The sequence below is a fragment of the Agromyces sp. Y558 genome (assembly GCF_059445415.1).
This window is the reverse complement of record NZ_JCAIUH010000001.1, coordinates 2452523-2508860: the sequence shown is the minus strand read 5'-3', so window position 1 is coordinate 2508860 and position 56338 is coordinate 2452523. Positions and strand designations below refer to the sequence as shown.

General features: G+C 68.8%; 56 protein-coding genes (1 of these 56 only partly in view). 10 read left to right on the top strand and 46 right to left on the bottom strand.

Annotation, left to right across the window (positions count from 1 at the left end; translation table 11 throughout):
• Positions 1 to 127 carry the 3' portion of a hypothetical protein gene (locus AC1C2T_RS11700; protein WP_495362726.1) on the top strand. The gene continues 533 nt to the left of window position 1, outside the view, so the window shows 127 of its 660 coding nt (coding positions 534-660); its start codon lies beyond the left edge, outside the window; the stop codon is at positions 125 to 127.
• Between the two features lie 93 nt (positions 128 to 220).
• Complete coding sequence (locus tag AC1C2T_RS11695; protein ID WP_495385362.1) at positions 221 to 1213, top strand: NAD-dependent epimerase/dehydratase family protein; 993 nt, start codon at positions 221 to 223, stop codon at positions 1211 to 1213.
• A 17-nt stretch (positions 1214 to 1230) separates the two neighbouring features.
• On the opposite strand, the gene AC1C2T_RS11690 is transcribed toward AC1C2T_RS11695, so the two are convergent.
• The 11 genes from AC1C2T_RS11690 to infC form a co-directional block, all read right to left on the bottom strand.
• Positions 1231 to 1824 (bottom strand): uridine kinase family protein, encoded by a 594-nt coding sequence (locus tag AC1C2T_RS11690; RefSeq protein ID WP_495385361.1) that lies wholly within the window; start codon positions 1822 to 1824, stop codon positions 1231 to 1233.
• Positions 1821 to 4346, bottom strand: a complete 2526-nt coding sequence (pheT, locus tag AC1C2T_RS11685) for a phenylalanine--tRNA ligase subunit beta (RefSeq protein ID WP_495385360.1) — start codon at positions 4344 to 4346, stop codon at positions 1821 to 1823. The genes AC1C2T_RS11690 and pheT overlap by 4 nt, the downstream gene beginning before the upstream one ends.
• A 1-nt stretch (position 4347) precedes the next feature.
• Entirely contained in the window at positions 4348 to 5388 is a 1041-nt protein-coding gene (gene pheS / locus AC1C2T_RS11680) for a phenylalanine--tRNA ligase subunit alpha (protein ID WP_495385359.1), read from the bottom strand.
• A 61-nt stretch (positions 5389 to 5449) separates the two neighbouring features.
• Positions 5450 to 6373, bottom strand: coding sequence for an amino acid ABC transporter permease (locus AC1C2T_RS11675; protein WP_495362721.1), 924 nt, complete (start codon positions 6371 to 6373; stop codon positions 5450 to 5452).
• Positions 6370 to 7017 (bottom strand): amino acid ABC transporter permease, encoded by a 648-nt coding sequence (locus AC1C2T_RS11670; protein ID WP_495385358.1) that lies wholly within the window; start codon positions 7015 to 7017, stop codon positions 6370 to 6372. Before AC1C2T_RS11670 ends, AC1C2T_RS11675 begins: the two co-directional genes overlap by 4 nt.
• A gap of 68 nt (positions 7018 to 7085) precedes the next feature.
• Positions 7086 to 7952, bottom strand: coding sequence for a glutamate ABC transporter substrate-binding protein (locus tag AC1C2T_RS11665; RefSeq protein WP_495385357.1), 867 nt, complete (start codon positions 7950 to 7952; stop codon positions 7086 to 7088).
• Positions 7953 to 8007: 55 nt separating this feature from the next.
• Positions 8008 to 8796 (bottom strand): amino acid ABC transporter ATP-binding protein, encoded by a 789-nt coding sequence (locus tag AC1C2T_RS11660; RefSeq protein WP_495362718.1) that lies wholly within the window; start codon positions 8794 to 8796, stop codon positions 8008 to 8010.
• 67 nt (positions 8797 to 8863) lie between these two features.
• Positions 8864 to 9676, bottom strand: a complete 813-nt coding sequence (locus AC1C2T_RS11655; protein ID WP_495362717.1) for a TrmH family RNA methyltransferase — start codon at positions 9674 to 9676, stop codon at positions 8864 to 8866.
• A gap of 199 nt (positions 9677 to 9875) precedes the next feature.
• The gene (rplT, locus tag AC1C2T_RS11650) at positions 9876 to 10262 is read right to left on the bottom strand and encodes a 50S ribosomal protein L20 (RefSeq protein ID WP_495385356.1); all 387 of its coding nucleotides are present in this window, start codon (positions 10260 to 10262) and stop codon (positions 9876 to 9878) included.
• Between the two features lie 49 nt (positions 10263 to 10311).
• A complete protein-coding gene (gene rpmI, locus AC1C2T_RS11645) occupies positions 10312 to 10506 on the bottom strand; it encodes a 50S ribosomal protein L35 (RefSeq protein WP_495350512.1) in 195 nt (64 codons plus the stop codon).
• A 54-nt stretch (positions 10507 to 10560) separates the two neighbouring features.
• On the bottom strand, positions 10561 to 11181 hold the full coding sequence (gene infC, locus AC1C2T_RS11640) for a translation initiation factor IF-3 (RefSeq protein WP_495362761.1): 621 nt from the start codon (positions 11179 to 11181) through the stop codon (positions 10561 to 10563).
• Positions 11182 to 11457: 276 nt separating this feature from the next.
• Between infC and AC1C2T_RS11635 the strand changes: the two genes are divergently transcribed.
• Positions 11458 to 11808, top strand: a complete 351-nt coding sequence (locus AC1C2T_RS11635; RefSeq protein ID WP_495362715.1) for a DUF1844 domain-containing protein — start codon at positions 11458 to 11460, stop codon at positions 11806 to 11808.
• 87 nt (positions 11809 to 11895) lie between these two features.
• Here AC1C2T_RS11635 and AC1C2T_RS11630 read toward each other — a convergent pair whose 3' ends face one another.
• The 9 genes from AC1C2T_RS11630 to AC1C2T_RS11590 all read right to left on the bottom strand — a co-directional run bounded on the left by AC1C2T_RS11630 (position 11896) and on the right by AC1C2T_RS11590 (position 23353).
• Positions 11896 to 12672 (bottom strand): DNA-formamidopyrimidine glycosylase family protein, encoded by a 777-nt coding sequence (locus AC1C2T_RS11630; RefSeq protein WP_495385355.1) that lies wholly within the window; start codon positions 12670 to 12672, stop codon positions 11896 to 11898.
• Positions 12659 to 17182: an ATP-dependent helicase gene (locus tag AC1C2T_RS11625; RefSeq protein WP_495385354.1), complete on the bottom strand. Its 4524-nt coding sequence runs from the start codon at positions 17180 to 17182 to the stop codon at positions 12659 to 12661. Before AC1C2T_RS11625 ends, AC1C2T_RS11630 begins: the two co-directional genes overlap by 14 nt.
• A gap of 101 nt (positions 17183 to 17283) precedes the next feature.
• Entirely contained in the window at positions 17284 to 18702 is a 1419-nt protein-coding gene (locus tag AC1C2T_RS11620; RefSeq protein WP_495385421.1) for a pyridoxal phosphate-dependent decarboxylase family protein, read from the bottom strand.
• 136 nt (positions 18703 to 18838) lie between these two features.
• Entirely contained in the window at positions 18839 to 19699 is an 861-nt protein-coding gene (locus tag AC1C2T_RS11615; RefSeq protein ID WP_495385353.1) for an SseB family protein, read from the bottom strand.
• Positions 19683 to 20429 carry a bifunctional 1-(5-phosphoribosyl)-5-((5-phosphoribosylamino)methylideneamino)imidazole-4-carboxamide isomerase/phosphoribosylanthranilate isomerase PriA gene (gene priA / locus AC1C2T_RS11610; protein ID WP_495385352.1) on the bottom strand — a complete coding sequence of 249 codons (747 nt, stop codon included), beginning with the start codon at positions 20427 to 20429 and terminating at the stop codon, positions 19683 to 19685. The genes AC1C2T_RS11615 and priA overlap by 17 nt, the downstream gene beginning before the upstream one ends.
• Positions 20430 to 20528: 99 nt before the next feature.
• A complete protein-coding gene (hisH, locus tag AC1C2T_RS11605) occupies positions 20529 to 21167 on the bottom strand; it encodes an imidazole glycerol phosphate synthase subunit HisH (protein WP_495385351.1) in 639 nt (212 codons plus the stop codon).
• Positions 21164 to 21778 carry an imidazoleglycerol-phosphate dehydratase HisB gene (hisB, locus tag AC1C2T_RS11600; protein WP_495385350.1) on the bottom strand — a complete coding sequence of 205 codons (615 nt, stop codon included), beginning with the start codon at positions 21776 to 21778 and terminating at the stop codon, positions 21164 to 21166. The genes hisH and hisB overlap by 4 nt, the downstream gene beginning before the upstream one ends.
• The gene (locus tag AC1C2T_RS11595; protein ID WP_495385349.1) at positions 21775 to 22866 is read right to left on the bottom strand and encodes a histidinol-phosphate transaminase; all 1092 of its coding nucleotides are present in this window, start codon (positions 22864 to 22866) and stop codon (positions 21775 to 21777) included. Before AC1C2T_RS11595 ends, hisB begins: the two co-directional genes overlap by 4 nt.
• An 85-nt stretch (positions 22867 to 22951) precedes the next feature.
• Positions 22952 to 23353: a LysM peptidoglycan-binding domain-containing protein gene (locus tag AC1C2T_RS11590; protein WP_495385348.1), complete on the bottom strand. Its 402-nt coding sequence runs from the start codon at positions 23351 to 23353 to the stop codon at positions 22952 to 22954.
• A gap of 269 nt (positions 23354 to 23622) precedes the next feature.
• On the opposite strand from AC1C2T_RS11590, the gene lexA reads away from it, so the two are divergent.
• Positions 23623 to 24300 carry a transcriptional repressor LexA gene (gene lexA, locus AC1C2T_RS11585; protein WP_495362759.1) on the top strand — a complete coding sequence of 226 codons (678 nt, stop codon included), beginning with the start codon at positions 23623 to 23625 and terminating at the stop codon, positions 24298 to 24300.
• Between the two features lie 47 nt (positions 24301 to 24347).
• On the opposite strand, the gene AC1C2T_RS11580 is transcribed toward lexA, so the two are convergent.
• From AC1C2T_RS11580 to hflX, 4 genes are all read right to left on the bottom strand, one after another.
• A complete protein-coding gene (locus AC1C2T_RS11580) occupies positions 24348 to 25127 on the bottom strand; it encodes an alpha/beta fold hydrolase (RefSeq protein ID WP_495385347.1) in 780 nt (259 codons plus the stop codon).
• Positions 25128 to 25266: 139 nt separating this feature from the next.
• A complete protein-coding gene (metE, locus tag AC1C2T_RS11575) occupies positions 25267 to 27618 on the bottom strand; it encodes a 5-methyltetrahydropteroyltriglutamate--homocysteine S-methyltransferase (RefSeq protein WP_495385346.1) in 2352 nt (783 codons plus the stop codon).
• Positions 27615 to 28601 (bottom strand): methylenetetrahydrofolate reductase, encoded by a 987-nt coding sequence (locus AC1C2T_RS11570; RefSeq protein ID WP_495362704.1) that lies wholly within the window; start codon positions 28599 to 28601, stop codon positions 27615 to 27617. The genes metE and AC1C2T_RS11570 overlap by 4 nt, the downstream gene beginning before the upstream one ends.
• A 321-nt stretch (positions 28602 to 28922) precedes the next feature.
• Positions 28923 to 30452 (bottom strand): GTPase HflX, encoded by a 1530-nt coding sequence (gene hflX, locus AC1C2T_RS11565; RefSeq protein ID WP_495385345.1) that lies wholly within the window; start codon positions 30450 to 30452, stop codon positions 28923 to 28925.
• Between the two features lie 42 nt (positions 30453 to 30494).
• Between hflX and AC1C2T_RS11560 the strand changes: the two genes are divergently transcribed.
• Positions 30495 to 31109 carry a class I SAM-dependent methyltransferase gene (locus AC1C2T_RS11560; protein ID WP_495385344.1) on the top strand — a complete coding sequence of 205 codons (615 nt, stop codon included), beginning with the start codon at positions 30495 to 30497 and terminating at the stop codon, positions 31107 to 31109.
• Between the two features lie 124 nt (positions 31110 to 31233).
• Here AC1C2T_RS11560 and dapF read toward each other — a convergent pair whose 3' ends face one another.
• From dapF to AC1C2T_RS11465, 19 genes are all read right to left on the bottom strand, one after another.
• Positions 31234 to 32115 (bottom strand): diaminopimelate epimerase, encoded by an 882-nt coding sequence (dapF, locus tag AC1C2T_RS11555; RefSeq protein ID WP_495385343.1) that lies wholly within the window; start codon positions 32113 to 32115, stop codon positions 31234 to 31236.
• A gap of 4 nt (positions 32116 to 32119) precedes the next feature.
• Positions 32120 to 33040, bottom strand: coding sequence for a tRNA (adenosine(37)-N6)-dimethylallyltransferase MiaA (gene miaA / locus AC1C2T_RS11550; RefSeq protein WP_495362700.1), 921 nt, complete (start codon positions 33038 to 33040; stop codon positions 32120 to 32122).
• A 1-nt stretch (position 33041) separates the two neighbouring features.
• A complete protein-coding gene (gene miaB / locus AC1C2T_RS11545; RefSeq protein ID WP_495385342.1) occupies positions 33042 to 34652 on the bottom strand; it encodes a tRNA (N6-isopentenyl adenosine(37)-C2)-methylthiotransferase MiaB in 1611 nt (536 codons plus the stop codon).
• 12 nt (positions 34653 to 34664) lie between these two features.
• The gene (locus AC1C2T_RS11540) at positions 34665 to 35243 is read right to left on the bottom strand and encodes a regulatory protein RecX (RefSeq protein ID WP_495385341.1); all 579 of its coding nucleotides are present in this window, start codon (positions 35241 to 35243) and stop codon (positions 34665 to 34667) included.
• Positions 35244 to 35515: 272 nt separating this feature from the next.
• Complete coding sequence (gene recA, locus AC1C2T_RS11535; RefSeq protein WP_495362697.1) at positions 35516 to 36580, bottom strand: recombinase RecA; 1065 nt, start codon at positions 36578 to 36580, stop codon at positions 35516 to 35518.
• Between the two features lie 293 nt (positions 36581 to 36873).
• Positions 36874 to 37119, bottom strand: coding sequence for a DUF3046 domain-containing protein (locus tag AC1C2T_RS11530; RefSeq protein WP_495385340.1), 246 nt, complete (start codon positions 37117 to 37119; stop codon positions 36874 to 36876).
• Between the two features lie 67 nt (positions 37120 to 37186).
• Positions 37187 to 37495 (bottom strand): helix-turn-helix domain-containing protein, encoded by a 309-nt coding sequence (locus tag AC1C2T_RS11525; protein WP_344293510.1) that lies wholly within the window; start codon positions 37493 to 37495, stop codon positions 37187 to 37189.
• A gap of 145 nt (positions 37496 to 37640) precedes the next feature.
• Positions 37641 to 38174, bottom strand: coding sequence for a CinA family protein (locus AC1C2T_RS11520; RefSeq protein ID WP_495385339.1), 534 nt, complete (start codon positions 38172 to 38174; stop codon positions 37641 to 37643).
• A gap of 13 nt (positions 38175 to 38187) precedes the next feature.
• Positions 38188 to 38790, bottom strand: coding sequence for a CDP-diacylglycerol--glycerol-3-phosphate 3-phosphatidyltransferase (gene pgsA / locus AC1C2T_RS11515; RefSeq protein ID WP_495362694.1), 603 nt, complete (start codon positions 38788 to 38790; stop codon positions 38188 to 38190).
• 38 nt (positions 38791 to 38828) lie between these two features.
• Positions 38829 to 41756: an FtsK/SpoIIIE family DNA translocase gene (locus tag AC1C2T_RS11510; protein ID WP_495385338.1), complete on the bottom strand. Its 2928-nt coding sequence runs from the start codon at positions 41754 to 41756 to the stop codon at positions 38829 to 38831.
• Positions 41757 to 41760: 4 nt separating this feature from the next.
• A complete protein-coding gene (locus AC1C2T_RS11505; RefSeq protein ID WP_495385337.1) occupies positions 41761 to 41997 on the bottom strand; it encodes a hypothetical protein in 237 nt (78 codons plus the stop codon).
• A 121-nt stretch (positions 41998 to 42118) separates the two neighbouring features.
• A complete protein-coding gene (locus AC1C2T_RS11500; RefSeq protein WP_495362692.1) occupies positions 42119 to 43360 on the bottom strand; it encodes an ABC transporter permease in 1242 nt (413 codons plus the stop codon).
• Positions 43357 to 44169: an ABC transporter ATP-binding protein gene (locus tag AC1C2T_RS11495; RefSeq protein WP_495385336.1), complete on the bottom strand. Its 813-nt coding sequence runs from the start codon at positions 44167 to 44169 to the stop codon at positions 43357 to 43359. Before AC1C2T_RS11495 ends, AC1C2T_RS11500 begins: the two co-directional genes overlap by 4 nt.
• Positions 44166 to 45284 (bottom strand): efflux RND transporter periplasmic adaptor subunit, encoded by a 1119-nt coding sequence (locus AC1C2T_RS11490; protein WP_495385335.1) that lies wholly within the window; start codon positions 45282 to 45284, stop codon positions 44166 to 44168. Before AC1C2T_RS11490 ends, AC1C2T_RS11495 begins: the two co-directional genes overlap by 4 nt.
• 384 nt (positions 45285 to 45668) lie before the next feature.
• A complete protein-coding gene (locus AC1C2T_RS11485; RefSeq protein ID WP_495385334.1) occupies positions 45669 to 47345 on the bottom strand; it encodes a ribonuclease J in 1677 nt (558 codons plus the stop codon).
• Positions 47346 to 47432: 87 nt separating this feature from the next.
• Positions 47433 to 48407, bottom strand: a complete 975-nt coding sequence (dapA, locus tag AC1C2T_RS11480; protein WP_495362688.1) for a 4-hydroxy-tetrahydrodipicolinate synthase — start codon at positions 48405 to 48407, stop codon at positions 47433 to 47435.
• 189 nt (positions 48408 to 48596) lie between these two features.
• Positions 48597 to 49538 (bottom strand): type IV toxin-antitoxin system AbiEi family antitoxin domain-containing protein, encoded by a 942-nt coding sequence (locus AC1C2T_RS11475; RefSeq protein WP_495385333.1) that lies wholly within the window; start codon positions 49536 to 49538, stop codon positions 48597 to 48599.
• Between the two features lie 243 nt (positions 49539 to 49781).
• Positions 49782 to 50390 carry a dihydrofolate reductase gene (locus AC1C2T_RS11470; RefSeq protein ID WP_495385332.1) on the bottom strand — a complete coding sequence of 203 codons (609 nt, stop codon included), beginning with the start codon at positions 50388 to 50390 and terminating at the stop codon, positions 49782 to 49784.
• A complete protein-coding gene (locus tag AC1C2T_RS11465) occupies positions 50387 to 51196 on the bottom strand; it encodes a thymidylate synthase (protein ID WP_495385331.1) in 810 nt (269 codons plus the stop codon). Before AC1C2T_RS11465 ends, AC1C2T_RS11470 begins: the two co-directional genes overlap by 4 nt.
• A 130-nt stretch (positions 51197 to 51326) precedes the next feature.
• Between AC1C2T_RS11465 and AC1C2T_RS11460 the strand changes: the two genes are divergently transcribed.
• The 4 genes from AC1C2T_RS11460 (at position 51327) to AC1C2T_RS11445 (ending at position 53661) form a co-directional block, all read left to right on the top strand.
• Complete coding sequence (locus tag AC1C2T_RS11460; RefSeq protein WP_495385330.1) at positions 51327 to 51767, top strand: thioredoxin family protein; 441 nt, start codon at positions 51327 to 51329, stop codon at positions 51765 to 51767.
• A 70-nt stretch (positions 51768 to 51837) separates the two neighbouring features.
• Positions 51838 to 52272, top strand: a complete 435-nt coding sequence (locus AC1C2T_RS11455) for a DUF4395 domain-containing protein (protein ID WP_495385420.1) — start codon at positions 51838 to 51840, stop codon at positions 52270 to 52272.
• 54 nt (positions 52273 to 52326) lie between these two features.
• Positions 52327 to 52752: an OsmC family peroxiredoxin gene (locus AC1C2T_RS11450; RefSeq protein ID WP_495385329.1), complete on the top strand. Its 426-nt coding sequence runs from the start codon at positions 52327 to 52329 to the stop codon at positions 52750 to 52752.
• Between the two features lie 3 nt (positions 52753 to 52755).
• Positions 52756 to 53661, top strand: coding sequence for a TIGR01777 family oxidoreductase (locus AC1C2T_RS11445; protein WP_495362681.1), 906 nt, complete (start codon positions 52756 to 52758; stop codon positions 53659 to 53661).
• 41 nt (positions 53662 to 53702) lie between these two features.
• Here AC1C2T_RS11445 and AC1C2T_RS11440 read toward each other — a convergent pair whose 3' ends face one another.
• Together AC1C2T_RS11440 and dapB are read right to left on the bottom strand one after the other, a co-directional pair.
• Positions 53703 to 54152, bottom strand: a complete 450-nt coding sequence (locus AC1C2T_RS11440) for a hypothetical protein (RefSeq protein WP_495385328.1) — start codon at positions 54150 to 54152, stop codon at positions 53703 to 53705.
• Between the two features lie 90 nt (positions 54153 to 54242).
• Positions 54243 to 54995 carry a 4-hydroxy-tetrahydrodipicolinate reductase gene (dapB, locus tag AC1C2T_RS11435; protein ID WP_495362679.1) on the bottom strand — a complete coding sequence of 251 codons (753 nt, stop codon included), beginning with the start codon at positions 54993 to 54995 and terminating at the stop codon, positions 54243 to 54245.
• 95 nt (positions 54996 to 55090) lie between these two features.
• Between dapB and AC1C2T_RS11430 the strand changes: the two genes are divergently transcribed.
• Positions 55091 to 55561, top strand: a complete 471-nt coding sequence (locus tag AC1C2T_RS11430; RefSeq protein ID WP_495385327.1) for a GNAT family N-acetyltransferase — start codon at positions 55091 to 55093, stop codon at positions 55559 to 55561.
• 157 nt (positions 55562 to 55718) lie between these two features.
• Here AC1C2T_RS11430 and AC1C2T_RS11425 read toward each other — a convergent pair whose 3' ends face one another.
• Positions 55719 to 56321 (bottom strand): histidine phosphatase family protein, encoded by a 603-nt coding sequence (locus AC1C2T_RS11425; RefSeq protein WP_495362677.1) that lies wholly within the window; start codon positions 56319 to 56321, stop codon positions 55719 to 55721.
• Positions 56322 to 56338: the final 17 nt, after the last annotated feature.

Here is a 56338-nt window from a genome sequence, read left to right as displayed (position 1 = left end):
GCTCTGGCTCGCGTTCGGTCCCGTCTACGCAATGCTGTTCCGATGGAAGCGGCACGAACCGCACACCGTCGCGGACGAGGCCGAGAACGAATCGCACGAAGCGGTGACGGGCACTCGCCGGCCATGATCAGCATCCGCCCGCCCGATGTCAGCACGAGATCTCGCGGCCTAGGCTCGACACGACGGTGCCGCGACCACCGCGGCCGTCGAGGAGGAGACCATGGCTCTGCGCGTGCTGTTCATCGGCGGCAATGGCGTCATCAGCTCGGCGGCGAGTGCTCGCGTCATCGATCGAGGCGACGAGCTCACGCTTCTCAACCGAGGCACGAGCCGCCAGCGTGCGCCGATCCCCGGGGCACGTCAGCTCATCGGAGACGCCGGGGACGCAGCATCCATCGCGACCGCGATCGGTGACGAGGAGTTCGACGTCGTCGCGAACTTCCGCTCCTTCTTCCCGGCGCAGCTCGCACGCGATATCGAGCTCTTCGATGGGCGGTGCGCGCAGTACGTCTACATCTCGTCGGCCTCGGCGTACCAGAAGCCCGTCGCCCGCCTGCCGATCACCGAGTCCACCCCGCTGCGCAATCCGTTCTGGCAGTACTCCCGCGACAAGATCGCGAGCGAAGACCTGCTCGTCGCTGCCTACCGCGAGCGCGGGTTCCCGGCGACGATCGTCCGGCCCTCGCACACGTACGATCGCACGAGCATTCCGCTCCTCGGCGGCTGGACTGCGATCGATCGGATGCGCCGAGCCGCCCCGGTCGTCGTGCACGGCGACGGCACGAGCCTCTGGACCCTCACCCACACGGAGGACTTCGCCGTCGCGTTCACCGGGCTGCTGGGCAATGATCGCGCGGTCGGTGAGGCGTTCCAGATCACCTCTGACGAGGTGCTCACCTGGAACCAGATCTTCGCGCTGCTCGCACGAGCTGCCGGCGCAGGCGCCGAGTTCAACCCGGTGCACGTCGCGAGCGACGTGTTGGCACGAGAACTGCCCGAGCACGGCCCAGGTCTTCTGGGCGACAAGTCGCACTCGGTCATCTTCGACAACGCGAAGGTGAAGGCGCTCGTGCCCGAGTACCGCGCGACCGTGCCATTCTGGCGCGGAGCTCAGGAGATCGTCGACTGGTATGACGCGGATGCCTCGCGGCGCGTGGTCGACCAGCAGCTGGATGCCGCATTCGACCGCATCGCAGCGCGCTACGGCGCCTGATCGATGATCGCCGCAGCTTACTGCTCCGGTTCGTAGCGGATGTCAGCGAGCTCGCGCGGCGCGAATGCAGCGTCGAAGTCACGCTCGTTCGGCACCCAGACCTCGCGCCAGAGCGCGTCGTGATCGCTGCCGGCAGCCTGATCTCGGGCCATGCCGCGTCGAGTCGCCTCGTCGAGCCCGACATCCACCCAGACCCGCAGATCGAGACAATCGTCGAGGTCGGGATGGAACAGGCCGATGGCGTCGACGACGAGCACCTCGGCCGGCGCGAGTTCCTCCGCCGTGCCGAGCTTCCGTGCCGACCAGTCGTAGCGCCGGAACACTGCTTGCCGACCGGACGCGTACGGCTCGAGCACCTCGGCGCGCATCCTGGCACGTTCGACGCCGTCCCAGTCGCGCGACCGCTGATGCGAGCGAACCGGGTCGAGGAAGTCGTCACCGCGCAGTCGGACCGGACCGTGGACGCGCTCGACGAGTGCCCGGGCAAGCGTCGACTTGCCCGAGCCGCCGAAACCGGAGACGCCGACGATGAACGGCCGCCCTCCGTGATCGGCCACCGCAGACCTGATGATCGTCACGACGTCGTTCAACGAATGCGCCTGGGTGGTCATTCCCGGATGGCTGCCCCGAAGCGCTCACGCGCGAGCGCTGCACCCGCGAGCTTCGCTTCGCTCGCCTCGGCGGCGGTCAGCGTGCGGTCGTCCGCGCGGAACCTGAGCGCGAAAGTCAGGCTCTTCGAGCCTGTCGGCACGCCCTGGCCGCGATAGTCGTCGATGAGCGAAAGCTGCTCGAGCAGCTCTCCCGCACCTTCGCGAACTGCCGCGGCGACCTCGGCGGCGGGCACCTCGATCGGAGCGATGAGCGAGAGATCCTGCGTCGCCGCCGGAAGCGTGCCGATCGTGTGCGCTTCCACGGTCGGCTCCGTCAGTGCGATGACGGCGTCGAGGTCGAGCTCGACGACGGCCACGACACGGGGAAGATCCGCTTCATCGGCGAGAACCGGCAGCAGCTCGCCTGCGAAGCCCACGGTCGTGCCGTTCACGCGGAGCTCGGCGGTGCGACCCGGGTGCAGCGCCCGATGCCGACCCTGCACGAACTCGATGCGAGCGCCCGTCGCAAGCTCGACCGCGCGAACGAGGTCGAGCGCGTCGGCGATGCCGGCTGGCACCGCTGGCTGGCCAGGCTGCTTCGACACGACATCGCCGATGATGAGCGCACCCAGGTGGCGGGGCTGCGGCGGGATGCCGGCGTCGAGAGCCGCGAGCACGTCGTCACTCGGTCTGGCGTTGCCGACCGGAAGTTCGGCAGAGCCGTAGACACGACCCGGCTCGGGCAGGAACACCGTGCCGATCTCGAACAGGTCGAGGTCGGTGAGTCCGCGCGAGAGGTTGCGACGGGCGGCGCCGATGAGGCCCGGCAGCACCGAACGGCGAAGGAACGGCGCGGTCTGGTCGAGCGCATTCGCGATGCGAACGGATGCCACGGGCGAGCCGTCGGCGCTGCCGAACACGGCATTGTCTTCGGCCGACACGAACGGGAACGAGAGTACCTCGGTCGAGCCTGCCGCGGCGAGCGTGTCTGCGGTGCGACGGCGGAGCCGCTGCGAACGGGTGAGGCCACGACCGGGCGGGGCGACGGGCAGCACAGACGGGATGCGGTCGTACCCGATGAGTCGGGCGACCTCTTCCGCGAGTTCTTCGCGGCCCGTGAGGTCGGGGCGCCACGCGGGAGGCACGACCGAGAAGCCGCCGTCGACGGAGGTGATGCCGCCGCCGATCTCGGCGAGCGCGTCGTGCACCTCTTCGTTGGAATACTCGACACCGATGATCGCTGAGACGAAGCCATGCGGCAGGAAGATCGGCGTTCGCGGCGGGGTGGTCTGGATCAGGGACCCGCCGTCATCGGCGGTGCCGCCGGCGAGGTCGGCCATGAGCTGGGCGACCCTCGACACTGCGGCAGCCGCGATCTCGGGGTCCACGCCACGCTCGTAGCGTTTGGCCGCTTCACTCGGCAACTTGTGACGGCGTGCGGTGCGGGCGATCGACACCGGGTCCCAGTTCGCCGCCTCGACGAGCACATTGCGCGTCGAGTCACCCATCTCGGTCTCGGCACCGCCCATGACGCCGCCGAGCCCGATCGGGCCGCGGTCGTCGGTGACGACGAGGTCTTCGATGTGGAGTGTGCGCTCCTTGCCGTCGAGCGTCGTGAACCTCTCCCCCGCCGTCGCACGTCGCACGACGATGCCGCCGCGGAGCTGGTCGAGGTCGTAGCCGTGGATCGGCTGGCCGAGTTCGAGCATGACGTAGTTGGTGATGTCGACGAGCACCGAGATCGAGCGGATGCCGGCGAGCTTCAGCCGTGCGATCATCCATGCCGGCGTCGGGCGGCTCGGGTCGACACCGCGCACGATGCGCGTGGCGAAGACCGAGGAGCCGAGCCTGCCGCGGATCGGTGCAGCGTCGTCGATCACGACGGAGAACGCGTCGGCCGAGACATCCGTCGCCGTCACCTGCTCGACGGGGTCGCGGAACCGCGCGCCCGTCGCGTGGGCGTACTCGCGCGCGACGCCGCGGATCGAGAACGCGTAGCCGCGGTCGGGAGTGACGTTGATCTCGATGGCGGCGTCGTCGAGGCCGAGCAACGCAATCGCGTCGGTACCGACTGGCGCATCGATGCCGAGCGTCGACAAGCGCAGGATGCCGTCGTGGTCTTCGCCGAGCCCGAGCTCGCGCGCCGAGGCGATCATGCCGTCGGAGACATGTCCGTAGGTCTTGCGCGCCGCGATCGGGAACGGACCGGGCAGTACGGCACCCGGAAGCGTCACCACGACCTTGTCGCCGACGAAGAAGTTGCGGGCACCGCAGACGATGCCGTGTACGGCGTCGCCGCCGTCGGCCGCGGGCTCGCCCTCAGGGGCGACACGAACCTGGCACCAGCGGATGGTCTTGCCGTTCGTCTGCGGTTCTTCGATGAACTCGAGCACTTCGCCGACGACGATCGGGCCCTCGAGGTCGAACGTGTGCACGTCCTCCTCTTCGAGGCCGACCTTCACGAGGGCGGCATGCACGTCTTCGGGCGTCGTGCCCGGCACGAGTTCGACGTACTCGGCGAGCCAACTGAGCGGCACCCTCATTTCAGACCACCATTCCGAACTGCTGGGAGAAACGGATGTCTCCCTCGACCATTTCACGCATGTCCTGCACATCGTTGCGAAGCATGAGCCCGCGCTCGATGCCCATGCCGAACGCGAACCCGGTGTACACCTCGGGGTCGATGCCGGCGGCCTTCAGCACGTTGGGGTGCATCATGCCGCAGCCGCCCCACTCGATCCAGCGCGGCCCGTCTTTGAAGGTCGGGTGCCAGAAGTCGAGCTCGGCGGAGGGCTCGGTGAACGGGAAGTAGCTCGGGCGCAGGCGGATCTTCGCCTCGTCGCCGAAGATCGACTTCACGAAGTGATCGAGGGTGCCCTTGAGGTGCGCCATCGTGAGGCCCTTGTCGACGGCGACGCCCTCGAACTGCATGAAGACCGGCAGGTGGGTCGCGTCGAATTCGTCGGTGCGGTAGACGCGACCCGGGGCGAGCACGTAGAGCGGCAGATCGCGTTCGAGCATCGATCGGATCTGCACCGGGCTCGTGTGCGTGCGCAGCACGAGGTGCGCCTCGGGCGGGTCGACAAAGAAGGTGTCCTGCATGGCGCGCGCCGGGTGGTCGGCGTCGAAGTTCAGCGCGTCGAAGTTGAACCATTCGCTCTCGACCTCGGGGCCTTCGGCGATCTCCCAGCCCATGCCGGTGAACACGTCGCAGACGCGATCTTGCAGCAGGGTCAGCGGATGCCGCGCGCCCGGCCGGTATCGTGACGCGAGCGCCGTGACATCCACCGTCTCGGCCTCGAGTTGCGCGACAGCTTCGGCCTCGAGGATCTCGGCCTCACGTGCAGCGAACGCCTGACTCACCCGGCCGCGGGCGCCGCCGACGAGCTTGCCCAGCGCGGCCTTCTGATCGTTCGGCACGTTGCGCAGCTGCGCGTTGAGCAGTGCGAGGGCGGACTTCTCCCCGGTGTGCTCGGTGCGGACCTGCTTCAGCGCGGCGGAGTCGCCGGCCGATGCGATCGCCGCGAGGGCTGCATCGACCGCCGTCTGGACGGCGTTCTCGGTGATTTCACGGGGCTCGGACACGAGAAACGAGTCTAGTCGTCCTCGGTCGCTAGCTCAGTTGCTCGGATGGACGCGAACCGGTTCAGAAATTGCCGGGCGTGTACGACTGCTTCGCCGCGGCCGTCGCCTGCGCGACGAGCATCGCCTGGTTCGGGTCATCGGGGTTCAGCCGCTTGCCGCTCGACTTCGACGCCGTACGCCGCGACAGCCAGCGTGCGAACCACGAGAGTGAGAGGTTCATGATCAGGTAGAGCACGAGCGTCACGACGAAGAGCGAGAACAGGTAACGGTTGCCGTAGAAGCTGCCGAGGTTGTTCATGTTCACACGCAGCAGCTCGCTGTAGCCGACGATGAATCCGAGCGAGGTGTCTTTCAGGAGCACGACGAGCTGGGCGACGATGATCGGGAGCATCTGTCGGAACGCCTGCGGGAATTCCACGAGCATCTTCGACTGCAGCGGCCGCATGCCGAGGCTGAGCCCGGCCTCGCGCTGTCCGCGCGGAAGTGCGACGAGGCCCGCGCGCAGAGCTTCACCGATGATCGCGCCGTTGTAGAGGCTGAGCGCCGCCACCACTGCCCAGAACGAACCGGTGTTCAGCACGAGCAGGATGAACAGCATCATGAGCAGCACCGGCATGCCGCGCAGGAACTCGAGCACGACCGTGGTCGGAACGCGGATCCAAGCGTGCTCCGAGCTGCGCAGCAGCGAGAACAAGACGCCGATCGTGACCGCGAAGACCGCCGCGGTGAGTGCGGCGCGCAAGGTACCGGCCACACCCTCGAAGATGATGAACTGCCAGACCTCCGGGTCGGCGAAGATGTTCCAGCGACTCGCGTCGAAGAAGCCTGGAAGCGTGATGCCCCCGCTGTCGCGCGGCTGGGCGAGCGTCCATACGATCCAGCCGATTCCGGCGAGGATCAGAATGCCGGCGATGATCGAGGAGATCAACGACAGACGGCGCGCCTTGGGCCCCGGAGCGTCGAAGAGAACCGATGAGTTGCTCATCGCTGCACCACCCACTTGCGTTCGAGTCGGCCGGCCAGGATGCCCAACGGGATCGTCACCACGAGGTAGAGCGTCGCGGCGGCCAGAAGGATCGCGATCACCGCATTTCCGTTCGCGTTCGCGATCTCACGGGTCGCGGCGAAGAGTTCGAAGACGAAGAAGCCGCCCGCGACCGAAGTGTTCTTCGTGAGCGCGATGAAGACGTTGATGAGCGGCGGAATCGTCATGCGGAACGCCTGCGGCATGATCACGAGGCTGACCGTCTGACCGAACCCGAGCCCCACGCTGCGTGCGGCCTCGGCTTGGCCGAGCGGCACGCCGTTGATGCCCGAGCGGAGGGCTTCGGCCACGAACGGCGAGGTGTAGACCGCGAGGCCGATCATCGCGGCAGTGACGTAGTCGAGCCGCGAGCCGAGGTAGGGCAGGATGATCGCGCAGAAGAAGAGCACGAGCGTGAGCGGCGTGTTGCGCACGAGCTCGGTGTAGACGGTTGCGAAGCCGCGCAGCGACCCGACGGGCGAGATGCGCATCGCCGCGATGATCGTGCCGAGGATGAGCGCCGAGATACCGCTCACCACGAGGAGCAACAGGGTCATCCTGAAGCCCTCGAAGTAGGTCGGCAGGTTCTCGATGACGGCGTCCACGAGTCTCCGTTCCGGTCAGTAGGGATGGGACGCGTCCCGGGCGATGCTCGCCCGGGACGCGTGTCGAATCAGTAGCGGTCGACAGCCGGCGGCTCGACGAACGGCAGCACGGTTCCGGCGGTGGAGTTCCACGCCTCTTCGTAACGGCCGTCTTCGTAGGCCTCTTCGAGCACGTCGTTGATCCAGTCGCGGAACTCGGTGTCCTCGAGCGCGAGGCCGATGCCGTAGGGCTCGTCGGTGAACGGCGTGCCGACGACCTTGAACTCGCCCTCGTTCTGGGCGGCGAGGCCCGCGAGGATCACGTTGTCGGTCGACACTGCGACGACCTGGCCGCTGCGGAGCGGCTCGAGGCAGTTGCTGTAGGTGTCGGTCTCGATGACCTCGGCGCCGAGCTCCTTCAGGTTCGCTGCCGGCGTCGAGCCGGTGACGGAGCAGACGGGCTGGCCGACGAGGTCTTCTTCGCTCTCGATGTCGTCGTTGTCGGCGAGCACGAGGATCGACTGACCTGCCGTGTAGTACGGGCCCGCGAAGGAGACGACCTCTTTGCGCTTGTCGTTGATCGTGTACGTCGCCACGACGATGTCGACCTGACCGTTCTCGATGAACGGCTCACGGTTAGCGGAGACCGTTTCGACCCACTCGATGTTCTCTTCATCGATGCCGAGTTCGCTCGCGATGATCTTGCCGATCTCGACGTCGAAGCCCTCGGGATCGCCCGACGGCCCCTTGAGCCCGAAGAGCGGCTGGTCGAATTTGGTGCCGATCGTGATCGTGCCCGCCTCGGAGAGTTCCGCCATCGTCGTGCCGGCCTCGAACGTGGGCGCAGGCTCTGCCGACGTCTCCTCAGCCGTGTCGCCTCCGCTGCCGGCGCAGCCGGCGAGCGCGAGCGCCGACACCGCGGCTGCCGCGACGAGTGCCATTCTCATGCGTTTCATGTCTCTGCCTCTTCTCCTGTGTTTGGTTCCTCGCCGCTCGTGGCAGCGCGGGTCTCTAGTGCTCGAGGATCTTCGAGAGGAAGTCCTTCGCACGGTCGGACTTCGGGTGGTCGAAGAACTCGGCCGGCGTCGCCTCTTCGACGATCTTGCCGTCGGCCATGAAGAGCACACGGTCGGCAGCCTTGCGGGCGAAGCCCATCTCGTGCGTGACGACGATCATGGTCATGCCGTCTTTGGCGAGACCGACCATGACGTCGAGCACCTCATTGATCATCTCGGGATCGAGCGCGCTCGTCGGCTCGTCGAGGAGGATCAGCTTGGGGTTCATCGCAAGCGACCGAGCGATCGCGACGCGCTGCTGCTGACCGCCCGAGAGCTGAGCCGGCATCTTCTTCGCCTGGTTCGCCACGCCGACGCGCTCGAGCAGCTGCATCGCCTTCGCTTCGGCGTCTTTGCGCGACATCCGCTTCACCTTGATCGGCGCGAGCGTGACGTTCTCGAGCACCGTCTTGTGGGCGAACAGGTTGAACGACTGGAACACCATGCCGACATCGGCACGGAGCTTCGCGAGCTCGGCGCCCTCTTCGGGCAGCTTCTGGCCGTCGATCGAGATCGTGCCGGAGTCGATCGTCTCGAGCCGGTTGATCGCCCGGCACAGCGTGGACTTGCCCGACCCGCTGGGCCCGATGACCACGACCACCTCACCGCGATTCACAACGGTGTTGATGTCGTTCAGCACGTGGAGATCACCGAAGTGCTTCTCGACGTGGTCGATGACGACGAGGGGTTCACCGCGACGCACCGAGATGTTGGAGGTCGGCGGGGCGGGCTGGGTTGGCTCCATACTCCCAAAACTAGGGCAAAACTCTGGCGCGCGGTGCCGGGGCGCCGAGCCGCGGCGCGGTGGTTATCTAACCGTGATGCGCACTGCGCTGCGCGAAGGCACTCTCGTACAGGCACACGGATGCAGCGGTGGCGAGGTTCATCGACTCGGCGTGCCCGTAGATGGGTACCGTCACGACACGGTCGGCGAGTTCGAGCTGCTCGTCGAGGAGGCCGCGCGCCTCGTTGCCGAACAGCCACGCGGTCGGCTTGGCGAGCACGCCGTCGTTGCGGGCGGAGAGCAGGTCGTCGCCCTTCACATCGGCGGCGAGCACCGTCAGACCTGCTGCACGAGCACGCACGAGCACGTCTTCGAGTTCAGCCCCGACGGCGACCGGCAAGTGGAAGATCGAACCAGTCGAGGATCGCACGACCTTCGGGTTGTACAGGTCGACCGTGCGACCGGTGAAGATCACGGCGTCGGCGCCTGCTGCATCGGCAGCACGCACGATGGTGCCGGCGTTGCCCGGATCGCGCACCTCTTCGAGAATCGCGACGAGCTTCGGGCCGGCACCGAAGACGTCTTTCACCGCCGTCGGGAACTGGCGGCACACGGCGACGAAGCCCTGCGGCGTCACCGTGTCGGCCATCGAATCGAGCACCTCTTCAGTGACGAACTCGACCTCGACGCCGGCTGCGAGGGCAGCCTCGCCGATCTCGGCATGCCGGTCGAGTGCACTCGGCGTTGCGAAGAGTTCGACGACGAGTTGCGGCCGGAAGGTCAGCGCCTCGGCGACCGCCTGCGGGCCTTCGAGCAGGAACAGGCCGCTCTCGGCACGGGCGGCCTTCTTGGCGAGCTTTGCGACGGAGCGCACGCGCGGCGATCGGGGGTTCTCGAGCATGACCCCAGTCTATTCGCCTCTCCTGACGACGCTTTGCGGCCCAGAGGACGTTCGCGCGGCGTCCTCCGGGCCGCAAGACGTCGTCGGAACGCACCTGTGCGACGCACGCGTGCCGGTGCGACACAGGATGCAGAACGGCCCGGCGCGCACCGCTCATTCGAGCAGGGCGTGCCGGGCCGTTCCGTGGAGAAGTTCGCGCTTACGCCGCGGTCTTCGGCGCCGACGTGTCGGCGGGGAGGGCCCTCTTGGCCGACTCGACGAGCGCCGCGAACGTCGCGGGCTCGTTGACCGCGAGGTCGGCGAGGATGCGACGGTCGACCTCGATGCCTGCAAGGCCGAGGCCCTGGATCAGGCGGTTGTAGGTGAGGCCGTTCGCACGCGACGCGGCGTTGATGCGCTGGATCCAGAGGCGACGGAAGTCGCCCTTCTTCTGACGACGGTCGCGGTACGCGTAGACGAGGGAGTGGGTGACCTGCTCCTTCGCCTTGCGGTACAGACGTGAACGCTGGCCGCGGTAACCCTCGGCGCGCTCAAGGATGACCCGGCGCTTCTTGTGGGCGTTGACCGCCCTCTTCACTCTTGCCATGACTCTGTTTCTTCCTTAACGGGCCTGATTGCCTATGTACGCTGTCGGCTCAGCGGCCGAGAAGCTTCTTGATGACCTTGGCGTCGGGGGCCGACACGACCTTGTCCTGATTCAGGCGGGCCTTGCGCTTCGAGGACTTGACCTCGAGATTGTGGCGCATCCCGGCCTGCTGCTTCTTGATCTTGCCGCTGCCGGTGATCTTGAAGCGCTTCTTGGACCCGGAGTGGGTCTTCTGCTTCGGCATCTCGTCTTTCTCCTTGGTTCTGCCGCCACGCGAGTGGCGGACGGGGTGTCTGGCCTAGCCCTCGGCGGACTCGGCCGTCTGCGACGGGGCGTCGTCGGGGGCATCCGCCGCCGGTCGCGCCTTCGCCGCAGCACGCTGTGCATTCGCCTCGGCCTTGGCCTCGGACTTGTTCTTGAGAGGCCCGATGACCATGACCATGTTGCGGCCGTCGATCGTGGGGTTGTGCTCGACCGTGCCGTACTCGGCGACGTCTTCGGCGAAGCGCTGCAGGAGGCGGACACCCATCTCGGGGCGCGACTGCTCACGACCGCGGAAGAGGATCATCGCCTTGACCTTGTCGCCGGCCTTCAGGAAGCCGACGGCGCGCTTCATCTTCGTCTCGTAGTCGTGTTTGTCGATCTTGAGACGGAAGCGAACCTCTTTGAGGATCGTGTTCGCCTGGTTGCGCCGGGCCTCTTTCGCCTTCTGCGCAGCCTCGTACTTGAACTTGCCGTAGTCCATGATCTTCGCGACCGGCGGCTTCGAGTTCGGAGCGACCTCGACGAGATCGAGATCGGCCTCCTGCGCGAGCCGCAGGGCCACCTCGATCTTCACGACGCCGACCTGCTCTCCGGCAGGCCCTACGAGTCGGACCTCGGGGACGCGGATACGGTCGTTTGTACGGGGATCGCTGATGCGTGTTCTCCTCTACTCAAGCTGATTCGCTCGGTCGGGAGGCGTTTGCCGCCCGACGACGAAAGGAGAAATCCACGTAATCGCGCACGGAATCCCACCGTGCAATTCATACGGCACCCTGTCTACTCCCCGTACTGTGCTGGTTGGCGCAGTGCGTGGGAGCGGAGTGCAATCGACCCGGTAACCTTGATGAAGCGGTATGCGCGGGTGGGAGAATCTCCACTTTCGTACCGGGGTGAAGCCCCGGAGCCCGAAGCAGTCTAACAGAGGATGTCCGTGAACAGTAGTTCAGACGAGACCACCGTCGAGGGCGCCACCCGCGACATCGCCGAGGTCGCCGCAGTCGAGATCATCACAACCGCCGCCGTGCACCTTATGAGCGCCGCCGCAGTGAAGGTCGGACTCGCCGAAGACCCCGACGAGCAGATCGACCTCGACGAGGCGCGCAAGCTCATCAACGCGCTCGCGGGTCTCATCACCGCCGGTGCACCCGAGATCAGCGACATGCACGCGCGAAGCCTTCGCGACGGGCTGCGGTCGCTGCAGCTCGCGTTCCGCGAGGCGTCGGTCATTCCCGACCCGATCGGGCAGGGCCCGGGCGAGAAGTGGACCGGGCCGGTCAGCTGAGCGGGCTGCGCCGCATCGACTGAACTCCCGCGGTCTCGTGCGCGTCACCGCGCCTGCGGCGTCGGTGGGCGATCGAGCCGACGCCCGTCAGCGTTGGCAGTTCGGGCACCACCACGTCTCACGCAGCTCGAGATCGTTGCGCCCGAGTCGGCCGTGCTCGATTCGCGTGCCGCAGCGCCGACAGGCTTCACCGCCACGGCCGTACACCCAGAGTTGCCGGCCGCGATGGGTATCACCGGTCGTCGTGCGCACCGCACGCTCGCGATTCGCGCGGATGACCCTGCTGGCCAGCGCCACCAGCGGTTCGAGGTCGACCTCGGCGACCGGCCGCGTCGGCAGGATGCCGCGGAGGAAGCAGAGCTCGTTCACGTAGACGTTGCCGAGGCCGGCGAGGTTGCGCTGCTCGCCGAGCGCGACCGCGATCGGCGTCTCAGGCGCGCGCGCAAGGCGACGCACCGCCTCATCGGCGTTCCAGTCGTCGCCGAGCAGGTCGGGGCCGAGATACGCGAGCCGCTGCGCTTCTTCGCCTGCCGGGAAGACCTCGAGGGTGCCGAGGTCGAAACCGACTGCCGAGGCATCCGTCACCTCGATGATCGCGCGCGCCTGCCAGGCCGGCCGACGCCAGTGCTCGCCTGGGCGGAACACCCGCCACTCCCCCTCCATCTTGAGGTGCGAGTGCACCACCTGATCACCGATGCGCATCAGCAGGTGCTTGCCGCGGCTGGCGACCGACTGCACGAGTTCTCCGGCCAGGTCGACGGTGGCGAACGCCGGCACGCGGAAGTCGGAGCGCGTCACCACGTGCCCGGCGAGCACGGCGTCGAGCTGGCGCGCAGCGCGGAAGACAGTGTCACCCTCGGGCATCGAACCGGAGCCCTCGGGGAGTCTCGCGGAAGCCCGCGGCGCGCAGCGGCCGGTCGAGCACCGAACCGAACACCGGAGCGCCGTTCACCGTCTCGACACGGAGGCGCTCTGAGCGCCCGCGGGTGAGAGCGGCGGCGAGGGCCGCGGATGCCGCAGACAGTGCGTCGGTGTCGTCGGTGAACACGAGCGCCGTGCGCCCGCCGCGCTCGAGGTAGAACACCGCCTCGCCGTCGACGATCGCGACGAATGCACCCGACTTGCGGGAGGGGCGATGCGCGCCCTCGCCGGCCGTCTCGGGCCAGTCGAGTGCCGCACCGAACGGGTTCGCGGGGTCGGTCGCGGCGAGCGCGACAGCCTCGCCCTTCGGCGCGGCGCGAAGCCGATCGACGGCGGCGCCCGTGGCGAACTGCGCACCGCCCTGCCCGTCGATGAAGTACCCGCGACGCACTCGGCCGGAGTCCTCGAAGCCCGACAACGTGCGGTACACGAGTGCGAAGCCACCCAGATGGCCTTCGGCGACGACCGAGCCGCGGGTGACGATGCCGTACCGCTCGAGGAGGGCTTCGCCGAGGGCATGCGCACGCGGCGTCGCCGCGGCGCTCACGAACGGCAGCACCGACCATCGACCCGCTGCCCGTGGCGGGTTCGCGCGCGCCGCTGCCGTGCGCCCGGCCTGCACGCTCGCCGCCAGCGAACGCCGGGAGAGCGATCCGGCACGCAGCCTCGCCCGAGGCGTCGGCGCCGCGGTCTTGTGCGCTCCGCCCCCGGTGAGCATGCCGCGCACCGGCGCGAAGGTGTCGTTCGTCACGAGTCCGGCCCAGACGAGCCGCCAGAGCGCGTCGACAAGGGCGCGGTCGTCTTCGGACCCGACCGCCTCGGCCAATTGCCGGAAGAAGAAGCCACCGCCCCCGCCGAGCACCGCGATGAGTTCGGACTCGAGCGGGTCGAGCGGTGCTGATGCCGGGGCCGGCAGGGTGAGCTCGGCCGCCTCGGCGAGGTGGAGGCTGATCCATCCGTCGTCGCCGGCGAGCGACCCGGCTCCTGCCCAGAGCACTTCGCCTGCCGCGGTCAGCTCGTCGAGCATGCCGGGCCGGTAGTCGGCGACCCGCGCGGGCAGCACATACGCCTCCCACGCCGAGGCGGGAATGCGAGCCCCCTCGAGCTGCTCGATGACCGCGGCGACGCCGTCGACTCCGGTGAGCCGACCGCCGACGTGCTGCCACGCCGGCAGGAAGCGCGCGAACTCACGCGGTTCGACGGGTTCGACCTCGTTGCGAAGCACCGCGAGCGATCGGCGTCGGATGCGGCGGAGCACGCCGCTGTCGCACCACTCCAGGCCGGACCCGTGCGGCAGGAATTCGCCCTCGACCACCCGCCGTTCACCGCCCAATCGAGCGAGGGCAGCGGATGCCACGACCTGGCCGATGCCGAACCGTGCTGCCACCGCGTGAACGGTGAACGGCCCGTGTGTGCGGGCGAACCGGGCGACGAGGTCGCCGAGCGGGTCGCGTACAGGCTCGCCGAACACCTCTGGCAGTCCGGGCGGGATCGGCACACCGAGGGCGTCCCGCAGCCGGCTCACGTCTTCGACCGCGACGAACCACGACTCCCCGGCGAAGCGCACTGGCGCTGCACGGCGCGTCTCGACGAGCGAAGTGAGGGCCGCGGCGGCATCCGTCTCGTCGTCGACTCGCGCGGCCACCTCGTCGGCCGTGAGCGGTCCGAGGTCGCTGAGCAGGTCTGCGACGCCCTCTTCGCCACGCGCGACGCGTTCGGGGTGAAGGCGCTGCAGCATACGCTCGACCTCGTCGACCACCTCTGGGTCGAGCAACTCGCGCAGCTCGACGGTGCCGAGCAACTCGGCGAGGAGCGCCGGATCGAGCGAGAGCGCTGCGGCCCGCCGCTCTGCGAGCGGGGCATCCCCCTCGTACATGAACGCGCCGACGTACCCGAAGAGAAGGCTCGAGGCGAACGGGCTCGGCGACTCGGTGGTGACGTCGACGAAGCGCAGCTCTCGCCGCTCGATGCGCTCGGCGAGTCGGGTGAGGGCCGGCAGGTCGTAGACGTCTTGCAGGCACTCGCGAACCGCCTCGAGCACGATCGGGAACTCGGGGAAGTCGCGAGCGACTTCGAGCAGTTGCGAGGCGCGCTGCCGCTGCTGCCAGAGCGGCGACCGCTTGCCCGGGTGGCTGCGGGGCAGGATGAGCGCTCTGGCCGCGCACTCGCGGAATCGAGCCGCGAACAACGCCGAACCACCGACATTCGCCGTGACCAACTCAGTGAGCTCCGCCGGCTCGAACGCGAAGAGTTCGGCCCCTGGCGGATCGTCGCCGGTGTCGGGCATGCGCAGCACGATGCCGTCGTCGCTCGCGACCGCGTTCGAGTCGACGCCGCTCTGCTCGCGCACGCGCGCCCCGATGGCGAGCGCCCACGGCGCATGCACGCGCATGCCATACGGCGAGTGCAGCACGATACGCCAGTCGCCGAGCTCGTCGCGGAACCGCTCGACCACGAGGTTCGTCGCGTCGGGCACTACTCTGGTCGCCGCGCGCTGGTCGTCGATGAACTTCACCAGGTTGATCGCTGCGCGCTCGTCGAGCCCGGCGACACGACTGCGTACGAGGGCATCGGATGTCGGTGCACCCGCGAGTTCGGCGATGAACTCGCCGATCGCGGCCCCGAGCTCGGCAGGGCGCCCGATGCCGTCGCCCCTCCAGAACGGAAGCCGACCCGGCTCGCCGAAAGCCGGCGCCACGAGCACCCGGTCGTGCGTGATCTCTTGGATGCGCCAGCTCGTCGCACCGAGCGCGAAGACATCGCCGACCCGCGACTCGTACACCATCTCCTCATCGAGCTCGCCGACCCGGCGGCCGGGGCCGGCCTCGCCGACCATGAACACGCCGAAGAGGCCACGATCGGGAATCGTTCCGCCGCTCGTGACCGCGAGGCGCTGGGCCCCGCGGCGGCCGACGATCGTGCCGGCATCGCGATCCCAGACGATGCGGGCGCGGAGCTCGCCGAAGCGGTCGGACGGATAGCGGCCCGCAAGCAGGTCGAGGGTCGCGTCGAACGCCGACCGCGGCAACGCCGCGTACGGTGCCGCGCGGCGCACGAGTTCGAACCACGCCTCGACGTCCCACTCGTCGAGCGCGGTCGCGGCGATCGTCTGCTGCGCGAGCACGTCGAGCGGGTTGGCGGGAATGCGCAGTGCTTCGATCGCGCCACCGATCATGCGTTCGGCGACGACCGCCGAATGCAGCACGTCGGCACGGTGCTTCGGGAAGATGAGCCCCTTCGACACCTCCCCGACCTGGTGACCGGCACGACCGAGGCGCTGCAGGCCGCTCGCGACCGACGGGGGCGACTCGACCTGCATCACGAGGTCGACGGCGCCCATGTCGATGCCGAGTTCGAGGCTCGACGTCGCCACGACGCAGCGCAGCCGGCCCGACTTCAGGTCGTCTTCGACAAAGGCGCGCTCCTCTTTGCTGACCGAGCCGTGGTGCGAGCGGGCGATGACCGGCGGGGCACCACCCGTGATGCCCGAGGCGCCGACCGCTTCGGCGGGGGTGCGGCGAGTGGCCGCCGACTCGACGAGAGCGTCGACGGGCTCTGCCGTGCGCTCTGCCCATAGCTCGTTGAGCCTCGCGGTCAAGCGTTCGGCGAGACGACGCGAGTTCGCGAAGACGATCGTGGAGCGATGGGCGAGCACCTCGTCGAGGATCGCCTCTTCGACGTGCGGCCAGACCGAACCGGCACTCGTCTCGCCTGCGAGGTCCGACAGGTCGTCGACCGGCACCGTGACCTTGAGATCGAACCGCTTGCCCGAGGCTGGGGCGACGATCGTGACCTTCCGCGTGCCGCCGAGGAACCGGGCGACCTCTTCGTGCGGACGCACCGTCGCCGACAGCCCGATGCGTTGCACCGGCTGCGCCGTGAGCTCGTCGAGCCGTTCGAGCGAGAGCGCGAGATGCGAGCCGCGCTTGGTGCCTGCGAGCGCGTGGATCTCGTCGACGATGACCGTCTGCACACCGCGGAGCGTCTCGCGTGCAGCCGAAGTGAGCATGAGGAAGAGCGACTCGGGGGTCGTGATGAGTATCTCGGGCGGATGCGCGACGAGCGAGCGTCGCTCGGCCTGTGGCGTGTCACCCGAGCGAACCCCGACCGACACCTCGGGCACCTCGAGACCATGGGCGGCAGCCGTACGTGCAATGCCCACGAGCGGTGCCCGGAGGTTGCGTTCGACGTCGACGCCGAGGGCCTTCAGCGGCGAGAGGTAGATGACCCGGGTGCCCGTGGTGCTCGCGTCGGCCCCCTCGTGGTGGAGTCGGTCGATCGCCCAGAGGAACGCGGCGAGCGTCTTACCTGAACCGGTCGGTGCGACGACCAGCGAGTGATCGCCACGGGAGATCGACTTCCAGGCGCCGCGCTGTACCGCGGTGGGCGCGCTGAAGGACTCGGTGAACCACGCCCGCGTCGCAGGCGAGAACGCTTCGAGCGCCTCCGTCATGACTCCATTCAAGCGGATGCCACCGACTGCGAGCTGAGCGTTGTGGGGGTCTCGATACGCGTCCTCCTTCGTCGGGCGCTACTCGACCAGCGGAGAAGGCACTACTCGACCGACGGAGTCTCCGCGCGGATCGCGGCGAGAGCACGGGAGACGGCTTCGACCGTGCGCGCGACCTGCGCGGCATCCGTGCGCCAATTGCTCACCGAGAACCGCACGACCGTGCGACCCCGCCAGCGCGAGGTCATCGCGAGCACCTCACCGTCGTTCCACAGCCGCTCGCTGAGCGCGGCTGTGGCCGTGTCCTCATCGAGCGCGATGCACACCTGTGTGAACACGACGTCGTTCAGCACCTCGACGCCCTGAAGTCGGCCGAGGCCGTCGGCGATGGCACGGGCCGATTCGGCCAGACCGTCGACGAGGCCCGCGACCCCCGTGCGGCCGAGGGAGCGCAGCACCGCCCACGTCGGCACCCCGCGTGCGCGGCGCGACAGCTCGGGCACCTTCTCATGCGGGTCCGCGCCGACGTCCGTCGCCTGCAGGTAACTCGCGTGCATGCCGAGCGCGCGGCGCATCGCCGCAGGATCGCGCACGATGGCGATGCCGCAGTCATAGGGCACATTGAGGGTCTTGTGGGCATCGGTCGACCAGGAGTCCGCCCCTTCGAATCCCGCCACGAGGTGACGGAGCGCCGGGGACGCCGCCGCCCACAGCCCGAATGCGCCGTCGACGTGCACCCATGCGCCAGCGGCATGGGCGATCTCGATCGCGGCGGCGAAGTCGTCGAACGCCCCCGAGTGGATGTTGCCGGCCTGGAGGGCGACGATCGCCGGGCCCGTGCCCGTTGCGAGCGCCGCACTCAGCTCGTCGACGCGGATGCGGCCCTGCCCGTCGGCCGGTACCGTCGTCGGCGCCCCGAGGCCGAGATAACGCGCGGCCAGGTCGACCGTGCCGTGCCGCTCTTCGCCGGCGATGTAGCGCACGGCGGGTGCACCGGCGAGCCCATGTGCCTCGACATCCCAGCCGATGCGGTGCAGCACCTCGTTCCGCGCAGCAGCCATGCACGAGAACTGCGCCATCGTCGCCCCGGTCGTGAATCCGACGTCACTGCCCTCCGGCAGTCCGAGGATCTCGAGGAGCCATTGCGCCGCGAGTTCCTCGACGGCGACCGCACCCGGAGTGATCGCTCGCAGTCCCGTGTTCTGATCCCACGCCGAGACGAGCCAGTCTGCAGCGAGCGCGACCGGCTGCGTGCCGCCGATCACCCAACCGTAGAAGCGAGGCGACCCGATCGCGATGAGTCCCGGCTCGGCTCCCTCTGCGAGCCGCACGAGAACCTCGAGGTCGGGCTCACCGATCGCGGGCAGCTCGCGCCCCAGTCGGTCCTTGATCTCATCGAGGGTCGCGCGCGGCGGAATCCGGCGCTCGCCGACCCTCGACAGCCACTCCCGTGCGTGACGACCGGCCGCCTCGAGCACTTCGTCGTACACGGTGTCGCCACCGGGCGGTGTCGATCCATCCATGGTCACCCCGGATTCCGTGCGCCGCACGCACAACCCGATTGTGCGCCGCCGTGGTGGAAACGGTCAACGGCCCAATTCAGGCGACAGACGCGCTCCCCCGCGCGATGCCAGCGCTCACGCGATCGGCCGACGGCGATCAGGCGAGCAGCGTGCCACCCACGAGCCTGACCGTGAGCGAGTCAACGGACGTCGCAATGACGTCGTCGGCCGCCCACCGACGTGCAAGACGCGCCGTCGTCGCGTCGAGCTCCTCCCGGCTGAGCCCACCGATGAGCTCCAGGCGCACCACGAGCTCGGGACCGGCGAGTCGCGCGTCGGGGTCGCCGGCGAGGAGGGTCACACCGAGCACCGCGAGCTCCCGGTCGATCGAACGACGGAATGCGGCCTCGACCTCTCGGGAATCGAACGGCGGATGCCAGTCCTGGGACTGCGCGACCGCCCAGAGCGCCGGCCTCCGCAGCACGAACTCGGTCGCGGAGCCCGGGTCGAGCACGACGAGATCGGTGCCGTCGTCAGCGGCGGCGAGGGCGACCCGCACTCCGTCGGCCGGCACCGGCCGCGCCATGGGGTTCCATCGCGACATCGCCTGCACCGAGGCGAACACCGGCAGCACCTTGCGCCCGTCAGGTCCCTCGACTGTGACGATCGAGAGCTCTTGGCTCTTGTCGACAGCGAGGCCGTGAGCCCCCGTCTCCGCGCCGCCGGTTCCGAGTTCGGCGAGGAGCGGGATCAGGAGACGCGATCGGGCGAACTCCGCCACAACGGCGGCCTGGCCGATCGTGCCCGCGCGGAAACCGTCCAGCGCGGCGCCGAGGGCCTCCGGTGCCCGGCCGTCGTCGGCGGCATGCGCGTTCGACTGGAACGCCCGCCCCGCCCACGGCACTCCGGCGGAGTCGGTACCAGCACCGGCACCGGCAGCGGACTGCGAGTCGACGGATGCCGCGGCATCCGTCTCACCGCGACCCGGCTCGGCGCCGGGGTCACTGCGAAGCGACATCCAGCGCCTCGGCCAACGTGAAGGCACCGGCGTAGAGCGCCTTGCCCACGATCGCCCCCTCGAGGCCGAGCGGAACGAGCTCACGGAGCGCCATGATGTCGTCGAGGCTCGAGATGCCCCCCGACGCGACGACCGGGCGCGACGTACGGTCGAGAACCTGGCGCAGCAGCTCGAGGTTGGGGCCCTGCAGCGTGCCGTCTTTCGTGACATCGGTGACGACGTAGCGCGCGGCACCGGCTTCTTCGAGTCGGTCCAGGACCTGCCAGAGGTTGCCGCCGTCCTGCGTCCAGCCGCGCGCGGCGAGCGTCGTGCCGCGCACGTCGAGCCCGACAGCGATCGCCTCGCCGTACTGGGCGATCACGGACGCCGCCCACTCGGGGTTCTCGAGCGCTGCCGTACCGAGATTGATGCGCTTGGCGCCGATCGCGAGGGCATGCTCGAGCGACTCGTCATCGCGGATGCCGCCGGAGAGTTCGACGTTCACGCCGCGCACCTGGCGGATGGCCTTCTTCAGCACGCCCGCGTTCGAGCCGCGACCGAAGGCCGCATCGAGGTCGACGAGGTGGATCCACTCCGCTCCCTGGTCGGCCCAATCGACCGCCGCGTCGACGGGGTCGCCGTAGCTGGTCTCGGTGCCGGCCTCACCCTGAGTCAGGCGTACTGCCTTGCCGCCGGCCACATCGACGGCCGGAAGCAATACGAGGCGGGGGGTCTTGTTGAATTCACTCATTCACTGTCCTAGAGATCGCGGTCGCGCCTGCGAATCGGCACAGTCACAGCATCCTAGTCCGACCAAGTCGAAGCGATGTGCACGTGACGGCCGAGCGGCTCAGTCGAGCGTGCCGAGCCAATTGGCGAGCAAGCGGATGCCGGCATCCGACGACTTCTCGGGATGGAATTGCGTCGCCGACAACGGGCCGTTCTCGACGGCTGCGAGGAAGCGACCTCCGTGCTCGGCCCACGTGAGCGCCGGCCGGGGAAACGGTGGCTGCACGTCGAGCAGCCACTCCTGCGCCGCGAAGGAGTGAACGAAGTAGAAGCGCTCGTCCTCGATTCCGGCGAACAGGGCTGAGCCCTCGCCGGGTTCGACCGTGTTCCAGCCCATGTGCGGCAGCACCGGGGCTGGCAGTTCGGTGACGCTGCCCGGCCACTCGCCGAGCCCCTCGGAGTCGACTCCGCGTTCGACGCCCCGCTCGAACATCACCTGCATGCCGACGCAGATGCCCAGCACCGGGCGACCGCCCGCGAGACGGCGATCGATGATCTCTTCACCCCGAACGGCGTGAAGTTGGTCGACCACGGCTTTGAACGCCCCGACGCCCGGCACCACGAGTCCGTCGGCTTCGAGCGCCGCGGCGCGGTCGGCGGTGACGGTCACCTCTGCACCGGCGCGCTCGAGCGCCTTCGCAGCGGAGTGCACGTTGCCCGAGCCGTAGTCGAGCAGGACGACGCGCCGAGTGCGGCTCACAGAGCGCCTTTCGTCGACGGAACGCCGGACACGAGCGGGTCGAACGCCTTCGCTTGGCGGAATGCACGCGCGAACGCCTTGAACTCGGCCTCGGCGATGTGATGCGGGTCGCGGCCGCCGAGCACGTTGACGTGCACGGTCAGGCCCGCGTTGAACGCGATGGCCTCGAAGACGTGCCGCACCATCGACCCGGTGAAGTGCCCGCCGATGAGGTGGTACTCGAACCCGGTCGGCTCTCCGGTGTGCACGAGGAACGGGCGCCCCGAGATGTCGACGACGGCCTGTGCGAGCGCCTCATCGAGCGGCACGAGGGCGTCGCCGTACCGCGAGATGCCGCGCTTGTCGCCGAGCGCCTGCCTGATCGCCTGCCCGAGCACGATGCCGACGTCTTCGACCGTGTGGTGCACGTCGATCTCGATATCGCCGCGTGCCCGCACAGTGAGGTCTGTGAGCGAGTGCTTCGCGAACGCCGTGAGCAGGTGGTCGTAGAACGGCACGCTCGTCTCGATATCGCTCGTGCCGGTGCCGTCGAGATCGATCGAGAGGTCGATGCTCGATTCACTCGTCTCGCGCTGGACCCGGGCGGTGCGCGGCGATCTCGTTGCGGTCATGAGTCGATCCTATTCGGGGCCGAAACGGCGATCGCCTCGAGGAAGGCGGTGGTCTCGGCCTCAGTGCCGGCCGTGACGCGCAGGTGACCGGGGATACCGATCTCGCGGATCAGGATGCCGCGCGCGAGCAGTTGTTCGAAGACCGCATGCGGGTCTTCGACCCCGCCGAAGAGCACGAAGTTCGAGCCGCTGCGATACGGGTGGAATCCGAGTCGAAGGAGCTCGATCGAGATGCGCTCGCGCTGGCTGCGAATCTCTTCGACCATCGCGAGCATCTCGGCCGCGTGCGCCAGGGCGCCGAGGGCGGCCGCCTGGGTGAGCGCGGAGAGGTGGTACGGCAGTCGCACGAGCCGGAGGGCGTCGATGGCGGCCGGATCACCGGCGAGGTAGCCGACGCGGGCACCGGCGAATGCGAACGCCTTGCTCATCGTGCGCGACACGAGCAGCCGGGACCGCCCCGGCAGGAGCGTGAGCGCACTCGGAGTTCCGGGGTCGGCGAACTCGAAGTAGGCCTCATCGACGACCACGATGCCGCGCGCCGCGTCGACGACCGCCTCGATCGTCTCGAGTGAGAGCGGCGTACCCGTCGGGTTGTTCGGCGCGCAGAGCAGCACGATGTCGGGATCGTGCTCTCGCAGCGCCGCTACGGCCGTTTCGGGGCTGAGTTCGAACTCGTCATCGCGACCGGCGGTGACCCACTCGGTGCCGGTGCCGGAGGCCAGCAGGCCGTACATCGAATAGGTCGGGGCGAAGCCCAGCACGGTGCGGCCCGACCCGCCGTATGCCTGAAGAATGTGCTGGAGCACTTCGTTCGAACCATTCGCGGCCCACATCTGCGCCGGCTCGAGGCCGTGGCCCAGATAGCCGGCGAGTGCATGGCGCAACTCGGTGAACTCTCGATCGGGATAGCGATTGAGGGTGAGAATGGCGGCGGCGACGCGAGCGACCACATCGTGTGCGACGTCTTCGGGAATCGGATGCGTGTTCTCGTTGACGTTCAGCGCGACCGGAACGGACTGCTGCGGAGCCCCGTACGGGGTGCGACCACGAAGGTCATCGCGGATGGGGAGGTCTTCAAGACTCGTCACCCTTCAATGCTAACGATGCGCACCGAGGCCATTCGGCCAAGCCGTCATCGACCGACGGAAGCCCGAAGCTTCGCCTATTCGCGTGTCACGGGACGGCGGGAAGTGCGAGGCGCTGACCGGGTTCGACCACCGCGTCATCGAGCCCGTTGAGTCGCATGATCTCAGCAATGATCTCTCGCACATCGGCCCCGGGGTCGATCGACTCGGCGATCTCCCAGAGCGAATCGCCTTGCCCGACCGTCGTGTACTCGAACGACGCAGCCTCGAACGAGACGCCCCTGGATTCGACGTCGGCCGCGGCGCCGCCCGCGCCGATCACCGCCACGAATGCCCACACCACGAGCGGAAGTGCGGCGAGCGACGTGAACACGATGCGACCCCGTCGCGTCAGCCGGAGCGTCGTGCGCGCGGGAGTCACCGACGCCGCCTCCTCTCGCGGAAGGGCCCTCGGGGGCTGGAAGCCGGTCGTTGCGATCGCTGCACTCATGTCACACCTCCTGTAGGAGTCGCATCCGACCCTCGGCCGGGAGGGCCGGATGCGAAACTCTGTTCCGAACATACATTCGAATGACGAACAACGCAAGGGCGGACGCGGGGAATTCCGACGGACGGATTCCGCGACACACTCGAACAAATGTTTGCCGCGCGCGCGAGAGGCGGATACAGTTTCGAATGTCTGGAAGGGAGTCGACCGGACATCACCGACATCCGGTCGCGAAGCGGCCGCTACGAGGGGCGAAGACGTTGAGCACCGACATCGACGACGTGCAGGCGGCCGGCAGGCCACGCCGCCGAAAGAGCTTGAGCGCCAAGCAGATCTCGATCCTCGAGATGATCCAGCGCTCGGTCTCCAGTCGCGGCTACCCGCCGAGCATGCGCGAGATCGGTGACGCCGTCGGCCTCTCCTCGCTCTCGAGCGTCACGCACCAGTTGAACCAGCTCGAGCTCGCCGGGTACCTTCGGCGCGACCCCAACCGCCCTCGTGCGCTCGAAGTGCTCATTCAATTGCCCGGTGTCACCGAGCGCGCTGTGACCTCCTCCGACCCGACCCCGGTCGGTGACGCGGCCATGGTGCCGCTGGTCGGCCGTATCGCCGCGGGCGTGCCGATCACGGCCGAACAGCAGATCGACGAGGTGTTCCCCCTCCCCCGCCAACTGGTCGGCAAAGGCGAGCTGTTCATGCTGAAGGTCGTGGGCGACTCCATGATCGACGCCGCGATCTGCGACGGCGACTGGGTCGTGGTGCGATCGCAGCGCACAGCAGAGAATGGTGAGATCGTCGCGGCGATGCTCGACGGTGAGGCGACCGTGAAGGTGTTCCGCCAGCGCGACGGTCACACCTGGCTGCTGCCGCGGAACAGCGCGTTCGAGCCCATCGTCGGCGACCATGCCGAAGTGCTCGGCAAGATCGTCGCGGTGCTCCGAGCAGTCTGACTGGGCAACCCCGCCAGTCCGTTCCGGAGCGGCGGGGAGGCCCGGCTCTATGCTGCAGCCTGAACCGCGGGTCGAGCCGCGGCGAGAGCGCTCCCGACCGCGGCAGGCGTCAACGCGTTGAACCAGTCGAACACTGCATCCATGAACCCCGCGTGATCGTCACGGAACACCGTGTGGCCCGTGCCGCGCAGGGTCGCGACGGTCATGCCCTGTCCGCGCAGCTGCCGGGCGATCTTCGCCGTGATCAGCAGGCTCTTCTCCGCCAGGAGCACCAGAGTGGGGGCGACGAGGCGCACGGGCGGCACCAGCGGTCGCGTATCGGTGAAACCGAGGATGGTGCGCTTGTCCCAGTCTCGAAGCGTCGCGAGCTCGATCTCGACGTCGACCGCACTCCACTTCGGATTCATGCGCACCAGGGCCGACCGGCGCGGCCTCGGTGCTATCGCGAAGAATGCCTTGAACGCCCACCCCTTCACGCCCTTCGGGAAGGAGAAGGCCGGGTCGATGTAGATCGCCGCGCGAGGCGCAAGCCGATCGGCGACCAGGCTCGCCACCAGTCCGCCGAGCGAGTGACCCATGACGAGATCGGGCGGGCCGTCGAGCATCGGCGTGAGCGTCTCGACGACGTCGCTCGCCCACGCGGCGGGCGAGTAGTGCACAGCACGCGGGCTGCGTCCATGACCCGTCAGGTCGACCGCGAGCACCCGGAATCCCTGCGCCTCGAGTTCGGCAGTCACTCGGTGCCACGCACGGGAATCGGACATGATGCCGTGGATGAGGACCGCCGTTCGCGAACCCCCGCCGGATTCGTGGACCGCGAGTTGCATGAGACCAAGCTACGCGCTGCGGCTGTGCGTCGCCTCGGCACTAGCCGAGCGTCGGCCGTACGCTGGCCGAGCCCCATCCGCACGCTGACCGAACGGATGCCGAACGGATGCCGCGAGCCGCGGCATCCGCTCGCCCGTGCTACCCGGCGAGTACCGAAGCGGCGCGACCGGCCCGCACCGCACGGGTCGCCTCGACGATGTGCCGCAGCGACTCGACGGTCTCGTCGTAGCCGCGCGTCTTCAGGCCGCAGTCGGGGTTGACCCAGAGCCGGGTGGCGGGAATCGCGGCGGCTGCGCGCTCGAGGAGCGCCTGCACCTCGTCGACGCTCGGCACGCGCGGCGAGTGGATGTCGTAGACGCCCGGGCCGATGCCGTGATCGAATCCGCTCGTCTCGATGTCGTCGACGACCTCCATGCGGCTGCGGGCCGCTTCGATCGAGGTGACGTCGGCGTCGAGGTTCTTGATCGCATCGATCACGACGCCGAATTCCGAATAGCAGAGGTGCGTATGCACTTGCGTCGCGGAGTCCGCACCGCCGGTCGCGAGGCGGAAGGCACCGACCGACCAGTCGAGGTAGGCGGGCTGGTCGGCGCGCTTCAGCGGCAGCAGCTCTCGGAGCGCGGGTTCGTCGACCTGGATGACCCGGATGCCAGCCGCCTCGAGATCGGAGATCTCGTCGCGCAGGGCGAGTGCAACCTGTCGCGCCGTGGCGCCGAGCGGCTGGTCATCACGCACGAACGACCAGGCGAGGATCGTGACAGGGCCAGTCAACATGCCCTTCATGGGCTGCTCGGTCAGCGCCTGGGCGAACGCGGACCATTCGACCGTCATCGGCGCTGGCCGCGAGACATCGCCCCAGAGGATCGAAGGACGCGTGCAGCGCGAGCCGTACGACTGCACCCAGCCGTGCTTGGTGACCGCGAACCCGTCGAGGAGTTCGGCGAAGTACTGCACCATGTCGTTGCGCTCGGGTTCGCCGTGCACGAGTACGTCGAGTCCGAGGTCTTCCTGCAACCGCACGACGCGTTCGATCTCCTCGCGCATGAGCGAGGTGTACTCCTCGCCCGTGAGCGTGCCGTCCACGAAGCGAGCGCGGGCACGACGGATCTCGCCGGTCTGCGGGAACGACCCGATCGTCGTCGTCGGCAACTCGGGCAAGCCGAGCGACGCCTGCGCCGCAACACGCTCGTCGTAGCTCGCGCGGGCGAAGTCGCCCTTCGTGAGCGAGGCGAGGCGGTCGCGCACGACCGGCACGCGCACACCCGGCGCACCGCCACGATCGGCGAGGGCAGCGGATGCCGCGGCGAGCTCGCCCTCGATCGAGGCGCGCCCGTTCGCAAGTCCGCGACCGAGCGCGGCGACCTGGCCCACCTTCTGGTCGGCGAACGCGAGCCAGCCGACGAGTCGGGCATCGAGCGCATCCTCGTCTTCAACGTCGTGCGGCACGTGCAGCAACGAGGTGGAGGTGGACACTGCGACCGACGCGGCGAGGTGCTGAACTGCTTCGAGCTGCTCGAAGGCGGCAACCAGGTCGCCGCGCCAGATGTTGTGTCCGTCGATGACGCCCGCGACCACGGTCTTCGCGGCGAGCGACTCGGCCGTCGCGGGGTCGAGCGACTCGGGCAGGGCACCGCGCACGAGGTCGAGGCCGATCGCCTCAACCGGGGTGGCGGCGAGGGCGGGCAACGCGTCGTCGAGCGAGCCGTATGGCGCGGCGACGAAGGTCGCCGGGCGGCGCTCGAGGGAGCCCAGCGCGTCGTAGGTCGCGGCGACGGAATCGAGTACCCGGTCGCGCGCGACTTCGATGCTCTCGCTCACGAGGGCGGGCTCGTCGAGTTGCACCCATTCGGCTCCCGCTTCGGCGAGCTCTTCGAGCAGCGCTGCGTAGACGGGCACGAGGTCGGCGAGCCGGTCGATCGGCTGGAAGCTCTCTGGAGCCCCGGCGGCCGGCTTCGCGAGCAGCAGGAACGTGACGGGGCCGACGATCACGGGCCTGGTCACGAAGCCCGCGGCCTTCGCCTCAGCGAATTCGGAGAGGATCCGCTCGGCGTGCAGCGAGAATGCGGTGTCGGGGGCGATCTCGGGCACGAGGTAGTGATAGTTCGAGTCGAACCACTTGGTCATCTCGAGCGGGGCGTCGTCGCCGGCACCGCGGGCGATCGTGAAGTACCCAGCGAGGTCGACACCCCCGTGCTCATCGGCGAGCCCAGCGAAACGCGGCGGCACCGCACCGACGGCGACGGCCGCGTCGAGCACCTGGTCGTAGAACGAGAAGGTCTCGGGAATCCCGGAATCCGTGCGGCCGAGGCCGATGGAGGCGAGGCGTTCACGTGTCACGGCCCGGAGTTCGGCGGCCGACTGCTCGAGCTCGTCAGCAGAGATGGAGCCGGCCCAGAACGCCTCGACTGCTCGCTTCAGCTCGCGCCGACGCCCGATGCGCGGGTAGCCGAGGATCGTCGCGACCGGGAAGGCGGGTGCGGAGATGGTCATCGTGCGGTGTTCCTTTCGTCCGCGAGCCGGTCGGCGCGCAGCCCGAGTCGCTCGACGACGTCGAGCACGGCCTCATGGCGGTTGAAGGTGTAGAGGTGCAGACCAGGGACGCCGCCCGCGATGACGTCGGCGGAGAGCCGGGTGGCGAATGCGATGCCGAGCTCGGCCTGCGCCGCGGCATCCGGTTCGATCTCGAGGTTGATCGCCAGCTCTGCCGGCGGCTCGACGGCGGTCAACTCGGTCAGGCGTGCCAGGCGAGCGGGCGTCGTGACGGGCATGATGCCCGGCAGGATGGGGATCGTCACGCCGCCGACGCGCGCACGCTCGACGAAGCCGAGATAGTCGTCGGCACGCCAGAACAACTGCGTGATCGCGAGATTCGCCCCGGCGATCTCCTTGGCGAGCAGCGTGTCGACGTCTTGCCCGACGCCGCGCGAACGCGGGTGTCCGTTGGGGAACGCCGCAACCGCGACACGCTCGGGGCGAGGCCGTTCCTTGATGCGAGATGCCCCCGGGGTTCCCGGTACGTCGACCTGGCCGAACGGCTCCCGTTCCTCCTGCACTCGGTGGATGAGCTGCACGAGCTCCGCGGCGCTGCCGAGGTCGCCGATGCCGGCATCGGGGTCGGCGTCGGTCGGCGGGTCGCCGCGCAGCGCCAGGAAGCTCGTGATGCCGGCGTCGAGGAACTCGCGCACGAGCCTGTTGGCCTCAGCGTGGGAGGAGCCCACGCACGTGAGGTGGGCCATCGCTTCGACATGCGTGTGCTCGAGCATGTATCGCAGCACCGTGAGGGAGCGCGCGCGGGAGCTGCCTCCGGCACCGAACGTCACCGAGACGAATGCGGGATCGACCTCGGCGAGCCGATCGATGGTGCGGCCGAGGGCCAGCGCCGCGGCATCGGTGCGCGGCGGGTAGAGCTCGAAGGAGATCGGCAGCCCGGGCCGACAGTCGTCGCCCGATGCGTCGGATGCGGTCGATGCCATGGTGCTCCTGGCGAGCGGCAACGGGGCGAACACGGCATGCCGCGCTCCCCCGGCCGGAACGGCGGGTGGTTCTCGCGGGCGGGTGCCGGGCTCGGCGGTCGCTCCATGTGATCGGCTTCGGGCCGATCACAGATCGATCAAGAGCGACGATACGCCCATCCGCCGCCTGCGGACGTCTGTGACGCGAGGTGACACGAGGTCGCGGCATCCGTCGAGCTTTCGAACCACGGATGCCTCGGCGGTCGCGCCGGGGCAAATGCCGCGCTGGTCAGGCGCGCGCAGGTGCCCCGGTACTCGGTGACTGGTCGAGCGGCAGGTCGTTCACGCCCGAACGGATGCCGCCGCGAACTGCTCGAGCTGGCCAGCGAGTTCGGGCGAGGCAAGCGCACGGACACGCGTGCCGTCTTCGACATACTCGATCGACAGCACGCGCCCGGTCTCGTGGAGGGTCGAGACGACATCGCCCCGGTCGTATGGCACGAGCAGGTCGATCTCGACGGCAGGGTCGGGCAGCATGCGTGCGATCGCCTCGAGCACCTCGGGGATGCCCTCGCCCGTGCGGGCCGAGGCGAAGATCGCGCCCGGTTCGAGCCCGCGCAGCACGAGGCGGTCTTCAGGCGTCACGAGGTCGGCCTTGTTGAAGACGATGAGCTCGGGGATGTCGCGTGCCCCGACTTCACCGATGACGTCGCGCACCGTGGCGATCTGCCCGGCCGGGTCGGGGTGCGCTGCGTCGACGACGTGCACGATGAGATCGGAGTCGGCGACCTCCTCGAGGGTCGACCGGAATGCCTCCACGAGCTGGTGCGGCAGGTTGCGCACGAAGCCGACGGTGTCGGCGATCGTGTAGATGCGCCCGTCGGCCGTGGTGTTGCGACGCACGGTTGCGTCGAGGGTCGCGAACAGGGCGTTCTCGACGAGCACCCCGGCTCCGGTGATGCGGTTCAGGATGCTCGACTTGCCGGCATTCGTGTAGCCCGCGATCGCAACCGACGGCACCGCGTTGCGCTTACGGTTGGCGCGCTTGGCTTCACGCGCGGGCTTCATGCCGACGATCTGCTTGCGCAGCTTCGCCATGCGGGAGTGGATGCGACGCCGGTCGAGCTCGATCTTCGTCTCACCTGGGCCACGGGAACCCATGCCCGCGCCGGTGCCGCCGACCTGGCCACCGGCCTGTCGGGACATCGACTCACCCCATCCGCGGAGCCTGGGAAGCAGGTACTCGAGTTGGGCGAGTTCGACCTGCGCCCTGCCCTCACGGCTCTTCGCATGCTGGCTGAAGATATCGAGGATCACGGCGGTGCGGTCGATGACCTTGACCTTGACCGCATCTTCGAGCGCACGACGCTGACTGGGCGCGAGTTCCGTGTCGGCGACGACCGTGTCGGCGCCGAGGGAGGAGACGATGTGCCGCAGCTCTTCGACCTTGCCACGGCCGAGGTAGGTGCTCGGGTCGGGATGCGGTCGGCGCTGCAGCACTCCGTCGAGCACTCGGGCGCCTGCCGTCTCAGCGAGCGCGGCCAACTCCCGCATGGAGTTCTCGGCCTCGTCTTGCGAGCCCTGCGAGTACACGCCGATGAGCACGACGTTCTCGAGGCGCAGCTGTCGGTACTCGACCTCGGTGACGTCTTCGAGCTCGGTGGAGAGCCCGCCCACCCGACGGAGGCCCGCTCGCGCCTCGCGGTCGTACTGCTCGCCGTCGGTGTCGGAACCGGCGCCGGAGGCCGCGTCGGGCGCCATGAGCGCCGCTGCGGCATCGGATCCGAAGCGGGTCACGCCTGCCTTGGTCTCGGCGCCGCGGAGTACCCGCTCGACGGCATCGTCTGCGGAGTTCTGTTCGGCGTCATTCATCGTGTTAACCCTAGTTCCCGTCGCTGCGATAGGTTCCCCTGTATGGCCCCCGACCACTATTTCTCCTCTCGTCCGGGCGGCGAGGCCACTCTCCGCACCATCACCGTCACCCTCGCGGGTCGCGAGCTCTCGCTCTCCACCGCCGGCGGCGTCTTCAGCCCCGAACATCTCGACACCGGCACCCGCATCCTGCTCGACCGCGCCGCGGCACCTCCGGCAACGGGCGACCTGCTCGATCTCGGCTGCGGCTGGGGCGCGATCGCGATCTCACTTGCGCTGCGATCTCCGGATGCCACGGTGTGGGCCGTCGATGTGAACGAGCGTGCCCTCGACCTCGTACGTCGTAACACTGCTCGTCTCGGCATCACCAATGTCAACGCGGTGTTGCCGGGGGATGTTCCCGCCGATGTACGATTCGCCGGCATCTGGTCGAATCCGCCGATCCGGGTCGGCAAAGCCGAATTGCACGCGATCCTCATGCAGTGGCTGCCCCGCCTCCAAGACGACGCGAGTGCGTGGCTCGTCGTGGCCAAGCATCTCGGCGCCGAGTCGCTGCAGCGCTGGATCGATGACGAGCTCGCACTCGACGTCGTTCGTGCAGCTCAAGACAAGGGGTTCCGCGTGCTCGAGGTGCGCCACGCGGCATCCGCTCGCTGAGCCAGTCTGCCCGCTGAGCCCGTCTGCCGCTGAGCCCGTCGAAGCGGACTGGCCCCGTCTGCCCGCTGAGCCCGTCGAAGCGGACTGGCCCCGTTCCCTTCGACAAGCTCAGGGATTGCTCGGGTCAGGCGAGGCTGAGCACTCCGTCGAAGACGAGCTCGGCCGGCCCCGACAGTGCGACGTGCTCGCCGTCGTCGGCCTTGAACATGCGAACGCCCAGCACGCCGCCGGGTACCTGAACCCGCCACGTGTCGGGCGCGGACTCGCCCGCCCAGTACCGCACCGCGAGCGCGGACGCCACCGCACCCGTGCCGCACGAGAGGGTCTCACCCGAACCACGCTCGTGCACCCGCATGCGGATGCGACCGACTCCGTCTTCGACGAGTGGCTCGGCGGGCACGACGAACTCGATGTTGGCACCGGCCTCGGGCTCGGGCTCGAGCACCGGCCGGTAAGCGAGATCGAGCCCCTCGAGCTCATCGTCATCGGCCAGGGCGACCACGATGTGCGGATTGCCGACGTCGATGCCGAGTCCGGGCCGGGCGACCGGGAGGCTCTTGGCGCGCACGAGCGTCTCGCTGCCGGCGAGATGCCAGCGACCGAGGTCCGCCTCGAAGCCCGACGCGGTGCGGCGAACGGTGCGCACTCCGGCGCGCGTGCCGATCGCGATCGCGGCGTCGGGGCCGAGGTCGGCGAGCCCCTGATCGAGCAGGTAGCTCGTGAACACCCGAATTCCGTTGCCGCACATCTCGGAGACGGTACCGTCGGCGTTCCAGTAGTCCATGAACCACACTGCCTGCGGGTTCTCGGCGAGAGCCGCCGCGCCGTCGTCGAGATTCGCCGAGCGGACGGCGCGGATGACGCCGTCACCGCCCACCCCGAAGTGGCGGTCGCAGACCGCGGCGATCTGGGTGGGCGTGAGGTCGGTCTCGCCCTCGGGATCGCTGAAGAGCACGAAGTCGTTGCCGGTGCCCTGCCCCTTGGTGAACCGCAGATCAAACGCCATCGGATCAGTCTATGGCCGCCTGGCGGGCGAGTTCCGTGGCCCGGGCGAGCGGGTCGTCTGCATCGATCGTGGCGGCGTCTCGATACCGCTTGAACCAGCTCACCTGGCGCCGTGCGTAGGTGCGCGTGAGCTGTTGCGTCTCGGCGATCGCATCGGCGCTCGACATGCGCCCCGTGATCTCACCGAGTGCTTGGGCGTACCCGATGGCTTTGCGAGCGGTGACTCCGCGCTCGATTCCCTGCGGGATGAGTCCGCGCACTTCCTCGACCAGACCTCCCCGCCACATCTGCTCGACGCGCGCATCCAGCCGCTCCACAAGTGGTGCTCGCTCGCTTCGGAGGTGCACCACGTGATGCGCACGCCACGGCACGGGTTGGTCGGGCAATCGCGCCGCCTTCGGTTCCCCGGTGACCTCGATGACCTCGAGCGCGCGCACGAGGCGGCGGCCGTTCTGCGCGTCGACACTCGCGGCGGTCGCGGCATCGATCGCACGGAGCCGCGCGTGCAGGAGCCCCGGGCCCTGCTCGGCGAGTTCGGCTTCGAGGCGGGCGCGCACCGCAGCATCCGTGCCGGGAAAGCGGAAGTCGTGGATGACCGACGAGACGTAGAGTCCGGATCCACCGACCAGCAATGCGACGCCGCCGCGTGAGAGCACGTCGTCGATCGCGGCACGGGCCGCCGACTGGTATTCGGCGACGGATGCCTCGGCGACGACGTCGAGCACGTCGAGCAGGTGGTGCGGCACCCCGCGTCGCTCATCGAGCGGGAGCTTCGCCGTTCCGATGTCCATTCCGCGGTAGAGCTGCATCGCGTCGGCGTTCACGACCTCCGCAGTGCGGCCGTCTCGTGCGAACGCCTCGGCGAGATCGAGCGCGAACGCGGACTTGCCTGTGCCCGTCGCGCCGACGATCGCGATGAGGGTCACGTCAGCGTTGGCCGTCGGCGGGATCGTAGATCGGCATCGTGCCCACTCCGGGCGAGATGAGCGGCTCGCCGCCCCGTGCGCGCAGCGTCGGCAGGCCGAGCGAGACGCGACCGGCGACGGATGCCCCTGGCGCCGCCGGGACGCCGCAGCTCTCAGCTTGGGCGCGATCCCATGCGTCTCCGGCCTGGGTGCGACGAATGCGCAATGGCGCATCGTCGACTGAATCGGCGAGCAGGTGGAACGGTGCGGCCTGCGTGATCGTGACGGAGACGACGTCGCCCGGGCGCGGCACCTCGGAGCCCTCGGGCACCTCGAAGTGCACGAGTCGACTGTCTTCGGCGCGACCGCTCAGCCGATGGGTCGCGTCGTCCTTCTTTCCGTCGGCGTTCGAGACGAGCACTTCGACGGAGTGGCCGACGAGTCGTTGGTTCTCTTCCCAGGAGATGCGATCTTGCAGGGCGGCGAGTCGTTCGTATCGCTCCTGCACGACCGCCTTCGGCACCTGGTCCTCCATAGAGGCGGCGGGGGTGCCGGGCCGAATGGAGTACTGGAAGGTGAACGCCGAGGCGAACCGTGCTGCTTCGACGACGCGAAGGGTCTCTTGGAAGTCCTCTTCGGTCTCGCCCGGGAAGCCCACGATGATGTCGGTGGAGATCGCGGCGTTGGGAATCTTCGCGCGCACGCGGTCGAGGATGCCGAGAAATTTCTCGGAACGGTAGGAGCGGCGCATCGCCTTGAGGATTCGGTCGGAACCCGCCTGGAGCGGCATGTGCAGCTGCGGCATGACGCTCGGCGTCTCGGCCATCGCATCGATGACGTCATCGGTGAAGGCAGCGGGGTGCGGGCTCGTGAATCGGATGCGCTCGAGTCCGTCGATCTGGCCGGCTGCTCTGAGCAACTTGCCGAACGCCTGCCGGTCGCCGAACTCGACCCCGTAGGAGTTCACGTTCTGGCCGAGGAGTGTGATCTCGACGACGCCGTCGTCGACGAGCGCCTGGATCTCGGCGAGGATGTCGCCCGGCCGTCGGTCTTTCTCTTTTCCGCGCAGCGCAGGCACGATGCAGAAGGTGCAGGTGTTGTTGCAGCCGACCGAGATCGACACCCAACCGCTGGAGCTCGAGTCGCGCTTGCTCGGCAGCGTCGACGGGAAGACCTCGAGCGAGTCGAGGATCTCGAGTTGCGCTTCGTCATTGTGGCGGGCGCGCTCGAGCAGGCTCGGCAGGGAACCCATGTTGTGCGTGCCGAACACGACATCGACCCAAGGCGCCTTCTCGAGGATGACGTTCTTGTCTTTCTGCGCGAGACAGCCGCCGACCGCGATCTGCATGCCCGCGTGCCGTCGCTTCACCGACGCGAGGTGGCCGAGGTTGCCGTACAGCTTGTTGTCGGCGTTCTCTCGCACCGCACAGGTGTTGATCACGACGATGTCGGCTTCGGCTCCATCGGCGGGAACATAACCTGCAGCCTCGAGCGAGCCCGAGAGTCGCTCCGAATCGTGAACGTTCATCTGGCACCCGAAGGTGCGGACTTCGTAGGTACGCGGCGACGCTGCCGCTTCAGCGACCTGGTCGCGGGGTGTCTCATGAAGGGAGACGTCGTGAATGGTGCTCATGATCGCACCAGTTTACGAGCCATCCGCCGCGAGCGCCGCCGTCACCGCCTCGCGCACGATGTGGCCGGGGTACCCGCGGCGCTGGAGGAACGCCGACAGGCGCCGTTCGGCAGTCTGCCGGTCGAGGCCCCTGAGCTGACGCGCTCTGCGCTCCGCGACCGCGCGCGCGTTCTCGAGCTCGGTCTCGGGGTCGAGGTCTTCGACGGCTTCACGAGCGAGCGAAGCGTCGACACCTCGGCGCCCGAGCTCTTGCAGGATCGCTCCGCTGCCTCGGCCTCGGCGCACGCCATGGCTGTGCACCACCTGCTCAGCGAGTCGGGTGTCGTCGAGGTAGCCGAGTCGCTCGTAGCGCTCGATCCACTCCTCGACCTCGACGTCATCGAGCCCATGTTCGCGGAGCACAGCTCGCACTTCGGAAACCGAGAGCGCCGAGCGGCGCAGCCGCGAGACGACGAGCCGATCGATGCGCGCATCTCGCTCGGCGCCGCTCTCGTCGGGAGCCGACTCTTCGGCCTGTGTCGCACGCCGACGAGCGCCACGGGCGCCACGGGCGCTGGGAGGTGCGGGTTCCGTCGCCGGCGCAAGCGCCACAGGCTCTCTCGTCGGCGCAGGAGACGCAGGCTCGCTCATCGGTGCAGGAACCGCAGACTCCGTCATCGGTGCAAGCGCCACAGGCTCTCTCATCGGTGCAGGAGCCGCAGCCTCCTTCGTCGGCGTGCGCCGACGAGCACCATCGGTTGGAGGCGCCGCAGGCTCTTTCGCCCACGGCAGGTAGGTGACCGGGGCGAGCCGCTCAGATGATGCATCGTTCATTTCAGTGCCCACCCCGGTCATCTCCGCTCGTCGTCGCGGTACCCAATTGGTCAGGCGCCCTTGCGCCCGAGCTTCGGCTCGATGGACTCGACGTTCGACGGAACCGCCGCAACGGCCGGCTGGCCGACGTTGAGCTTGACGAGGATCTTCTGCTCGATGTCGGCGGCGATGTCAGGGTTCTGCAACAGGAAGTTGCGGGCGTTCTCTTTGCCCTGGCCCAGCTGATCGCCGTCGTAGGTGTACCACGCACCCGACTTCTTCACGATCGCCTGATCGACGCCGAAGTCGATGAGGCTGCCCTCGCGCGAGATGCCGGTGCCGTACAGGATGTCGAACTCCGCCTGCTTGAACGGCGGCGCCATCTTGTTCTTCACGACCTTGACCCGAGTGCGGTTACCCACCGCCTCCGTGCCGTCTTTCATCGTCTCGATACGACGGATGTCGAGTCGCACCGAGGCGTAGAACTTCAGCGCCTTGCCACCGGCGGTGGTCTCGGGGCTCCCGAAGAAGACGCCGATCTTCTCGCGCAACTGGTTGATGAAGATCATCGTCGTGTTCGTCTGGCTGAGACCGCCCGTGAGCTTGCGGAGCGCCTGCGACATGAGGCGCGCCTGGAGACCCACGTGCGAGTCGCCCATCTCGCCCTCGATCTCGGCGCGAGGCACGAGCGCCGCGACAGAGTCGATGACGATGAGGTCGATGGAGCCGGAGCGCACGAGCATGTCGGCGATCTCGAGTGCCTGCTCGCCCGTGTCGGGCTGGGAGACGAGGAGTGCATCGATGTCGACGCCGAGCTTCTTGGCGTATTCGGGATCGAGCGCGTGCTCCGCGTCGATGAACGCAGCGATGCCGCCGGCCTTCTGCGCGTTGGCGATGGCGTGCAACGTGAGCGTGGTCTTACCCGAGGACTCGGGGCCGTAGATCTCGACGATGCGGCCACGCGGGATGCCCCCGATGCCGAGCGCGATGTCGAGCGCGATCGAGCCGGTCGGGATGACCTCGACGGGGGCGCGATCTTCACTGCCGAGGCGCATGACCGAGCCCTTGCCGAATTGGCGGTCGATCTGTGCGAGCGCGGTCTCGAGTGCTTTCTCGCGGTCTGCTGGTGATGCCATGGGTGGGGCTCCTTCTTGCTCGATTGCTGCTGCCTGTAGGCTGTCGTTCCACGTTGCGGGCCCAGACCGGCTGGTGCTGGCCCGCGGCGTCTCGCGACAAGGCGGTTGCGGTGTGTTCCGACGCATCGACCGTATGATCAGCCACCGACATCCGACGCCGGTTCGACGAGGATGTGGACGGATGCGCTGTTGCTCCTGCTGTTGAGGAGCCTAACGCAGTCTCCGAACGCATGTTCGAAGAATCGCCCGCGTGTCGAACACTTCTTCGGGCGTGATGTTGCAGCCGTACAGCGCTACGACTGCCGAGGCGGGTGAGAATCCCCGGGGACCGGCCTGCCGGCTCCGTGCCGGCGCGACTCGGGGACATCCGTCGCCTCGCAGAGCGCCAGCCAGACCTCCCGAGGCCGAATGCCCGCAGCGAGTGCCTCACGTGCCGTGCGGTCGCCGAGCGACGCGAGCACGAGGTCGCCGACCACCACGCTGCCGTAGCCCGCGCCGAACTCGGCGTCGACCGCGGTGTGGAACTCGCTCAGCTTCACGGGTGCCTCCCGGACAGGCGATCGGCCGGTCCGAGGACCGGCCGATCGGCGTTTCGCAAGTGGGTGGTCAGCGGACCATCATGTCGGCGTCGAACTCGGCGACGAGCTCGTCGGGCAGGCTGTCGGGCACTACCGAGAGGCCTTCGATCACGGCGATACGGTCACCGACCTCGTGCATGATCACCGAGATGGGCGTGTCGAGTGCGTCGGCGACCGACGCGAGAATCTCTGACGAGGCCTCTTTCTGGCCGCGTTCAACCTCGCTCAGGTAGCCGAGCGCGACGCTCGCCTTGGAAGCGACCTGACGAAGGGTGCGACCCTTCTGCAGGCGGAAGTCCCTCAGCACATCGCCGATCTCCTGTCGAACCAGGACCATCGGGAACCTCCTTCTCTCTGCCTGCGACTCCGCTGGAGCCGGAAACCGGAGCGTCAGTCTACCCGACTCTCCGTGCTTCCAATCTAGCGTTGCACACTGGGGCTTTCGTGTGAACCTTCCACGTGTAACAGGGTGTTCACGAAGACTATTCCGCGTGCCGCCGGTCGAGTTCCGAGAGACGGCCTTTTGCGAGCCGATCGAGCGCTGCGTCGAGCACCGCGACCACCGTCGCCGCGCGGATCTCGGCGCGACTGCCGTGCAACTCGAGGGCGATGGACTCGATCTGGTCGCCGAACGCGACGCCGAGGAAGACCGTGCCCGGCGGCTTGCCGTCTTGATCGGTGGGCCCCGCGACCCCGGTGGTCGCGATGCCGAGCTCGGCGGCACGGCCGTCGACCGCGAGGGTCGTGCGCACGCGATCGGCCATCTGCCGGGCGACCTCGGGGTGCACGGCGCCCTCGCTCGCGAGCAGCTCAGCCGAGACGCCCAGCACCGACCGCTTCACGGCGGTGTCGTACGCGACCACGCCGCCATTCACCACGACGGATGCCCCGGGGATGCTCGTGAGTTCGGCGACGACGAGACCGCCCGTCAGCGACTCGGCGACGGCTATTCGCAGGCCGCGGTCGGTGAGCTCGGCGATCAGCCGGGCTGCCGGGTCGACGGTCGCGCGAGGCATCCGCTCGCCCGTCTCAGCTCGCGTCGCGCGACGCGCGTGCGAGGCGCACGGCATCGCGCACGTACAGGAGCCCGGACCACAGCGTCAGTACCACGGCCGCTGTCATGAGCACGCCGTTGACCCAGTTGATCCACTCGCCGAAGATGAGCCACAGCGGCACGAGCGCGAAGGAGATCGCGACGGACTGCACGACCGTCTTGAGCTTGCCGCCGGACGACGCAGGCACGACATTGCCGCGGCGCAGCTCGACGAGACGCCAGACGGTGATGCCGACCTCTCGCACCACGATGATCGCGGTCACCCACCACGGCAGCTCGCCGAGGATCGAGAGGCAGACGAGAGCGCCGCTCGTGAGGAGCTTGTCGGCGATCGGATCGAGGATCTTGCCGAGGTCGGTGACGAGCCCGCGTGAACGTGCGATGTGCCCGTCGATGCCGTCGGTGGCGATCGCCAGGATGAAGAGCACCGCCGCCGCCCAGCGCAGCCAGCCGTCTTCTCCTGCGTCGGCGAGCAGCATCCAGAAGAACACGGGGGCCGCCAGGATGCGCACGACGGTGATCGCGTTCGGAAGGTTCCAGTTCGCCGATCGCGCGGGGCTTCCGGCGGAGGAGGTCATGAGGCCAGACTACCGGGCACGCCGTGCGCGGGCCGAGCTCAGTCGCGCCCGGTGAGGCCCCAAGCGTCTTCGTCGACGTCTCCGTCGACCTCTGCGCGACCTTCGCTCATGCGGGCGACGGGATCGTCGTACCGGGCGTCGGGCGCATCGTAGGCCTCGGTCGGGGCGATGCCGTCGCCGAGCGGACCAGTCTGCGCCGCTGGAGCCTGAGCCTGAGCCGCGATTGCGGCCGGTGCCGCGGCGCGCGGAGCCGGCGCGCCGGCTGGTTCTTCGCCTCGGAGCCGCGCGAGCACGTCGGCCAGTTGCTCGACGGTCACCAGCACGTCGCGCGCCTTCGACCCCTCGGAGGGGCCGACGATCTCGCGCGACTCCAGCAGGTCCATGAGGCGGCCGGCCTTCGCGAAGCCCACGCGCAACTTGCGCTGCAGCATCGAGGTCGAACCGAACTGCGTCGACACCACGAGCTCGGCCGCCGCGAGCAGCAGCTCGAGGTCGTCGCCGATGTCGGAGTCGATCTGTTTACGCTCGACGGATGCCGCGACATCCTGCCGGTACTCCGGCCGCGCCTGCCGGGTGACGTGCTTGACGACCTTCTCGATCTCGGCCTCGGTGACCCAGGCGCCCTGCACGCGGATCGACTTCGAGGCACCCATCGGCAGGAACAGCGCGTCGCCCTGACCGATGAGCTTGTCTGCGCCCGGCTGGTCGAGGATGACGCGGGAGTCGGTCACGCTCGTGACCGCGAACGCGAGGCGCGACGGCACGTTCGCCTTGATGAGACCCGTCACGACGTCCACAGACGGTCGCTGGGTCGCGAGCACGAGGTGAATTCCCGAAGCGCGCGCGAGCTGGGTGATTCGCACGATCGATTCCTCGACGTCTCGGGGCGCGACCATCATGAGGTCGGCGAGCTCGTCGACCACAACGAGCAGGTAGGGGTAGGGCTTGAGCTTCCGCTCTGAACCGGCGGGCAACACGATCTCTTCGTTGACGACGGCCTTGTTGAAGTCGTCGATGTGACGGAAGCCGAACGACGCGAGATCGTCGTAGCGCATGTCCATCTCTTTCACGACCCACGACAGCGCCTCTGCAGCCTTCTTCGGATTCGTGATGATGGGCGTGATCAGGTGAGGCACGCCCGCGTACGGTGCGAGCTCGACGCGCTTCGGGTCGATCAGCACCATGCGTACATCTGAGGGCTTCGCGCGCATGAGCAGCGACGTGATCATCGAGTTGACGAAGCTCGACTTGCCCGAGCCCGTTGAGCCGGCGACGAGCAGGTGCGGCATCTTGGCGAGGTTCGCGACGACGTAGCCGCCGCCGACGTCTTTGCCGACACCGATCGTCATGGGGTGCTTCGCATTGACGGCCGCGCCGGAGCGCAGTACATCGCCGAGGGTGACGGTCTCGCGGTCTGCGTTCGGGATCTCGACGCCGATCGCACTCTTGCCTGGGATCGGCGAGAGGATGCGCACCTCGTTCGAGGCGACCGAGTAGGCGAGGTTCTTCGAGAGCGCGGTGACCCGCTCGACCTTGACGCCCGGGCCGAGCTCGATCTCGTACTGCGTGACGGTCGGCCCGCGCGAGAAGCCGGTGACCTTCGCATCGACGCCGAACTGGTCGAGCACCGCGGTGATCTGGCGCACGACGTCGTCGTTGGCCTGAGAGCGCGACTTCGGGGGCGGACCGGCAGCCAGGCTCGAGGATGCGGGCAGGTGGTACGGGCGATCCGGTTCGGCAGCCGCTTCCGGCTCGAATTGCGAGGGCTCCGCGCCTGCCGCCGCGGGAGCGACGGCGTCGCCCGCATCGACCTCGTCGAAGACCGCGAGCACGTTCGTCGCCCCTGCGTCGTCACCGCGAAGGCCGGTGCCGCCGCGCGGCACGTCGCCCGTGAAGCCCTGCAGGGCCGACTCGGCACGCTCGAGGTCGCCGAGTACTTCGGTGTCGTAGCTGCTCGGAGCGGCCACGCCCTCGAGCGGCGTCTCGAAGCTGCCGGCGGCGGAACCAGCGCCGAAGACCTCGGTGAGGCCTTCCATGCCTGGCGCTTCGAACGACGGGTCCTCTTCGCGATTCGAATCGTTGCGACGCCACCACGGCACGAGGCCGCCGCGACCCGGCTCTTCGCCGTCTGCGTCGAGCGCGTCGATGCCCGACAGTTCGGTCTGCACGGCCTTCTTGCGATCGCGACGCGACGGCTTCGGGCCGACTTCGGTCACCGGTTCGTCGTGAGTCGCCCCGAAGAGCCACTCGTAGAGCTCGCGGAACCGCGCCGGAATACGATTCGGCGGCGTCTTCGTGATGATCAGCAGCGCCAGCAGGAGGAGCACGATGACGACGGCCGTGGCCCCGGCCTGCGTGATGAGCGCTGTGAGCGGAGCCGCAACCATCCAGCCGAGGATGCCGCCGGCGCGGGCGAGCACGGCCATGCCCTCACGGGGCTCGGGCAGGCCGCCGAAGAGGTGGCAGAGCGCGGAGACCGTGAGGAGCAGCAGGCCGAGGCCGATGCCGATACGGGTGTTGTCATGCACGGAGCTCGGGTGCCGGAAAAGCCACACGGCGAAGAGCAGCATGACGACGGGCAGAGCGAACGCGACGCGGCCGAACAAGCCGCCGAACGTCCACGAATCGAGCACCTGCGCGATGGGGTCGTTGATGAAGAACCACTCGACGACCGCACCGGCGATTGCGAGCACGACGATGAAGAACGGCAGACCGTCGCGCCGCTCCTCTTTCGAGAGCGTCTCGGGTCCGAGTGCGCGGGCGGCGCCGCCGGTCAGGTGAGCGAGTCCCATCCACGCGCGCACGACCACGTTCGGTCTCTCGGGCGTCTGGGGCGCCTTCTTCGACGCGGCGGCACGAGTGCTCGCCGCGGGCAGCTTCTTCGTGGGCGCCGTGCGCGAACTCGAAGCACGCGAAGACGTGCCCGAGGCACGGCCGTTCGACCTGGTGCTCGTAGCCATGCCCATAAGGCTACGGCCGCGCGCCCCCGCCGGGTGTCAGCCGGACGCGAGTGTTCGCGATCCGCGACGCGCATCCTGCGCCTGGGAAGGCGCTGCCAACCGGCGATGTACCCCGGTAGACCGGATCGGCGAGCACGGTCGTCCTCGGGTGGGTGCCTCCCGACCGCCAGTTCGCCGCTTCGACCACCATGTCGGCGAGGAACGAGCCGTCACTCGAGACGGCCGGACGCACGGCGAATGCCGCCATGCGCGGATCGTGCGCGTTCGACGTTACGGCCGTGTTTCGCAGCCTCAACCCGGAGCCCTCGATTCCATCGACACCTTCGGAGCCCTCCGAACCCTCAGTACCCGCAGAACCCGCAGAACCCTCAGAACCGGATCGCGTCGATGACCTTCACCCGCACCGCGCCGAGCGCCGGCAGTAGACCCGCGAGCGCGCCGACCGCGACCGCTGCACCGATGCCGATGAGTGCCGCCTCGATCGGGAATCCGGGCAGATCCTCCACCTCGGCACCACCCAGCACCATGCCCATGAGCGGGCTGCGCACGAGCGCGATGGCCACGCCGACGCCGACGACGCCCGCGACGAAGGTGCCGACCACGGTCTCCATGAGCACGGAGAAGAACACCCTCCCAGCGGTCGCACCGAAGGAGCGCCGCACGCCGATCTCTCTGATGCGGCCGCGTACGGTCACGAGCGCGATCGTCAGCAGGCCGAGCGCACCCAGCAACAGGATCACGACCGCCACCCCGGTGACGAGGAGCTTGATCGCCAGGAACGGGTCGCCCTCTTGCGCGGCGTAGTCGCTGCGCCATCCGTCGACCGTCGCGCCTTCGCCCAACTCGGAGGTGAAGGCTCGCTTCATCGACTCGGTGAGCTCGTCGGCCGAGCCGTCGGGAACCCACATCTCGTACGCCGGCATGTACTCGCCCATCATCGGATCGGGCGTCGCGGACTGCAGCGGGAGGAAGGCGTCGGTCAGGATGAACCCGTTCGGCTCCGTGTCCCACTCGTTCATAGCGGGGGTGACGCCGATGATCACGCCCGTGGTCTGGCCCTTCCCGATCAGTTCGACCGTCGGATGGGTGGCCAGCGACGGGCTCCCGAGCCGTTTCCAGAAGGCCTCGTTCACGATGACCGCCGGTGCGAGGCGATCGGCATCGCGCTCGGAGAACCAGGCGCCCTCCATCAGGCGCACGCGGTGCATGATGCCGTAGTCGGGATCGACGACCTGCATCTGCACCGGCACGGCGCCGTCGACGAACTGCACAGTGAGACCGCCCCAACCCGAGCGGCTCGCATAGTCGACCTCGTGCCGGTCGAGCGCGATCTGCCACGCGACGGCCGCCGCCTCGGTGTCGACAGCGCCGCCCGCCGAGCTGATGTTCAGGGACATGGTCGCGGGTCGACCGCCATAGCGCTCCTGCATCTCACGGCCCGCCTGCTCGGCGATCGCCGCCGCGGCGACCACGGTCGAGAGCGCGCACACGGCGACGGCGACGCCGATGAGCGAGAGCAGCACGCGGCCACGGTGGATGCGCAGTTCTTCGAGAGCCTCGACGACCGTGCTCACCACGCCCGTTGCCGTGCGCGCCAGCCAGCCGGTCATGCGACCGCCTCGGCTTCGACAGCGCCGTGATCGGCGACGGGATCGGCGACGGGATTCGGGCGATCGGATGCCGCGACCACGGGGTGCGCCCCGCGCACCTCCTGCGCGAGGGATGCCTCAGCCGAGGCATCCGTCGTCTCGAGTCGCCCACTGACGAGCCGGAAGTGCCGGTTGGCACGCGCGGCGATCGCGGGGTCATGCGTGATCGTCACCAGGGCTGCACCGGTCTCGGCGGCAACGGATTCGATGAGCGCCATCACCTCGGCGCCGGTCTCGAGGTCGAGGGCACCGGTCGGCTCGTCGGCGAGGATCAGCCGCGGTCGGCGCACGAGCGCACGGGCGATGGCCACTCGCTGCTGCTCGCCGCCCGACAGCCGCTCGGGCTTCGTCGACAACCGCTCCCCCAGTCCGACGCGCTCGAGCATGTCGCGGGCGATGCGCTCGCGATGCCAGAACTCGCGCCCGCCCGAATACAGCAGCGGCGTCTGCACGTTCTCGAGAGCCGTGCGACCCGGCAGCAGGTTGAACTGCTGGAACACGAAGCCGATCTCGCGCCCGCGCAACCGATCGCGCACGCCGCTGCCGATGCGCCGCATGTCGTGCCCGAGGAACGCGAGCTCGCCGTCGGTCGGCGTGTCGAGGAGGCCGAGGAGGTTCAGAAAGGTCGACTTGCCCGACCCCGAGCGACCGACGATCGAGACTCGGTCTCCTTCGGAGACAGTCAAGTCGACGCCGGAGAGGATAGTGAGCGGATGCCCGTCGGCGAGCTCCACCGTTCGGCCGACGCCGTGTGCTTCGACGAGCGTCATTTCGTGACGGTTCCGCACGTCATCATGCCGTCGGGCGTCTGCACGCAGCCCTCGCCGCCGCTCTCGCCTGGCGCACCGGGCACGAACTGCAGCACCTCATCGCCCTCGGCGACGCCTTCGACAACCTCGACCTGGCTGCCGTCGCTCAGGCCGAGGCGCACGGGCTGCTCGAGGCGCTCGCCGTCGGGCGTCACAAGCCACACCACTCCGGTCTCGGCGCCGCCCTCGACCGCGGTGATCGGAACGACGAGCACGTCATCGGCGCTGCCTGCTGAAATCTTGACCTGGGCGGAGAGGCCGGGGAAGACACGCACGTCGCCGGGCACGGTGCAGCGCACGGCCGTGCCGCCGGATGCCTCGCCGCCGGTACCCGCACCAGCGCCACCGGACGCACCCGCGCCCGAGCCGGCCGGGCTGCTGCCGGCGCCCGACAGCGGCGTCGAGATTACGAGGCCGCCGCACGTGAAGGGCGCCGGACCGCCCGCGATGGTCACGGCCGCCTCTGTCGGCGCACTCGTGAGCCGATACTGCTGTTCGGGACTCAGCGTCGCCGTCACGTTGAAGCTCGGCGGGGCGACTTGGCCCGCGACATCCCCCGTGGCGACCGGTTGGCCCGCGATGACGTCGAGGGAGGAGAGCACGCCCGCCGTCGGCGCCAGCACCTTCTCGAAGTGGAAGCTCGCACGCGGCACCGTGACCGTCGGCAGGCCGTCGGGGCCCGTCGACTCGACCGGTTCGATCGGATCCTCGACCTTGATGTCGAAGATCTCCTGTCCCGCGGCGACCTGCTGCCCCGCCGTCACGAAGACCTCGTCGACCATGCCGGTGCCCGTCGCCTTGACGGGCGCCGAGGCATCCGCGTTCACGGTGCCGGTGAGCACGACGTCGTTCGCGATGGAACCGCGTGCCACGACGGCCTGCGGCTCCGACACCGTGCCCGTGGGCGAGATCGCCTCAGCGTCGGCCTCGGCCCGATCGGGGAAGAATGCGAGCTTCGCGAGTGCAATCGCGATCACCGCCACCAGCACGACTCGAACGGTCGGGAAGATCCACTTGCGCCAGATGCCCACGGCACTCCTTCGTCGGGTGGCCCAGCCGTAGGGGCCGCCGGGCATCTCCACCACCCTAGGGAGTCGGAGCGCACCGCGGAATCCCTCTCAGGGAGGAATCGGGGTCATCCCCGATGCTCAGGCCGCCGCTATCGACGACCGATGCGACGAGAGCCGAACCGAGCGGATGCCGCGGGCCGGGCCGACGCCGCCGCGACCGTGCGCATCGACCCACGAGCATCAGGGCCGCCGCCGGAAGCAGGAGCGCGCCGGGGCAGTCGTGATCGCGGCCACGAGCAGGCCGACTGTGCTGAGCGCCAGCGACGGCGCCAGGAGAGGACTCGGGGCGGGGCGACGCGGTCGCCGACGCGCCCGTCATCGGCGGCCGTCGTCGGCCGTCGCCGAGCCTCGCCCCGGCGACCGCCCCGACGACGAGCGTGCCTCGCAGGGCTACGCCTCGATGACGAGCGGCACGAGCATGGGCCGACGGCGAAGGCGACGGTTCACCCAGCCGCCGAGCACGCGGCGCAGGATCTGCGAGAGCGCGTGCGAGTCACGAACACCGCTCTGCGCCGCCTCGGCGAGCGCCTCGATGATCTTCGGCTTGACGTCGTCGAACACCGAAGCGTCTTCGGCGAAACCGCGCGCGTGGATCTCGGGCCCGGTGATGACCCGGCCGGTCGACGCATCGACCACGACGATGACCGAGATGAAGCCCTCCTCGGCGAGGATGCGACGGTCTTTCAGGTCGGCGTCGGTGATTTCGCCGACCGTCGAGCCGTCGACGTAGACGAAGCCGAGGTCGAGCTGACCGACGACCCGCAGTACCCCGTCGCGCAGGTCGTAGACCGAGCCGTTCTCGCCGATGAAGGTGTTCTTCGCGGGGATGCCAGTGTCTTGAGCGAGCTTCGCGTTGGCAAAGAGGTGGCGGTACTCGCCGTGGATCGGCAGCACGTTCTTCGGCTTCAGGATGTTGTAGCAGTAGAGCAGTTCGCCGGCCGCGGCGTGGCCCGAGACGTGCACCTTCGCGTTCGCCTTGTGCACGACGTTCGCACCGAGCTTCGTGAGCCCGTCGATGACGCGGTACACCGCGTTCTCGTTGCCCGGGATCAGGCTGGAGGCCAGGATGACCGTGTCGCCCTCACCGATCTCGATCTGATGGTCGCGATTCGCCATGCGCGAGAGCACGGCCATCGGCTCGCCCTGCGACCCGGTCGACATGAAGACGATCTGATCGTCGGGGATGTTGCCGGCCTTCTTGTAGTCGATGAGCACGCCCTCGGGCACCTTCAGGTAGCCGAGCTCAGCGGCGATCGTCATGTTGCGCACCATGCTGCGGCCGAGGAAGGCCACGCGACGGTGATTGGCCCACGCGGCGTCGAGCACCTGCTGCACACGGTGCACGTGGCTCGAGAAGCTCGCGACGATGACGCGGCGAGGGGCACGATTGATGACCTCGTCGAGCACGGGGCCGATCGAGCGTTCGAGCGGCGTGAAGCCCGGGACATCCGCGTTCGTGGAATCGACCATGAAGACGTCGACGCCCTCTTCACCGAGCCGCGCGAACTCGCGCAGGTCGGTGAGCCGACCGTCGAGGGGCAGCTGGTCCATCTTGAAGTCGCCGGTGGCGAGCACCGTGCCGCCGTCGGTCTTGATCGCGACGGCGAGCGCGTCGGGGATCGAGTGGTTCACGGCGATGAACTCGAGCCGGAACGGGCCGATCTGCTCGTGGTCGCCCTCTTTCACCGTCAGTGTGTACGGCTTGATGCGGTGCTCCTTGAGCTTCGCCTCGATGAGCGCGAGCGTGAGCGTCGACCCGAGCAGCGGGATGTCCCCCCGGAGCCTCAGCAGGTACGGTACAGCGCCGATGTGGTCTTCGTGACCGTGCGTCAGCACGACGCCCACGATGTCGTCGACGCGATCCTTGAGGAAGCCGAAGTCGGGCAGGATCAGGTCGACGCCCGGCTGGTGCTCTTCAGGGAACAGCACGCCGCAGTCGACGATGAGGATCTTGCCGTCGATCTCGTAGCTGGTCATGTTGCGGCCGACCTCCCCAAGGCCGCCGATGGGGATGATGCGGAGCGTTCCTGCCTCGAGCGGGGCAGGATCGATGACGACGTCGGGCATGAGCCCTCCTTCTGTTGCGGTGTTCAGTTCGGTGCGACCATTCAGGGCCGCGGATGTCTCATTGCGCGAGCGAACTCGTGCGTGCGACTAGCGCGTGGTGCCCGCCACCTTCGGCAACGCACCGCCGGCGGCAGCGTTGCGGTCGGGGCGGAAGTTGTGGAAATCGGCGCCGGGAATGCCCTGCACGTGGGCGATCTCGTCTTCAATGAGGGCGGCCTCCCACTCTTCGGGACCGACGAGCGGCAACCGCACACGCGGGCTGCCGATGCGGCCGAGACCGTGCAGGATGTACTTCGCGGCGACGGTGCCCGGCACGTGCGTCATAACGGCGCGCACGAGCGGTTCGAGCTGCTGGTGCGCAGCTGTCGCCAGAGCCAGGTCGCCGGCGTTCACGGCGTCGATCATCTGCCGATAGGGCGCCGGTGCGACGTTCGCCGTGATGCCGATGAGCCCGGTCGCGCCGATCGAGAGATGCGGCAGCACGTTGGCGTCGTCACCCGAGAAGTACATGAGGTCGGTCTGGTTCAGCACCCGGCTCACCTCGGAGAAGTCGCCCTTGGCGTCTTTCACGGCGAGGATGTTCGGGTGCTTGGCGAGCCGCAGGATCGTCTCGTACATGATGGGTACGCCGGTGCGAGCCGGGATGTCGTAGAGGATGACCGGCAGGTCGGTGGCATCGGCAACGAGACGGAAGTGGGTGAGGATGCCCGCCTGCGTCGGCTTGTTGTAGTACGGCGTGACGATCATGATGCCGTCGGCGCCGGCCTGCTCGCTGTGCTTGTAGAGCTCGATGGCGTGCGCGGTCTCGTTCGAGCCGCCGCCCGTGATGATCTTCGCGCGCCCCGCGGCGACATCTTTGCCGACTTCGACGAGGCGGATCTTCTCGGGGTCGGTGAGCGTGGAGGTCTCGCCCGTGGTTCCCGTGACGACGATGCCGTCGGCTCCCGCCGAGATGACGTCGTCGATGTGCTTCTCGACCCCGGGCCAATCGACCTCGCCGTCTGCCGTCATCGGCGTGACGAGCGCGACGAGCACTTGTCCGAAGGGATTCTCAGAAGTCACGCCCTCCAGCGTATCGGGTCAGCTCTGTGGCGCGGGTCACTGCCCTCCGCCCGCGCCCTCCGCCCTTCGCCGCGCCCTCCGCGGCCTCCACCTCCGTCTCTGCCGTTCGCCCTCCGCCGCCTGCCGTCCGCCCTCCGCGTGCACGAGTTGCACGAAGGATTGCGCGCCACACCGTCGAGCAGCGGCGAGTCAGGGGAATCGTCGTGCGACTCGTGAACGCAAATGCAGACCGCGGTCGACCTTGGCGAGGATCGCAGCCTCGACGATCGGCCAGTCGTGCACGATGAGCGCGTAGTCGAAGCGCAGCGTGTCGAAGCCGTGTGCCGCTGCGACCGTGTCTCGAACGAGGTCCTTGTGTCGTTTCGAGACCGCGGCTGCCCGCGCCGCAGCGTTCTCCAAGTTCTCCACGTTCTCCACCATCGCAGCCGCGTCGAAGCCATCGACGTGATTGCGTTTGCCATCGACCTCGAGGATGAGCCGATCGCCCAGCACGAAATCCACCCGGCCGACACCCGGGATCTCGACTTGAGAGACGAGGTCTATCCCATGGGCGTGGAGTCGCAGCCGGAGAACGGACTCGAGTCCGCTGTCGGCGTTCCACCGTGCGAAATCGACGAGCCAACGGTGCACGGCCGGGATCCGACTCCGGATCCGAGCGAGTGACGCGCGAGTCAGAAATCGTTTCCGCATCGCCGATTCGAGCGCGACGAAGAACTCTTCGCCGCCGCGGCATCCGAGCAGCTGTACCAGCGCGTCAGCGAGTCCTGTCATTCCGCCATTCACCGTCGAAGCCGCCCAGTGCGTGACGCAGACGCATCCGTCGTGCCGACGTCGTCGACCAGTGGGCGACATCGCGACGTGCGCGGCATCCGGCTCGCTCAGGATCCACAGGCCGGCCGCGCGCACTCGGCTCAGACAGCCGAGCAGGCCACCGTGGCGGATCGCCGTCTGCACGTCGTGCGGAAGATCAGGCACGGCGTACACGCCCTCGCGCAACCGGACGACCTCACCGTTTCGAACCGCTACGCGGAGCGAGTGCGCATCGACGCCGAGCGCGGCAAGCTCCGATGTGCGAGCCACCCCGCCGAGATCGAAGCAGTGTCGGCGAATCGTGGCAGCGGGAATCGGCATGCGAGGAGCCTGGCGCGACCGGCGCGACCAGCACCCCGAGATTCGAGGACGGTGGACGAAGCGACCGGATCGTCGAGTGTGGAGGAGGAGTGGGTGCACGAGTCGCACGACGATTCGTTCGCCACGCCGCCGCGGCCGGGCGCGCCGGCAGATTCATCGTGCAACTCGCGAAACGCACATGGAGCGCACAAGCAGCGGGCACGCAGGGCGGGCATGGCGGGCATGCTCGCGAACGGGCACGGGTCAGTCGCGGGTGTAGGTGAGGAAGCGGTAGGCGAGGCCGGTGCGGGAGGTGTGCGCGCCGTCGGCCGGGTCAGCGGCGAGCAACCGCCACGATCCGTCGATCGGCGGGGCGAGCGCGTCACCGGCGACGTCAGCCTCGATGCGGGTGACCTCGAGCCGGTCGGCCCGGTCGATGGTCTGCCGGTAGATCTCGGCCCCGCCGATGACCCAGATGCGTCGGTCGACATCGGCAGCGGATGCCTCGAGCTCGCGTTCGGCGAGCGCGAGCGCTTCATCGACGGACCCGGCCCGGCGGGCACCGTCTGCGACCCACACCTCGTCGCGCGTCACCACGAGGTTCGCCCGCCCGGCGAGCGGCCGGAACCTCGGCGGGAGCGAGTCCCAGGTCTTGCGGCCCATCACGACCGGGTTGCCGAGCGTCAGCGCCTTGAAATGCGCGAGGTCTTCGGGCAGGTGCCAGGGCATCACCCCGCCTGCACCGATGACTCCGCCGCGAGCTTCAGCCCAGATCAGCCCGATGCGCGTCGCGCCAAGCGCATCGGCGCCGGCATCCGCGGTCGCGTCCGCGTTCGCGGCACTCGAGGCCGACGCGGCATCCGCTTCGCTCATACCGCGACAGCGGCGCGGATCGGCGGGTGGTGCTGGTAGCCCTCGACGATGAAGTCGTCGAACTCGTAGTCGAAGATCGAGTCGGGGGTGCGCGCGAACCGCAACGTCGGCGGCGCGAAGGGCTCGCGCTCGAGCTGGAGCTTCACCTGCTCGACGTGGTTGTCGTAGATGTGGCAGTCGCCGCCGGTCCAGACGAAGTCGCCGACCTCGAGGCCGGTCTGCGCAGCGACCATGTGCGTGAGCAACGCGTAGGAGGCGATATTGAAGGGCACACCGAGGAAGAGGTCGGCGCTGCGCTGGTACAGCTGGCACGAGAGCTTGCCGTCGGCGACGTAGAACTGGAACAGGGCATGGCATGGCGCGAGTGCCATGTCGGGAATGTCGGCCGGGTTCCACGCCGAGACGATGAGGCGGCGCGAGTCGGGGTTCGTGCGGATCTGCTCGATCACCTGCGAGATCTGGTCGATCGTCTCACCCGACGGCGTCGGCCACGAACGCCACTGCACGCCGTACACGGGGCCGAGTTCGCCCGCGGCATCGGCCCATTCGTCCCAGATGGTGACACCGTGATCGCGCAACCAGCCGACGTTCGATGAGCCCTGCAGGAACCACAGCAGTTCGTAGGCGATCGACTTGAAGTGCACGCGTTTGGTGGTCACGAGCGGGAAGCCCGCCGCGAGGTCGAACCGCAACTGGCGCCCGAACACGCTGCGCGTGCCGGTGCCCGTGCGGTCGGTCTTGACCGTGCCGTGCTCGAGCACGTCGCGCAGCAGGTCTTCGTACGGTGTGGGAATCGTCTCGGCCATCCCATCAAGGCTAACGCGGGCCGGCGACAACAGGGCTGAGGCGGGCCAGTAGATGAGCGGATGCCGCGAGCCACCGTCATCCTCGGTCACACGCACCCGGGCGCACCGGCTGCTGCGTACGCTCAACCACATGGATTGGCTCACCGCCCTCGCGACGGCCGCCGCGCTGCTCGTGGCCGCGACGACGGCCGGTCTCGCGTGGCGCTCGCGGCAGGGCGGCACCCGGCAGGGATCGGGCGACACGGTCCGACCGGGCGAGCTCGGTGTCGAGGCGTTCGGCGAACGCGCCACCCTCGTGCAGTTCTCGACCGAGTTCTGCGCTCGCTGCCCGGCGACGGGCCGTCTGCTCGGGCAGATCGCGCATGAGCACGAAGGCGCAGCCCACATCGTCGTCGATCTCACACATCGGCCCGACCTCGCCGGCCGCTTCCGGGTGACCGAAACCCCCACGACCCTCATGCTCGACGGCGAAGGCGCGATCCGCGCGCGCATCACCGGCCTGCCACGTGCCGCGGCGGTGCGGGAACGACTCGACGAGCTCCTGAGGTGCAGCAGTGCCATCTCACACTGACCCAACGACGGCGTCCGCCGACAAGTCGGCGCCCGCCGGAGCCGCGGCATCCGCCCGCGGCACCCAGGGCATCGACCCTCGCGGCCCGCGCTTCGGGGCCGCGATCACCGCGACCTTGCTGCTCATCACCGTGGTGCTTGCCGTCGCCGGCGCGACCGACGCGGCGTTCTGGCTGCTCGTGGCGATCACGCTGCTGTTCGCGTGGGGTGCGTTCGCCGGCATCCGGCGGCACCCGTTCGGCCTGATCTTCGCGAAGATCGTGCGTCCGCGACTCGCACCGCCGATCGAGCTCGAAGATCCGCGTCCGCCGACGTTCGCGCAGGGCATCGGCTTCGCCGTCGCGGTCGCCGGAGTCATCCTGTCCCTTCTCGGCCTGCCGAACGCGGTGCCGATCGCCGCGGCGATCGCGTTCGTCGCGGCGTTCCTCAACGCCGCGTTCGACTTCTGCTTGGGGTGCCAGATCCACCTACTCCTCGCGCGGGCGCGGATCGTCGCTCGAAGCTGACCGTCAGGCACGCGCGCCGCTAGGCTGGAAACCCGGCTCGACTAGGAGGACCACATGGCAGTCACGAGTGAAGCGACCACCGTCTGGAAGGGCACGCTCTTCGAGGGATCGGGCGACGTCGCCCTCGACTCCTCGGGTCTGGCCAGCTTCCCGGTCAACTGGAAGGCCCGCTCCGAGGGCGCAGCCGGAACGACGAACCCCGAAGAACTGCTCGCGGCGGCCCACTCCTCGTGCTTCTCGATGGCCCTCTCGCTCGGGCTCGCCCAAGCGGGCACACCGGCCGAGAGCATCCAGACCACGGCGGCAGTCACATTCGAGGCTGGCAAGGGCGTGCTCGGCAGTCACCTGCTCGTGAGCGCCCGAGTGCCCGGCCTGACCGAAGAGCAGTTCGAAGTGCTCGCCGAAGACGCGAAGAAGAACTGTCCGATCTCCCAGGCGCTCGCCGGCATCCCCATCACGATCGAAGCCGAACTCGCCTGACTGATGCGCGTACTCGTCGCCGGCGCATCCGGATTCATCGGCACCGCGCTCGTCGGCAGACTGACCGCTGACGGGCACGAGGTGGTGCGCCTCGTGCGCCGTCGCGCGCAAGGGCCCGACGAGGCGGCGTGGTCGCCCGCGGCCGGCATCATCGACTTCACCGTCATGGATCGGGTCGATGCGGTCGTGAACCTCTCGGGTGCCTCACTTGCGCGGCTTCCGTGGACGAAGTCGTACCGCGACGAGATCCTCGAGTCGCGCATCACGGCGACGCGCACGCTCGCCGACGCGATGCGCAAGGCACGGCGCCCGCCCGCCGTGTTCCTCAACGCCTCGGCGGTCGGCTACTACGGTAACCGGCCCGGCGAGCTCCTCACCGAGTATTCGAGCCCGGGCTCCGGCTTCCTCGCCGAAGTCGTCGCCCGGTGGGAGGCCGCGGCACAGCTCGCGCCGGAAGAGACCCGCACCGTCGTCTTCCGCACCGGGGTCGTCGTCGGCCATGGCGGTGCGTTGAAACGGGTCGGCATGCTGACCCGGCTCGGGGTCTCTGGGCGCCTCGGCACCGGTGGCCAGCACTGGCCCTGGGTCGCGCTCGACGACGAGGTCGGCGCACTCGTCCACCTGCTCGGCTCACCCGTCTCAGGCGCCGTCAACGTCGTCGGGCCCACACCGGCGACGGCCGATCGGGTGATGACCGCGATGGCCGAACGCATGCGGCGCCCCTATGTCTTCGGTGTGCCCGAGCGCCTGCTCGAAATCGCGCTCGGGCGCGCCGCCGACGAGCTGCTACTCGCGAGCCAGAAGGTGCGACCGCAGCGACTCATCGACGACGGCTACCGTTTTCAGCACACGACGGTCGAGTCGGCGCTCGACGCGATGCTCAGTGCGCCGCACGCCCCGGTTGGCTAACCGCGGGCAGAGACCGCACGGGTGCAGTCCATACGGGGTGCTCAGCGCTCGGCGCGCTCGGCGCGATCCAGTTCGATGGCCCGCCGCACGGCCTGCCTTGCGTTTCGGCGGTCGCCCGCGGCGTCGTAGGCGAGGCCGAGTCGGAGCGCCGACCTCCATGACCCGGGCTCAGCGACTGCTGCGGCCCGGAACCCATCGAGTGCCGCAACGGCAGCTGCACGCTCAGGGCGGCCACTCGGCATGAGCGGCAGCTGCAGGTCGAGGCCGCCCTCGGCGTCGAGACGCTTCACGAGGGCCTGCGAGCCGATGCCGAACGAGAGCTCTCGCCAGAGCGCCCAGATGGCGATGAGCGGCAGCAGCAGGAGCGCAACACCCATGGCGATCGCGATCGGTTCGCCGGTGGCCATGAACTGCACCGCACGCCAGCCCGCGAGCACGAGGTAGACGACGAGGAGCGCGGCCATGATGAGCGCGCCGATCTTCTTGGTCATCGCTTGGTCTTCCCGGTCATCGGCTGGCGCCCGGCACGCCGAGGTCGAGTAGCTTGTCGAGCCCGACCGTGACTCCAGATGACTTCTCGGTCATCGGCTGGCGCCCGGCACGCCGAGGTCGAGCAGCTTGTCGAGCCCGACCGTGACACCGGATGCCGCGGGAGCACTGCGCAGGGCGAGCAGGATGCCGGCCTCGTATGAGCTCGGCGAGAGCGTCGAGTGGGTGATCGTGAGGGTCTCTCCGTCGCCTCCGAAGATGACGCGCTGCTCGGCCGAAACGCCCGACATGCGCAGGCTGTGCACGGGCACGCCGCTCACGAGCTGCCCACGAGCGCGCTGATCGGCGTGGGGAGCCGCGACCGGCCCGCCTCGACCACGGGCATCGCCGATGAGCTCTGCCGTGCGTACGGCCGTGCCCGACGGCGAGTCGACCTTGCCGGCGTGGTGCGCCTCGACGATCTCGATCGAGTCGAAGTAGGGAGCCGCGAGGGCAGCGAAGGCGGTGCCGAGCACGCTGCCGATCGAGAAGTTCGGAATGAACAGCACCGCGCCAGCGTCGGCATGACCGCGCACGAATGCCGAGATGCCGGCGATGCGATCGCTCGACCAGCCCGAGGTGCCGACGACGATCGGAATACCGGCTCCGGCCGCGAACTCGACGATCTCGGCGCTCGCGCCGGGGTGCGTGACATCGAGGGCGACATCGGCGCCCAGCATGAGGTCGAGGCTCGAGCGGGAGTCGAGCGCTGCGTGGAGTTCGAGATCGTCGGACTCCTCGATCAGTCGAACGGCCAGTTGCCCCATCTTGCCTGTGGCCCCGGCCACGGCGACCCGTATCGTCACGGCTTCACCCTAGCAAGCGCACATGCGGGCACCGGCTGCCTCGGGGTGGCGCCCGGCCGCGGCATCCGCCGCCCTCGCTCAAATAGTGTGGGTGCATGCTGCGCTTCCGAGACGCCCTCGTCACCGACGCCGACGCGCACGCGCTGCTCGGCGCCTACTTCGCCGAACGCGCCGCCGGGTTTCCCTCTTCGCAGGGCGAGTACCGGCCGGCATGGCCTGGCGCGGCGCAGTTCACTCCTCCGATGGGCGTCTTCGTACTCGCGGTCGATGAGTCTGGTGCGGCGGTCGGATGCGGCGGTGTGCGACGCCTGCAGCAGCGCCATGGCAGCTTCGAGGTAAAGCATCTCTGGCTCGCGCCGGCAGCGCGCGGAGCGGGCGAGGGGCGGCGACTGCTCCGAGAACTCGAGCGGCGGGCGAACACGTTCGGGGCGCACGAGCTCGTGCTCGACACGAATGCGAGCCTCGAGGCCGCCGGCGGGCTCTACCGGTCGAGCGGCTACGTCGAGATCGAGCCGTACAACGAGAACCCCAACGCGACGCACTGGTTCGGCAAGCACCTGATCTGAGGCGAGCGACTGGCATCAGCGGCGTGCCGCCGGGCTCGCTTCGACGGGCTCAGCGAACCTCACAGCAGACTCAGCGAACCTCACAGCAGACTCAGCGAACCTCACAGCAGACTCAGCGAACCTCAGAGCAGGCCCGCATCGACAGGCTCAGCGAGCCTCAGAGCGCGTAGGGCTCCGGCAACCCCGTACGAAGCTCGGGCGGCAGGTGCGCGATGTCGTTGTGCGCGACGAGACTCCACGGACGGCCGGGCCTCTGCGTGAGCACGGTCAACGCGCAGTTCGCCTGGTTGAGCGAGACCCATCGCCAGTCGGGGGCACCCAGCACCTCGCGCACGAACCACCCGATGACGAAGTTGTGGGTGATCAGCAGCTCGTGCCGGTCTTCACGATGCGAACGGAGGAACTCCGCGGCCGCATCGGCCATCTGCGCACTGCCGGCCTCGATCTCGGCCTCGGTGACCGAACCGAAGAACGGATCGTACGCCTTCGGCGTCTCGGGAGCGGGCCCAGACGGAACGCAGTCGAAGAGCAGCGCCGACGGTTCAGGGTTCAGGGCCGGCATCTTCGCCGCGATGATCGCTGCCGTCTCGGTCGCCCGCTGCAGCGGCGAGTGCCAGGCGTCGTCGAACGGCACCCCGCCGAGTCGCTCCGCGAGGAGTTCGGCCTGACGACGACCGCGCGGCGAGAGGGGCCCGTCGGGCAGGCCGTGCTCGGCGTCGAGCTGCTCGCCATGCCGGACGAGATAGAGATGGTTGGCCACAGGTATCGGTTCCTCTG

Coding starts and splice junctions, on each gene's coding strand:
- AC1C2T_RS11445 (WP_495362681.1), top strand. CDS start 52,756: ATGCGCGTACTCGTCGCCGGCGCATCCGGATTCATCGGCACCGCGCTC.
- AC1C2T_RS11465 (WP_495385331.1), bottom strand. CDS start 51,196: ATGGCCGAGACGATTCCCACACCGTACGAAGACCTGCTGCGCGACGTG.
- AC1C2T_RS11525 (WP_344293510.1), bottom strand. CDS start 37,495: ATGGTCCTGGTTCGACAGGAGATCGGCGATGTGCTGAGGGACTTCCGC.
- pgsA (WP_495362694.1), bottom strand. CDS start 38,790: ATGACCTCCTCCGCCGGAAGCCCCGCGCGATCGGCGAACTGGAACCTT.
- AC1C2T_RS11675 (WP_495362721.1), bottom strand. CDS start 6,373: ATGAGCAACTCATCGGTTCTCTTCGACGCTCCGGGGCCCAAGGCGCGC.
- priA (WP_495385352.1), bottom strand. CDS start 20,429: ATGAGTGAATTCAACAAGACCCCCCGCCTCGTATTGCTTCCGGCCGTC.
- AC1C2T_RS11430 (WP_495385327.1), top strand. CDS start 55,091: ATGCTGCGCTTCCGAGACGCCCTCGTCACCGACGCCGACGCGCACGCG.
- AC1C2T_RS11625 (WP_495385354.1), bottom strand. CDS start 17,182: ATGACGGAGGCGCTCGAAGCGTTCTCGCCTGCGACGCGGGCGTGGTTC.
- pheT (WP_495385360.1), bottom strand. CDS start 4,346: ATGAGGGTGCCGCTCAGTTGGCTCGCCGAGTACGTCGAACTCGTGCCG.
- miaB (WP_495385342.1), bottom strand. CDS start 34,652: ATGAGCACCATTCACGACGTCTCCCTTCATGAGACACCCCGCGACCAG.
- rpmI (WP_495350512.1), bottom strand. CDS start 10,506: ATGCCGAAGCAGAAGACCCACTCCGGGTCCAAGAAGCGCTTCAAGATC.
- AC1C2T_RS11485 (WP_495385334.1), bottom strand. CDS start 47,345: ATGCCCGACGTCGTCATCGATCCTGCCCCGCTCGAGGCAGGAACGCTC.
- rplT (WP_495385356.1), bottom strand. CDS start 10,262: ATGGCAAGAGTGAAGAGGGCGGTCAACGCCCACAAGAAGCGCCGGGTC.
- AC1C2T_RS11695 (WP_495385362.1), top strand. CDS start 221: ATGGCTCTGCGCGTGCTGTTCATCGGCGGCAATGGCGTCATCAGCTCG.
- AC1C2T_RS11490 (WP_495385335.1), bottom strand. CDS start 45,284: ATGCCCGGCGGCCCCTACGGCTGGGCCACCCGACGAAGGAGTGCCGTG.
- AC1C2T_RS11590 (WP_495385348.1), bottom strand. CDS start 23,353: ATGAGTGCAGCGATCGCAACGACCGGCTTCCAGCCCCCGAGGGCCCTT.
- recA (WP_495362697.1), bottom strand. CDS start 36,580: ATGGCATCACCAGCAGACCGCGAGAAAGCACTCGAGACCGCGCTCGCA.
- AC1C2T_RS11560 (WP_495385344.1), top strand. CDS start 30,495: ATGGCCCCCGACCACTATTTCTCCTCTCGTCCGGGCGGCGAGGCCACT.
- AC1C2T_RS11580 (WP_495385347.1), bottom strand. CDS start 25,127: ATGCAACTCGCGGTCCACGAATCCGGCGGGGGTTCGCGAACGGCGGTC.
- hisB (WP_495385350.1), bottom strand. CDS start 21,778: ATGACCGCAACGAGATCGCCGCGCACCGCCCGGGTCCAGCGCGAGACG.
- AC1C2T_RS11475 (WP_495385333.1), bottom strand. CDS start 49,538: ATGCCGATTCCCGCTGCCACGATTCGCCGACACTGCTTCGATCTCGGC.
- AC1C2T_RS11440 (WP_495385328.1), bottom strand. CDS start 54,152: ATGACCAAGAAGATCGGCGCGCTCATCATGGCCGCGCTCCTCGTCGTC.
- AC1C2T_RS11505 (WP_495385337.1), bottom strand. CDS start 41,997: ATGGCGGCATTCGCCGTGCGTCCGGCCGTCTCGAGTGACGGCTCGTTC.
- AC1C2T_RS11570 (WP_495362704.1), bottom strand. CDS start 28,601: ATGGCATCGACCGCATCCGACGCATCGGGCGACGACTGTCGGCCCGGG.
- AC1C2T_RS11495 (WP_495385336.1), bottom strand. CDS start 44,169: ATGACGCTCGTCGAAGCACACGGCGTCGGCCGAACGGTGGAGCTCGCC.
- AC1C2T_RS11520 (WP_495385339.1), bottom strand. CDS start 38,174: ATGCCTCGCGCGACCGTCGACCCGGCAGCCCGGCTGATCGCCGAGCTC.
- AC1C2T_RS11450 (WP_495385329.1), top strand. CDS start 52,327: ATGGCAGTCACGAGTGAAGCGACCACCGTCTGGAAGGGCACGCTCTTC.
- AC1C2T_RS11655 (WP_495362717.1), bottom strand. CDS start 9,676: ATGCTCGAGAACCCCCGATCGCCGCGCGTGCGCTCCGTCGCAAAGCTC.
- AC1C2T_RS11470 (WP_495385332.1), bottom strand. CDS start 50,390: ATGAGCGAAGCGGATGCCGCGTCGGCCTCGAGTGCCGCGAACGCGGAC.
- AC1C2T_RS11690 (WP_495385361.1), bottom strand. CDS start 1,824: ATGACCACCCAGGCGCATTCGTTGAACGACGTCGTGACGATCATCAGG.
- AC1C2T_RS11500 (WP_495362692.1), bottom strand. CDS start 43,360: ATGACCGGCTGGCTGGCGCGCACGGCAACGGGCGTGGTGAGCACGGTC.
- hflX (WP_495385345.1), bottom strand. CDS start 30,452: ATGAATGACGCCGAACAGAACTCCGCAGACGATGCCGTCGAGCGGGTA.
- AC1C2T_RS11460 (WP_495385330.1), top strand. CDS start 51,327: ATGGATTGGCTCACCGCCCTCGCGACGGCCGCCGCGCTGCTCGTGGCC.
- AC1C2T_RS11660 (WP_495362718.1), bottom strand. CDS start 8,796: ATGGAGCCAACCCAGCCCGCCCCGCCGACCTCCAACATCTCGGTGCGT.
- AC1C2T_RS11510 (WP_495385338.1), bottom strand. CDS start 41,756: ATGGGCATGGCTACGAGCACCAGGTCGAACGGCCGTGCCTCGGGCACG.
- AC1C2T_RS11620 (WP_495385421.1), bottom strand. CDS start 18,702: ATGGATGGATCGACACCGCCCGGTGGCGACACCGTGTACGACGAAGTG.
- AC1C2T_RS11630 (WP_495385355.1), bottom strand. CDS start 12,672: ATGCCCGAGGGTGACACTGTCTTCCGCGCTGCGCGCCAGCTCGACGCC.
- AC1C2T_RS11665 (WP_495385357.1), bottom strand. CDS start 7,952: ATGAAACGCATGAGAATGGCACTCGTCGCGGCAGCCGCGGTGTCGGCG.
- metE (WP_495385346.1), bottom strand. CDS start 27,618: ATGACCATCTCCGCACCCGCCTTCCCGGTCGCGACGATCCTCGGCTAC.
- AC1C2T_RS11615 (WP_495385353.1), bottom strand. CDS start 19,699: ATGTCGCTTCGCAGTGACCCCGGCGCCGAGCCGGGTCGCGGTGAGACG.
- dapF (WP_495385343.1), bottom strand. CDS start 32,115: ATGGCGTTTGATCTGCGGTTCACCAAGGGGCAGGGCACCGGCAACGAC.